A 56,291-nucleotide genomic window follows, 5' to 3' on the forward strand; every position below is an offset into this window, starting at 1 on the left:
CCGGCCTGGGCTTCTCAGAACCGCCGGACTCGATGCCGGGGCGCTGGCCGCCAGGCAATGCAACAGACCCTCATCGCCCCAGATCAGTCGGTCTGGCCCCGCGCTCGCTTGCTGGGCGACGACAAAGTGCATCTGGTCCTGCGTGTCGGTCTGCAGAATGGCTTGCGCCGACCAGGGCAGGTCCACGTCCAGATCGTTGTCGCTGTCCAGCTCGATGCGCGCCGCCAAAGCCACGGCCGAATTCAGCAAACCCTGATCAAAAGCCTGGTCGGCGACATTCAAGGCCTGCTCATAGTTGATCAGCAGGGCCAGCCCCAAGACCAGGCTGAGCGCCAGGGCCAGACCCAGCATCAGGCGCCGCCGAATTGAATCGGGCCAGGCCCGCAGCGAGGCCATCATCATTCCCTCGCCACCAAGCGATAGCCCACACCGCGTACGGTGTCCAGCTGCAGGCCAGCATTCACCAGCTTGCCGCGCAGGCGGGAAATATGGGACTCCAAGGCGTTGGCAGAGACATCGCGGTCCCACTGGCTCAAGCCCTGAGCCAGCTTGCGCTTGGGCACGATCTTGGGGCTGCTGAGGCACAGATCCAGCAGCAACGCCCATTCCTTGGGCGTCAGGGCCAGGGGCTCGGCCCCCAAGCTCGCCACTTGCTGGGCGGTGTCCAAGCTCAGACGGCCCAGCTGGATCAAGGCATGCTGGGCGGCGGCATGGCGGCGGCACAGGGCGCGCAAGCGGGCCAGCAGCTCGGGCAGCACAAAGGGTTTGACCAGATAGTCATCGGCACCGAGGTCCAGGCCACGCACCCGGTCTTGCCAGTCGCTGCGCGCCGTCAGCAAGAGCACGGGCAGGCCGTGACCGCGGGCACGCAATCGGCGCAGAACCTGCAGCCCATCCAGATCGGGCAGGCCCAGATCCAAGATCAAGGCGTCATAGGCCACCGCCTCCAAGGCCGCCAAACCCAGCTCGCCACGCGCGAAAACATCCACCGCATAAGTTTGGGCGGCCAAGGCTTCGCTCAGGCCCGCTTGCAAAGCTTCGTCGTCTTCAATCAAGAGCACACGCATGGGCCATCCTTCTCGATCTTGTTCTCGCTTTCACTCTCAGCTTCAGCTGCAGCTTCAGGCCTGAAGCGAGGCCCTGCCCGGCCCTCAAACACAAGCTAGGGGGGACACAACAGCGGCCAGGCTGCCGACAGCTTTCTGACAGGCACACAAAGCTAGGCTTCCACTCGCCCCCTCTTTTGTGCTGGATTCATCATGCAGAGAAAAGCTTTCGCCCCGCTTGCCGCCGCGCTATCACTCGCCGCTCTGCCCTTGCTGGCGCAGGCCACCGCCACCTACGGCTCCCTGGCCAACTTCGATTCGGTCAATGACACGGGGCATACCGCCCATGGCTTTGAGATCGAGTTGGAGGGGATTCATCGGTCTGAGATCACCGATGTGTTCGGGCTCAACCGCAATTTCGGCACCGCCTCGCCAGGCGATGTCGAGCGCTACGGCCTGCCCACGATCAGCGATCTGCTGGACGCCAACGGCAATGTGATCGGCTCACGCATCACCTACAAGGCCAGCTACAACAACGGCCAGTGGAGCGCGGGCACGGACTCGGGCGTGTTCAACACGCCGGGTGAGAGCTGCTGGGCCTTTGGCAATGTGGGCTATCCCAATGTGCCTTGCGACCACTTCGGCGTCAGCACCGTCGGCCAGGCCACCGCCACCCGGTATAGCTGGTTGGTCGAGTCGGGCACGCCCGGTACCTTGGTCGCGGCCAATGTGGCAATTCCTTCGGTGACCTTCACGCCGCCAGTCGCAGCAGCCCCGGTGGTGGCGGTGATTCAGGCGCAAAGAGTCGACCCGGTGGTGCCGCAAAACAATGCCTTCTGGGTCAAGATCGTTCAAACCACCTTGCCAGAGAACGTGGACCTGAACGATCTGCTGGGCGGCCACCATGCCCATGAGAACCCCGGTGTGGCCGGTCTGGGCGATGTGGGTGAGACCGAGATCGAGTGGCAGGTCTTGCAACCCGGCTTTGTCGACGAGGTCAGCAAGGCGGTGGACCTGAAGGGCAACCCATCCATGGCCGTGCGCTTCGAGTTCTTCAAGTATCTGGGCCGCTTCGACGACGAGGGCCTGGTCGACCCGCTGGCTTCGCAGACCCCGCACGGCAATGTACTCAATGAGTTCGTCGGCAACTATGTGGGCGAGCAGATCGCCGGCTTCAATGCAGTGCAAGCGGTGCCCGAACCAGCCCCCGCCAGCCTTTTGCTGAGCGGCCTGAGCGCCTTGCTCTTGGTCCGGCGGCGCCGCTCGGTCAAGGGTTTGAGCTAGCCCAACAAGCCCTTCCGGCTGCGCTACTAATGGAAACATTGAGCGCATTGCCGCTTTAAAAGCGGGCGCGCACAATCGCCAGCGCTTCGCGCCAAGTCCGTCAACCCTGCTTATTTCAGGAGTCCCGACATGCCGTCCTACACCCTTAATGTCAATGGCAAAGATCATGTGGTGAGCGTCAGCAGCAGTTCCATGCCCCTGCTGTGGGTGCTGCGCGATGTGATCGGACTGACCGGCACCAAATACGGTTGCGGCATCGAAATCTGCGGGGCCTGCACCGTCTGGCTCAATGGCCAGCCCGAGAAATCCTGCGATGTGGATGTGTCTTCGGCCGCAGGCAAGCGCATCACCACCATCGAAGGCCTGTCCGCCGACCGCAGTCACCCGGCGCAAAAGGCTTGGATCCTGCATCAGGTGCCGCAATGCGGCTACTGTCAGTCCGGCATGTTGATGCGGGTGGCCGGGGCCATGGCCGCTGGCCATCACGGCAGCAGCATCGCCAGCGAGGTGAACAACGTCTGTGTGTGCGGTACCTATCCGCGCATCAAGACCGCCGTCAGCGGCCTTTGAGCGATCTGCACAGGAGGCTTGCGCCATGAACACCACCCCGACTTCATCCATCCCCTGCAACGCAGCTGAAGGCCTGGACCGACGCCAGTTCCTCGCCACCAGCAGCGGCCTGACCCTGGGCTTTTTCTTGTCCAGCAAGACGGAGGAGGCGCAGGCGGCCGGCTCCACGCTCTCACGCCCCACGGTGATCAACACCTGGCTGAGCATCAATGTCGACAACAGCATCAACCTCACGGTAGGCGCCTCCGATATGGGTCAGGGCTCGCCCTCGGGCCTGGCTCAGGTGCTGTGCGAAGACCTGATGGTGGACCCCAGCCGCATCACCGTCTTGCAAGGTGCCCCCACCGTGGCCGCACCGGCGCCGATTGGAACGGCCATCAACACGGTGGGCAGCGGGGTGACGCGTGGCAACTTCTGGAAGTTGCGGGACGCCGCGGCCATCGCACGCGAGACCCTGGTGAACGCCGCCATGCTGCGCTTGGGTGACAACAATCGCGATCACTACACGGTGGAGAACGGCCGCATCCGCCACATCAACGGCAAGTCCGTCAGCTATGGCGATGTGGCCAGAGCGGCCTCCCAGCTCAGCCCCCCGGCCAGCGCGCCCCTGGTGCCGGATGCGCAGCTGCGCTACATCGGCAAGACCATCCCGCGAGTCGACATCCCGGCCAAGGTGGACGGCAGCGCCGTCTACGGCCTCGATGTGCGGGTGCCGGGCATGCTTTACGCCGTCATCAAACATTGCCCCAGCTTTGGCGGCACCCTCGCCGCTGTGCCGCCCACGCCCGCAGGCATGACGGCCGTCGTGCCCACCAAGGTCGCAGCCGGCACGGCGCGCGGCAGCGAGCTGGTGGGCGCCATCAATGCCCTGGCCGTTGTCGGCCCCACCACCTGGGACGCTTGGCAAGCCGCCCGCCGCCTCAACCCGCAATGGACCCTGCCCGCCAATGCGGCCTCGCTCAACAGCGCCCAATTCATGAGCGACGCCCAGGCCTTGTTGAGCAGCGCGCCCGCTTACGTGGCGGGCGCGGCCAACCCGCCGGGCACGGCCTACATCGTGGAGCGCAGCACCGCCGATGTCGACTTGGCCCTGAGTAACTCGGCCCAGCAAATCGAGGCCAGCTACAGCCTGCCTTATGTGGCCCATGCCTGCCTGGAAGTGCTCAACTGCACGGTGGACTATGTGGCCGGCCAGCGCTGCGAGGTCTGGGCGCCGACCCAATCCGCCAAGAGCGCGCTGACGGTAGTGATGGCCCTCACCGGCATGGCCGCCAATCAAATCATCTTCCACACCACCTCACTGGGCGGTGGCCTGGGCCGCAAGGCCGAGGTGGACTTCATCAGCCAGGCCGTGCAGGTCGCCATGGCCGTGGGCCGGCCGGTCAAGCTGATGTGGCCGCGCGAGGAAGACTTCACCCGCGACGTCTATCGCCCCATGGCCCTGGTGCGAGTGCGTGCCGGCCTGGATGCCAACAAGGCCATCACCGGCTGGCGCTATCGCAATGTCTCGCCCTCCATCCTCGGTCAGCGCGGAGCGGTCCTGGGCGCCACCGGCGACAGCCAGGGCTCGGAGGGCTCTAACGCCCTGCCCTATAGCTTTGGCGCCAACCTGGTCGAATGGGTCAGCCATACCTCGCCCATCCCGGTGGGTTTCTGGCGCTCGGTGGGCGCTTCCATCAATACCTTTGCGGTCGAGTCCATGATGGACGAGCTGGCCGCCGCCGCCGGCCAAGACCCCTATCAATTCCGCCGCGCTCGCCTCACCAACCCGCGTTGGATCGCCGTGTTGGAAGCGGCGGCCAATGCCGCCAGCTGGGGCAGCCCCGGCCCCGCCGGCACGGCCAAGGGCATCGCCATTGGCACGGCCTTCAACACCATCGTGGCCCAGGTGGTCGAGGTCAGCCAGGGCACGGGTGGCCCCAAGGTGACGCGAGTCTGGGTGGCGGTTGACCCCTATCTGGTCGTCAACCCCGGCTCGGTGGAAGCACAAATCATGGGTGGCGTCGTGCACGCCTTGAACGCCACGCTTTACGGCCGCCAGACCTTTGTGAACGCTGCGGCCCAGGTCAAGAACTTCAACAACAGCCGCATGATCCGCCTGCGCGAGATGCCCACGGTGCAGGTGATTCTGATGCCTCAGCCCACGGCCATGAACCGGGCCAACACCATTGGCGGCATCGGCGAGCTGGGCGTGCCCACCTTCGCGCCGGCCCTGGCCAACGCCTGGTTCAAGCTGACTGGAGCGAGGGTGCGCAGCCTGCCCTTCTTCCCCACGGCCACGATGTCAGATTGAGGCCCCAGGCCAATCGATCTGCACCGCCAAGCCCCCCAGCTCGGCCGAGCGCGAAAGCTGCACCCGCCCGCCATGCGCCGCCACGATGCGGCGCACGATGGACCAGCCCAGGCCACTGCCGGGCTGCTCATGGCCCAGCACGCGGAAAAAACGTTCGCCCAGGCGCTGCAGATCTGACTCGCTCATGCCTGGGCCACTGTCCGCCACGGTGAGCCGCACGCGGTCTGCGGCGCGCTCAAGCCTCAAGCGAATCTGCGCCCCGTTCGGGCTGTAGCGAATCGCGTTGTCCAGCAGATTGCGCAGCAGGGCCGCGAGCAAGCTGGCATTGCCCGCGAGCATGAACAAGCCTGGCGCATCGACCGCCACGGTCTGCCCCTTCTGTACCGCCTGCACGGCCTGCTGAGCCACTTGCTCGCGCAGCAAGGGCGCCAGATCCAAGGCCTGCAAAGGCGGCGCTTCGCCGGACTCCAGCCGCGACAAGGTCAGCAGTTGGTCGACCAGATGGCTGGCACGATCGCAGCCCGCCAAGGTCGCTTGCAGGGCATGCTCGCGCAGGCCAGCCTCGGGCTCGGCCAGGGCCACCTGGGCCTGGGTGCGGATGGCGGCAATGGGCGTGCGCAACTCATGGGCGGCATCGGCGGTAAACCGGCGCTCGGCCGCCATCAGCTCGGCGATGCGCTGGAACAAGCCGTTCAAGGCCGTCAGCATGGGCTGCATCTCGCGCGGCGCTTGGCTCGCGTCGAGTGCATGCAAATCACCCGCCGGGCGCTGGGCCAGCTCCTGCCCCATGCGCCGCATGGGCGCAAAGCCGCGCCTCACCCCCCACCACAAGCCGACTGCCAGCAGCGGCAGGGCCAAGAGCATGGGCCACAAGGTGCTGCGCAAAACGGCCCAGAGAATCGAGTCGCGCGAGGCGATTTGCTCGCCCACCAAGACCTGCACATCGCGCTCCTGGCCGCGCGTAGCGAAGACTCGCCAGCTGAGCCCGTCCAACACCACCGTTTGAAAGCCCTGCTTGCGCGCCTCACGCAAATCCAGCATAGGCGCCACCGGCGCATTGGCCGAGCGCAAGGCCAGCTCGCCCTCGTGAAAGACCTGAAACGCCACCTTGGGCGCGTAGTGATGCAGGCTGGGCGTGTCCAGCTCATGCGCGTCCTCGGCCAGGTCGTGGGACTGCTGCACCACCAGCAAGGCGGCGGCCTGGGCCAGATGGCTGTCCAGCAACTCTGTCAACTCGTGCCGGGCATCAAACCAGGTCAGCAGCGCCGTGCTGAGCCACACCGCCCCCACCAGGGCCAGCACCCAGGCCAAGAGCCGGCCTTGCAAGGAATGGGCATGACGCGACATCAGGGCGCCCGCTGGCGGGTCAGCAGATAACCCACACCTCGCACGGTCTGAATCAGGCCGGCACCCAGCTTCTTGCGCAGATGGTGCACATGCACCTCCACCGCATTGCTGTCCACCTCTGAGCCCCAGCTGTAGAGATGCTGCTCCAGCTGCTCGCGCGACAAGACCCGGTCGGCGTTCAACATCAAGGCATGCAGCAAATCGAACTCGCGTATCGACAGGCTCAGCTCCTGGCCGTTTTGCCTCACGCTGCGGCCGGCGGGGTCCAGCTGCACGTCTTGCACGCTAAGCGTTTCCTGCGGCTGGCCGTGGGCACGGCGCACCAGGGCGCGCAGGCGGGCGGCCAACTCCTGCAGATCGACCGGCTTGATGACGTAGTCGTCCGCCCCGGCGTCCAGGCCGCGCACCCGCTCGGGCAGGGCGTCACGGGCCGTCAGCACCAAGACCGGCAGCGTGAGGCCCGCGCGACGCAAGGCCATCAACACCTCCATGCCGTCCAGCTTGGGCAGGCCCAGGTCCAGCACCAGGGCGGCGTAGTCCTGGGCGCGGGCCTCGCGCTCGGCCGCCAGGCCGTCGCGCACCCAATCGACTTGAAAACCCAGCTGGCGCAGGCCGGCGCGCAGGCCATCGCCCAACAGGGGGTCATCTTCGGCAAGCAGGATTCGCATGGCTGGATTCTGGCTCAGTCATCGTCGTCATGGCTTTGAGTCTGGCTGGCCGTCGGCAACAAGCTGCCTGCCTGCGTCCACTGCCAGCTCCAGAAGCCCAGCACCGCCACCAGAATGAGCGCGGCCACGCTGGCCCAGGCGCTGCGTATGCCTTGCTCGGGCGCGGCGTTCTTGCGGCCGGTGAGCATGGACTTGGGCAGGTTTTCGCGATGCAGGCGGCTGGAGACGATCACGCCCAGCACATGGACGGCGATCACGGCGATCAGGCCGCTTGCCAGCAGCTCATGCGCTTCTTCCAGCCAATCGCCACCCAGCTCGTTGTAGTTGGCCCAGCCACTCAAGACCAAGCCCAAGCCCAGGCCCAGCATCGCGACGATGGCCAGGGCACCGGCCGGGTTGTGGCCCACATGGTGCTCGGGGCTGCCGCTGAGCAAGGAGCGCAGATAGCGCAGCACCGCCTGCGGCCCTTTGACGAAGTTGGCAAAGCGCGCATAGCGGCTACCGATCAAGCCCCAGAGCAGGCGGAACACCAGCAGGCCACCAAAGGTATAGCCCAGGCTGACGTGGACCAGGCGCCAGGTCTCGCTCTCGGCCGTCAGGTAAGCGCCGGCAAAGCTCAAGACCATCAACCAATGCACCAGGCGCTGCGGCAGATCCCAGACCAGACGCGGCGCGAGGGCATTAGCGGGGGATGCGGATGTGGCGTTCATGGAATGTTCCTTGGGATTCGGCTTGGGTATGGCAGGCGGCGCAGTTGGCGGCGCTCTTCACCGCGGGCAGCTTCCAGGTCGCGGCGGAGACCTCCTCGTGCTCGCGCACAAACCAGGCGCTCTGCGTGATGCGGTCTTGCGGCGGCTCCTGGCGAGCGCGCTTGCCACTGCCGGCATTGGCGTTCAGCCAAAGGCTGAGCTCCCTCACGGTGGCCGCGTCCAGCGAGGCATCGCTGCCGTAGTGCTTGCTCAGGTTTTGCATCTGCCGCTGCCAGGAGGCGGCGGGCAGAAACTGCGGTGGGTAGGCCAGATGGCAGGCCGAGCATTCCTGCTTGTACTTGGGCAGCAAGGGCGTGCTGGCCTGCTTGTCGCCGTCGGCCTGGGCCGCGCTGCACAACAAAGCCAGCGCGCTCAGCCAGGCCGCTTGGAGGTGAGTTCTTTTCATTTCCGAATTCCTTCAAGGTTTGAGCGTCATCAACCAGCTCAGCACATCGGCTTTTTCGCCGGGCGTGCATTCGCGGCTCAGCACGTCTTTGCAGTTGCGGCGAAACCATTTCTCGCTCTTGGCCGCATCGACAAAGCGCTGTGGGTTGAAGGCCGGCGCCAGCGGGGCGATGGTCTTGGCCGTGGACGCATGCTTGCCCGCCTGGGTGGGCAGAGCGCCATGGCAGGAGGCGCAGCTCCAGGTCTGGCCATGGTTTTGGGTGAACAGGGCTTGGCCCCGCTGCGGATTGCCGGGCGCACCCGCCTCGGCGGCATAGGCGGCCAGGACTTGGGCGGGGGTTTCTGCCTTGGCCGCCAGCATCGCGCCCATGCACAGGGCGAGTGCCAGGCCCAAGGGCGGAATCTTTTTCTTGCTCATCGCAGGGTCTCCTTGAGTTCCATGCAGACAATGCTGAGCAGCGGGGCTTAGGGCTTTCTTAAAGCGGGTGGCGGCTAGCGCGCCGCCTTGATCCAGATCAGCTGGCCCAAAGCTGAGTCCGGCACAGTCCAGCTTGCTGAACGCCCCTTAGGATGCCGACCAGCAGTCATAAATCCAAGAAGCCTCAAACCATGCACGTTCACCACGCCGCCGAAGATCAAGAAGACAGCAGCATCAGCCCCCAGGAAAAGGTGGCCGCCGCCTCACGCAGCACCTGGGTCAGCGTCATCGTCAATGTGATCTTGACCAGCATCCAGATCGTCGTGGGTGTGATGGCCAAGTCGCAGGCCTTGGTAGCGGACGGGATTCATTCGCTCTCGGATCTGGTGTCTGACTTCGTCGTGCTCTGGGCCAACCATCACAGCCAGAAGGACGCCGACGAAGACCACCCCTATGGCCATCACCGCTTCGAGACGGCGGCCTCGCTGGCCCTGGGCCTCTTGCTCCTGGGGGTGGGGGTGGGCATGTTGTGGAGCGCCGCCGTCAAGCTGCAAAACCCCGAAACCATCGCCACCGTGCACGGCGTGGCTCTGTGGGTAGCCGGCATCGCCCTGGTGGCCAAGGAGACTTTGTTCCGCTATATGTTGGCCGTGGCCAAGCGGGTCAAGTCCAGCATGCTGGTGGCCAATGCCTGGCATGCGCGCTCGGACGCCGCCTCCAGCTTGGTGGTGGGCCTGGGCATCATCGGCAATCTGGCCGGCTACCCCTTGCTGGACCCGATTGCCGCGCTGATCGTCGGGTTCATGGTCAGCAAGATGGGTTGGAGTTTTGGCTGGGATGCCCTGCACGATTTGATGGACCGCGCGGCCGACGATGAGGAAGTGGCGGCGATCCGCCAGACCCTGCTAGAAACCCCGGGCGTGCGTAACGTCCACGATGTGCGCAGCCGCAAGATGGGCGACATGATTGTGGTGGACGCACATCTGGAGGTGGACGCCCAGATCACCGTCGAGGCCGGCCATGAGATCTCGGTGCAAGCACGCCAGCGCGTGCTACAGCGCCACCGCGTACTGGACCTGATGACCCATCTTGACCCTTGGACGCGGCCCGATCTGGATCACGAGATCAAATCGCGCGGCTGATTCTCTGACTCAGCCTGGCTCAGACTGACTCAGTGCGGCCCAAAGGTCCACTCCAGGCGCAGGCCCAGCAAGGTCGTTGCCTCACCCGGACGGCCGCCTGGGCGCCAGATGTGCTGGACCAAGGGCTGCACCGCTAACTCTTGGACGAACAACCAGCGCATGCCTAGCTCCAGCGCGATTTCGCTATCAGCCTGCGCCTGACCCAGGGCTTGCTGGGCATCGCGATAGGCCCGGCCATAGCGTGCCACGGCCAGGCCGGCGGTGAAGGACTCGGGCGCGACCTTGGCCAGGCTGGGGACGTTGGAGAAGGGATGCTCCACCAGCACGCCCAGATCAAAAGCCAGGTCGACCTGGTTCATGCTGCGCTGCGCCAGGCCGGCGCGTGCGAAACCCAGGCTGCGGCTGCCGCCGCCCTCGTGCAGCAGGCCCTGCACCAGGCCGTAGACGCCTTGGTTGCGGCGCAGCTGCTCGTCATTGGGGATGCGTGACTCGGTCGCGCGGCTGTAAGCCCAAGCACCCACGGCCCATTTGCCAGGGCCATTGACCTGCGCCTCGCCCTCGCCTTCACGCGACTGGTAGCCAAACTCCATCACCGCCAAGGCGCCTTCGTCCGAGCTCAGCTTGAAGCTGGTGCGGCCTGGGTGCAGGGGGTCGCCGGGTACGCCGTCCAGGATCACGCCCTGCACATAATGATTCGTACCCACGGCCTGCCGCATGCGCAGGCCCAGACCCAGATTGGGGAAGATGGAGGGGCCGTTGCGCCCGCTTTGCGAAGCCTCGACACCGATGCCAAAGGACGGGTTGATCAGCTGAGCCGAGGCCTCGGTCGCGTAAAAGTCAGAGTTCAGGTCGTAAAGCCCAAACAGCACACGGGTGCCGCTGTCCTTGAAGTCCCGCTCGATCCAGGTGGCGTAGAGCCGGGCCGCGCCTTCGGCCACCTCGATATTGCTGACACCTTGGCTGCTGCCTATGCGCAGATTGGGTCGGCCGCCATGGTTGAACAAGGCCTCGATATGGAAGTTGGTGTCCGACCAGCCCCAGAGCTTGTCCAGATCGGCGTCGGCATGCAGGTTCAGATGGCCGATCCAGGTGTTCTGGCTGGGCTTGCTGACGTGCAAGGCATCGGCCTTGTAGATGCCGCCCCATTGCACGCTGGCTGGCGGGGCGGGCTTGGCCTCCTCCTCCGCGGGGGCGGCCAGCGCGGCGCCGCTCAGCGCCGTGCTCAGCGCCATACTCAGCGTCCAGGTGCAGGCCAAGCGCAAGGGTTTGAAGGCCGCCGAGAAGGTCGCAGGAGCAACACCCGACGGAACTGCGGTGAGGGGCTGTGTCGATGACTTCATGCTGCAATTGTGCCAGCATCCGTGCGATTGGCGAAGACCAAAACTCCGCCTTTCCCCATTCTTTTCCATCGACCACCTACAACATGAACGTGTGAATTGCGCGTTATGGCAGCAGCAGATTGCCCACGCCATAGTTCATCGCATTGAGCAGATCGCCATTGTCCTGGCTCAGCTCCCAGGCAAACACGCCGCCCAAACCCTGCTCCTGCGCGTAGCGACCCTTGGCGATGACGGCGCGAGGGTCCTCATAACCCAGGTAGAGCTTGAGCTTGGGATTGAAAAGGAACCAAGCCTGGGTGACGGGGTCAAGTCTTGCCTGAAAGCCGCGCAGGCCCCGGCCCTGCGGGCCCAGATAGTCACGCGAAATGCTGCGGTAGGCGAGGGAGCCGTCGGCACCGGGGAAGGGCCCCGTCTTAGCCGCACCGGTCTGCGCCTTGTTCACGCCCGCAAAGCCACGGCCGTACATGGCCACGCCGGCCACCATCTTGGCGCGCGGCACACCGGCCCGCTCCAGATTGCGCACCGAGCGCTCCAGGCTGTCGTCGGCCTCCGGCGTCGTGCTGCGCAGGGCCGCATGGTGGCCCACGCCCTCGGACCAGCCGCCGTAGAAGTCGTAGGTCATCATGAAGACATGGTCGAGCACGGGCGCAGCGGCCTTGAAGTCAATACGGTCCACCACCGGGCTGCCGGTGTTAACGGCGATGCTCAGCTGATAGGGGCGGCCGGTCTCGGCCGTCAGCCGGGTCAGGCCTTGGCGCAGCTCTTGCAGCAGCAGGGCGTAATGCTTGCCGTCCTCGACGCTGCCCAGTTGCACGCCATTGGCGGCGCCGTTGTTGCCGGGGTGTTCCCAGTCGATGTCGATGCCATCAAAGCCGGGGTGATCGCGCAGAAACTGCAGGCTGGACGCGACAAATACCTCGCGCTTGAGCGGGTCGCCGGCCATGTGGAAGAAGGGGTCAGAGCCGCCCCAGCCGCCCACCGAGGCCAGCACCTTGACGTGCGGCGCGCGCGCCTTCAGGCGAGTGAAGGCGGCGTCAAAGGTCTTCTCCACCGGGCCGGTCGTCAGCTCAAAGTCTTTTTTGCCGGCGCAACGGGCAGCATCCTGGCTGAGGGCGCCGGGACCACAAGGGCGCAAGAAGGCATAAAGCAGATGGGTGACGCTATCGCCTTGCAGGCGGTCCACCTGGCTCACCGACTCCCACATCGGCGTGTACACCCCCACCACCTTGGCGCTGGCGCGCTCCACCCGCAGGGGCTTGGCGCCGAAGAGCGGATAGTTGGGCGCCGAGGCGGCGGCAGCGGTCTTGGCTGCGGCGTCCGGCGCTGCTTGCGCCGGGCAGGAACAAAGAATCAGGGCCACCACGGCCACGCTGGCCAAACGAAGAAACAGTCCTTGGCTGAAATTCATGCAATCAACTCCCGAGAATGGTCGAGAGCCTAGCATCTCAGCAGGCCAATCAAATACCAATTGGATCAACAAGCGCCCGACCGTGAGGACTGGGCTCAGGGCGCCAGCTCGATTCGGATCTGCAGCTCCCGGCTGGCCCGGCCCTCGGCATCGCGGCTGCTGAGCGTGCCGCGCTCCTGCGCCTCGGCCCGCAGGCCGCTGCGGGCGATCGTCAGCCATTCGCCCAGCGGCAGCGAAACCGTGCTTTGGACTTGGGTGCTTTGGCTGGCTTGGGGGTGGGTGGCAGGGTTGACCGGCACACCGGCGCCCTCGGCCGCCGGCGCGCGCCCTTGCTGCACCTGCAGGCTGACCCGCACGGGCTGGCGCTCGCCCGGCCACTGCGGGGTAACGCTGAACTCCGACAGCATCTCGACCGAGCCGCTGCGCGGGACGGCCAGCACCTTGGCGCCCGCGTCCACTTGTACGCCGTAGTCCACCCACTGCACCGGCACCTGCTCGCTCAAGCGCACCCGCGCCGTGCTGCCATTGAGCACCAGCAGGCGTTGTTGTTGTTGCTGCTGGCTGCTGCTTTCACGCCGCGTGCTCAAGGCCACGCCGCCACGGGGTGAGACCGAGCCTGTCGTGCCCAGCACCACCGCGCCTTCCCGCACGCCGCTCAAGGCGGCATTGCTGAGGCTGCTGTCCACCCAGCGGATTTCCACCCAGAGATTGCGGCGGGGGCCGCCGTCGGCCCAGGCGCTCGCGGCCATGAGCAGGCCCAGCGATAGGCCGGTGAACTTGCGTCGCGTGATTGGCTTCATGATGAGCTCTCCAGCAAACGGGCTCGCAGCAGCGGCCACAGCAGATTGAGCGCCAAGCCGCTGAGCACCAAGGCGGCCGCAATCAACTTCCAGGCCGGCAGGCTTTCACCCAAGGCCCAGGCCGCCGTGCTCATGCCGAAGATGGGCACCAGCAAGGCCATGGGCACGATGGTGGCCGCCGCGTGGCGGGCCAGCAACCAGCCCCAAACGCCGTAGCCAAACAAGGTATTGCCCAGCGCCTGCCACAGCACGGCCGCCCAGGTGACGGCATCGGCCCGCGCCAGGCCCTGGCTCATCAGGGCCGGACCTTCAAACAGCAGGGACAGAATCAGCAGCGGCGGCACCGCGAACACGCTGGTCCAAACCATATAGGCCAGCATATTCACCCGCCCTGCCCGCTTGCCCACCATATTGGCGCAGGCCCAGGAGAAGGCCGCCAGCAGAATCATCAAAAGCCCCAGCGGCGTGGCGCTGCCATCGGTATGGCTGGCGATCACGCCTATGCCCGAGGCGGCCAGGGCCAGCGCCAACCACTGAAAGGGCTGGACGCGCTCCTTGTTCACCCGCATGGACAGCATCAGCGTGAAGAAAACCTGCGTCTGTATCACCAGCGAGGCCAGGCCCGGTGAGATCTGGCTGCGCATGGCCAGGAACAGCAGGCCGAACTGCCCGACGCCGATCAAGAGCCCGTAGGCCGCCAGATTGCGCCAGGGCAGGTCCGGCTTCTTCAGAAAGAAGAGGGCTGGCAGTACCGCAAAGCTGAAGCGCAAGGTGGCAAACAGCAGGGGCGGCAGGGCGTTGAGCCCCAGGCGGATGACGACGAAATTGCTGCCCCAGATGGCCACGACGGCCAAGGCCAGCAGGAAGTGATTGAAGGGCAGGCGGGCAGAGGCGGTATGGGGCATGAAGGCGGTGCTTTCAGCGGGGGTGGCCCATTGTGGGGTCAGCCTAGCCCAGCTTTACCGCCGTGCCGCTGACCGCCACCATCATCATGCCGTTGGCTTCGCCCAGGACCTCGTAGTCGAAGTCGATGCCGATCACGCCGTTGGCCCCCAACTCCTTGGCCGCATCGATCAGCCCTTCCAGCGCCGCATCCCGCGCACCCGACAAGGCCCTCTCATAGCCACCGGCGCGGCCGCCGACCACATCGCGGACGGAGGAGAACATGTCGCGGAAGATGTTGGCGCCGATGATGGCTTCGCCGTTCACCACGCCCAGGTATTGGCCGATGGCGATATCAGGCGGCGTGGTGGTGGCCAGGAAGAAGCCGTCGGTGCTTTTTGAAAACCAACCCATGGAGATCTCCTCGGTGAAAGTGATGTGGGGGGATTCTCAGCGATGTGACTGGGGCTTGAATACCGTTCGCTCTTTCCGCCGAAACGACGCTGACTGCGTCAACCCTATTGCCCCTTCGCAAAGGCCCAGCCGGGAGTTCGCCCCGGCGGGCGACCTTCTTTCTTGGGCGCCCAAGAAAGAAGGCAAAGAAACCGCCCCGAATGCCTGGCCCCTTCGGGGTTCGCTGTGGTGCTCGAATTCGCCGGCCCGCGCCGAACTCACTTCGCTACGCTCCGTTCAGACATGCGGCGCGAGCTAGATCTTGAAGGCGCTGCGCGCCGCCCGTCAAATTCTGTGCTCCTCGCCCAGGCAACACGGGGAATGCGAACCCCACTCGGCTCGCTGCGCGTCGCCTCGATGACGGAGCAGCTAACGCTGCATGCGCTCGGCGCATGCAGCCCCTCAAGCCGATGCGCAGCGAGGCGTGACGGTATTCAAACCCCGTTGAGACTGGGTGAGGAGCGCAAGCTTGCTTGGGCGTCGCGAAGCGACTTCAAGGACTGACTTCGCGCCCCTTGTTTGAACGGAGCGTAGCGCAGTGAGTTGGGCGCGGCCTAGCAAACCTGAGCACCGCAACGGACCCCGAAGGGGCCAGGCGTCGGGTCGCCTTTTTTGCCTACTTTTTTGGCGACGCAAAAAAGTAGGTCGCCCGCCGGGGCGAACTCCCGGCTGGGCCGTTGAACAAGAACAAGGGTTGACGGCGCTACGTGCCGCATAGGCTGGGCAGCCATCACAGTTGAGAATCGCCACCGGACCAAGCCACACCACATGGGAGTTAGGACGGGCTAGGGTCAGGTCTTGCCTATAGATTTGACACCTGGCCCCGAACTGCTATTGCTGCAGTTCCTTTTTTGCGACAGCCTCAGCTACAGGCAACAAGCCAATCCAAAACCCGTGCAGGCCGTTTTGTGACCATTGCGCTCCAGGAAACTTGGTCTTTAGGTACGAATGACGGACGTATACGATTTGATTGGCCATCGTTTCGACTTGCACTTCAGAAGACAGATCGAAGCACCAGGACTTGATGGCGTAGATCAAATGCTTGCCGGGCGGCACGTCAACAAAAGAATAGCCACCAAACGGCAATTTCATTGCTTCGAGGTCATCAACTTTTTGAGTAGGGCATGAAAGACGCCCAGGTGATCCAGCGGGCCAATAGATGACGATCCGACTCTTCCCTTCGGGAGGTCTGCCAGGAAGCTGACTCGATCCAGTCGTCGCGCAAGCAGAAACCAGGAGCGCTGCAATCAAAATGAACGTCTTCATCATTGGCGAATGGTCTATTGATGCCTAATGAGCCTGGGAATTAACCAGATTTCGCGGAGTATGCAGAGTAATTTGAGGGCGGTTTGAGCATGTGCGCAGCCGCGAGTTGACTACGTGGCAATGGCTCGCTTGCCTGACGGCGTGATTGCCAGCACGAGTGCAGGGTCCTGCTGTCCGTAAGTATTCCGGCCCTTCTTCATTGGCGGTATGGCCAGCTTGATATATCCCAGTTTCGCGAGTTGCTCGGCGCCATTGAACTCCTCCGCAGCCAAAATTCTGATCGGAAGCTTCGTGGCGGCAAACTTGCGAAGCAGTTCTATGGTTGTCATAGGGCTTTCCAGATTGATCGATATCGAAGTGGCGATCGTAGTCGACTGGCCAAGTGACGAGTGAGGACACGTCTAGTCGCGTTATCGATAGGGTGAACCAGTGCAAGCGGCGCACGAAAAATTGGCTCTTGCGGCGCCCAACTTTGATCTCGGAAATTCGCTACTGACTATTGCTCGCCCATTGCGCAGCTGCCCCTCACCCCCTCAAATGCTCCAACGGCACCCCACCCCCCGCTTTAACTTCCCCCAAGGAAAAACTCGTATGCACATCCTTGACGTTAGGCAAATTGAGCAAGGTATCGATGGAAAACCGCGAGAACGCGTCCAAATCTGTCGCCATCACCTGCAGCTCAAAAGTCCCCGCGCCTGAGATGTAGTGGCAGCTGATGACCTCAGGCTGCTGGCGCAAAGCGTCTTCCAGCGCCTTGGTGGTAGCCCCGTTGTTGCGGTCGGCGTCCACCCGCACAAAGGCCAGGACGCCCAGGCCGACTTTGCGGCGGTCGATCTCGGCGCGGTAGCCGGTGATGAAGCCCTGCTCCTCCAGCCACTTGACCCGCCGCCAGGTGGGCGCGGCAGAAAGGCCGATGCGGGCGGCCAGTTCGGCATTGGACAGGCGAGCATCGCGCTGCAACTCCACCAAGATGGCAATGTCGTAGCGGTCCAGCGCGCCGCCGGGCGGCTTGGCTGCGGGAGCAGAAGCGGAAACTGAACCGGACGCGGACGCAGATTCGGCCGGCTTGCCCGGAGCGCCATCCTCAGGGCATGGGGTTTTCACTGAATTTTGATTCTCTGAAATGCTTCTCATACTTCAGGCCTTTGTTTAGCAAGATTATTGCTCAAAGGCGTAGCCTTGAGCCTGAATTCGCAAGCACCAAACGCGGGCCTTTTCATACACTCCCGTACCCGGTAAAAAGCCGGAAACCTGCCCCTCGCCTGCGCCACAAGCACCCCGACGAGCGGCCGACAGCCAAGCCCTCACACCCCCTGGAGTCCAGCCCCGATGAACGCCCCTTTGCCCGATCACATCCTGCGCGCGCTAGAAACAGTCACGCTGGACGATAAATACGCGCTGGACAACGGCCGAGCCTTCATGAGCGGGGTGCAAGCCCTGGTGCGCCTGCCCATGTTGCAGCGCACCCGTGACGCCATCGACGGCCTGAACACCGCCGGTTTTGTGTCGGGCTACCGCGGCTCGCCGCTGGGTGGCTATGACCAGGCTTTGCAGGCAGCCAAAAAGCATCTGGCCAAGCAGAACATCGTGTTCCAGCCCGGCGTTAACGAAGAGCTGGGCGCCACGGCCGTGTGGGGCACGCAGCAGCTGGACCTCTTCCCCGAGAAGAAGAAGTTCGACGGCGTGTTTGGCATCTGGTACGGCAAGGGCCCGGGCGTGGACCGCTGCATCGACGTGTTCAAGCACGCCAATATGGCCGGCACGGCCAAGCATGGCGGCGTGATCGCCGTGGCGGGTGACGACCACATCGCCAAAAGCTCCACCGCCGCGCACCAGAGCGACCACGTGTTCAAGGCGGCCGGCTTCCCGGTCTTCTTCCCCACCAGCGTGCAAGACATTCTGGACATGGGCTTGCATGCCTTTGCCATGAGCCGCTTCTCCGGCCTGTGGTCGGGCTTGAAGACGATTCAGGAAATCGTTGAAAGCTCCGCCTCGGTGAGCGTGGACCCGGACCGGGTCAAGATCATCCTGCCCGAGGACTTCCCCATGCCCCAGGGCGGCCTGCACATCCGCTGGCCCGACGCGCCGCTGGAGCAAGAAGCCCGCATGATGGACCACAAGTGGTACGCCGCTCTGGCCTACGTGCGTGCCAACAAGCTGAACTACAACGTCATCGAGACCAAGCAGGACAGGCTGGGCATCATCGCCAGCGGCAAGGCCTATAACGACACCCGCCAGGCCTTGCACGACCTGGGTCTGGATGACGACACCTGCCGCCGCCTGGGTATCCGCCTGCACAAGGTCAATGTGGTGTGGCCGCTGGAGGCCACCATCACCCGCGACTTCGCCGACGGACTGAAAGAAATCCTGGTCGTGGAAGAAAAGCGCCAGGTCATCGAATACCAGATCAAGGAACAGCTCTACAACTGGCGCCCCGATGTGCGCCCGCATGTGCTGGGCAAGTTTGACGACGACGAAGGCAGCGACGGCCTGGGCGGCGAATGGGGCCTGCCCAACCCCAGCAAGAACTGGTTGCTGCGCCCGCAGGCAGATCTGACGCCGGCCATCATTGCCCGCGCCATCGCCAAGCGCCTGAAGAAGCTGGGCGTGGACGCCGATGTGCAGGCCCGCCTGGACGCCCGCGTCGCCATCATCGAGGGCAAGGAGAACGCCCTCAAGCTGGAAGAGAAAACCGCCGGCGGCGCCGACCGCACGCCCTGGTTCTGCTCGGGCTGCCCGCACAACACCTCGACCCGCGTGCCCGAGGGCTCGCGCGCCGTGGCCGGCATCGGCTGCCATTACATGGTCAGCTGGATGCCCGGCCGCAACACCGCCACCTTCACACAAATGGGGGGCGAGGGCGTGCCATGGGTGGGCCAGTCGGCCTTCAGCCATGACAAGCACATCTTCGCCAATCTGGGCGATGGCACTTACTTCCACAGCGGCCTGCTGGCGATCCGCCAGAGCATCGCGGCCGGCGTCAACATCACCTACAAGGTGCTGTACAACGACGCCGTCGCCATGACCGGCGGCCAACAGGTGGGCGAGCGCGCCGAAGGCCACACGGTGCTGCAGATCATGCAGAGCCTGAGCTCCGAAGGCGTGAGCAAGCTGGTCATCGTCACCGACGAGCCCGAGAAATACAACGGCGTGTCCCTGCTCTCCGGCGTGACCGTGCACCACCGCGACGAGCTGGACGCCATCCAGCGCGAATTCCGCGAGATCCCCGGCACCAGCGCCATCATTTACGACCAGACCTGCGCGACCGAGAAGCGCCGCCGCCGCAAGCGGGGCAAGCTGGTGGACCCGGCCAAGCGCGTGGTCATCAACGAGCTGGTCTGCGAAGGCTGCGGCGACTGCAGCATCCAGTCCAACTGCCTGTCCATCGAGCCGGTGGACACCGACTTTGGCCGCAAGCGCCAGATCAACCAGAACACCTGCAACAAGGACTTCTCCTGCGTCAAGGGCTTCTGCCCCAGCTTCGTCACCGTCGAAGGTGGCGCCCTGCACAAGCCCAAGAAGGACAAAAAGCTCAGCCCCTTTGACAGCGCCACATTGGGCGCCCTGCCCCTGCCCGCCGTGCCCAATGCCGACCGCGCCTGGGGCATCGTCGTGGCCGGCGTGGGCGGCACCGGTGTCATCACCATCGGCCAGCTGCTGGGCATGGCCGCGCATCTGGAAGGCAAGGGCGTGATCACCCAGGACGCGGCCGGTCTGGCGCAAAAGGGTGGCAGCACCTGGAGCCATATCCAGATCGCTAACCGCGCCGAAGACATCCACTGCACCAAGGTCGGCACGGCCGAGGCCAAGCTGGTGATTGCCTGCGACTCCATCGTCGCCGCCAACAAGGCCACGCTGGCCGTGATGCGCGAGGGCCATACCTATGTGGCCCTGAACACCCATGGCTCGCCCACCGCCAGCCTGGTGAACGATGCCAACTGGAGCTTCCCCGGCGCCGCCTGCGAGAGCGCCGTGCAAGCCGCCGTGGGCGCCAGCCATCTGGGCATGTTTGATGCCGAGGAAGTGGCCGTCAAGCTGGTCGGCGACTCGCTCTACACCAACCCCCTGATGTTGGGCTATGCCTGGCAGCAAGGCCGCATCCCCTTGAGCTACGCGGCCTTGATGCGTGCCATCGAGCTGAACAATGTGCAGATCGAGAACAACAAGATCGCCTTTGAATGGGGCCGCCGCTGCGCCCATGATCTGGCCGCCGTGCAGGCTTTGTTCGTGGCCAGCCAGGTGATCAATATCGTCAAACGCCCTGGCATCGAGGAGCTGGTCGCCAAGCGGGTGGACTTCCTCAGCGGCTACCAGAACGCCGCCTATGCCGCCAGCTACAAGGCCTTGGTCGACAAGGTGCAGGCCGCCGAGAAGGCCTTGGGTGGAACCCAACTGAGCGAGGCCGTGGCCCGTTATCTGTTCAAGGTCATGGCCTACAAGGACGAGTACGAGGTCGCCCGCCTGCACACCGACAAGAGCTTTACCGACAAGGTGGCCGCCCAGTTCGAAGGCGACTTCAAGCTGGTCCACCATCTGGCCCCGCCGCTGCTGGCCAAGAAGAATGCTGAAGGGCATCTGGTCAAGCAGCAAATGGGCGCCTGGATTCGCCCGGCCTTTGGTCTGCTGGCCAAGCTCAAGGGGCTGCGCGGCACGGCGCTGGACGTCTTCGGCCACACCGAGGAGCGCAAGCAGGAGCGCGCCTTGATCGTCGATTACCGCGCCGCCATCGAAGCCATCCTGGCCAAGGGCCTGACGGCCGAGCGCCTGCCCCTGGCCCTGCAGATCGCCCGTATCCCCGAGGAGATTCGCGGTTATGGCCATGTGAAAGAGCGCCACCTCAAGGCCGCCCGCGCCAAGTGGGAAGGGCTGACGGCGCAGTGGAAGCAGATCGCTTGATCGCGCACTGAGCAGGGGCACTCCCCGCCCCTTCCTACCTACCAAGCCGCCGCCTGGAAACAGCCGGCGGCTTTCTTTCGTTTCGCGAACAGCCTTGCCCTCAGAATGGCGTCACTCTGAACTCAAGCCCTTTGCAAAGATGATGGTTCTGGAAACCGAACGCCTGACGCTACGCCAGATGAGCGAGGCCGACGCGGCCTTCATGCTGGGGCTCTTGAACGAGCCGAGCTGGCTGCAAAACATTGGCGACCGCGGTGTGAGGACGCTGGCCCAAGCCCGGGACTACATCCGGCAAGGGCCGATGGCGATGCTGGAGGGGCGGGGCTTTAGTTTCTACATCGTGGCGCTGAAAGGCCCGGGGCAAACACCTATCGGCATGTGCGGCCTGACCCAGCGCGAGTTTCTGGCCGATGTGGACCTGGGCTACGCCTTGCTGCCGCAGTACTGCGGCCAGGGCTACGCCTTTGAGGCAGCGGCGGCCACGCTGGTCTATGCCAAAGACGTTCTGAAACTGCCCCGCGTGATCGCCATCACACGGCCGGAGAATCAGGTCTCGCAAGGCCTGCTGCGCAAGCTGGGCTTGCAGTGGGAGTGCCGCCGGCCCCATCCGGACGGAAACAGGGAGCTTGATGTTTTCGCGCTGCCCTGCTGAAAGTCCGCTCAAATCATTTGCGAATAATTCGCATTCGCATAAACTCTGCTTTTTACAAACAATCAGGCAGGGTTTGCGATGGGGATCAAGCGTCGGGAAATATTGTTCGCTCTGGGCGGAAGCGCGCTGTTGAGCGCCTGCGGCGGTAGTGAGGTCTCAGACCCGCAGCCCGTCAATGCCTTCACGCTGGAGAATTTGGTCAGCGACAGCGCCTCGGCCAGCGCCTTCAAGCCCTCGGTCAAGGGCGTGCTGAAGCAAGACGAGTTCTTCAATGCCTGGGGCATCGCGATCCGCCCGGCCGGGGCCGGTGGGCATTTCTGGGTGGGCGCGGGCGCCTATTCCTACCAGTTCCTGGGCGATGTGCGCAGCAGCGGCGACGCCAAGCTCAAGCCGCTTTCGCAAGACCAGCTCAAGCTGGTCCGAGTGCCCGGCACCGGCGTGCCCGAGGGTGGAGGCTCGCCCACCGACCTGAGCCAGTTCGAGGGCTACACCACCGGCGTGGTCTTCAATGGCGCGCCGCTGGATTCCGATCTGTTCCGCATCAAAGGCCAGACCGTGAGCCGGGGTGGCCAAAGCTTGACGCTGGAAGGCTCGGCGCGCTTTCTCTTCGCCAGCGATTCCGGGGTAATTTCCGGCTGGACGGAGCGGCAGGCGGGCAGCGGCGCCATCGTGCGCGAAGACGGCCCCGCCGTGACCATGATCGACGGCCGCGACCAGGGCAAGCAGTACTTCGGCCTGGCCCTGCGCAGCGGCACGTGGGACGAACTCTGGGCGGCCGACTTCGGCGCAGACCCACAAATCCGCGCCTGGAATGCCCAGTGGCAAAGCATCGATCTGATCGCCCGCAAGGCCTTCCTCAACCCCTTTATCGGCACCAAGCCACGCGCCACGCCGGGCGACTATGTGCCCTTCAATATCCAAGTGCTGAACTGGCAGGGCAAGGACCATGTGTTTGTGGCCTATGCCAAGTCCCAGCCCGACCCTTTGCAGCCCGGCGCCTTTCTGGCGGGTGAAGAAGACGCCATTGCCAAGGCCCAAGAAGGCGACAAGCCGGATCGCGGCCGCGTCGCCATCTTTGACCTGCAAGGCAAGCTGGTCAAAACCTTGCAAGACGATGGGCGCCTGAACGCGCCCTGGGGCTTAGCGATTGCACCGGCCGGTTTTGGCCCCTTTGCCGGTCATTTGCTGGTCGGCAATTTCGGCGGCAAGGGTCGCATCAATGTTTACGACCTGAGCAAAGACCGCTGGGTGGATTGGCTGCGCGACGCCGCCGGCCAAGCCGTGCAGATTGAAGGTTTGTGGGGCCTGCAATTCGGCAACGGCGCCAGCCTGGGCGATGCCACGGCGCTCTATGTCGCAGCCGGCCCAGCGGATGAGACGCAGGGCCTGTTCGGTGTGCTGCGCCCGCACAAATCAAGCTAAAGCCGGGCTGGAACGCCAAAAGCTTTGGGAAGCTGCGGCATTTGGGGCGAGGCGGGGAAGTGCGGATAGGGATGAGATGCAGGGCACAGTTTGAAGCCTAGTGGCCTGTAACCTTGAAATGGGAGTGGAAAGGCTTGCGAGATGGCGGCGTGGCAAGGCGCAAAGCACAGCGATGCCCAGCGGCATCGGGAGCATTTGCAACGCAGCCAGGCGGCTCATATCGCGAGCAAGGACGTTTCCGATTTCAGCGTTCCCGGCCACTCGTCCCCTGCCTCGCTGCAGGCCGCCCGAGACCGTGCGATCCCGGACCGCCCCGCTACACAGCCAGAAACTTGCGCAGCCTCGCCAGCACCTCGCCCTCACGCTCCCGATGCGGCACATGCTGGCAGCCCTCGATGATCTGCACCTGGGTCTTGCCGCCCGACCATTGCTGCAGCAGCTCGGGGTGGCGGGTGGAGCCGAATTCATCCTCGCTGCCATGCAGGGCCAGATGCGGGCAGGGCAAGGCCTGCATGGCTTCAAGCAGCGTCCAGTCGGCGAAACCGGGCGAAAGCCAGGTCTCGGTCCAGGCATCCAGCACCCAGCGGGCCTTGCCATCCGCGTGGTAGCGCCCCAGGCGCTCCAACTGCGCGGGATCGGCAAAACCGGCCTTGGCCTCCAGCACACCGGCCCGGGTGCGCTCCTCCACAAAGGCCTGGGCAGATTCGGTGATCAGGCCCAGACAATGCACAGGCTGATGCTTGGCGCAGAAAGCCGCCATGCCACCGCCCACGCTATGACCGAAGGCGATGAAGCGGTCCAGGCCTAAGGCGGCCTTGATGAGGGGGAAGCTGTGCAGGGCCTCGTCTTCGACAAAGTGCTTGGGCAGGGGCAGTGCCTTCAGAGGCTCAGGTCTTGCGTCCGAGCGCCCAAAACCCAGGCGGTCATAGGCCAGCACCGGCCGGCCCGTGGCGCGAGCCAGGGCTGCGGGAAAGTCGCGCCACAGCGCCACGCAGCCCAGGGAGTCGTGGAAGAGCACGAGAGGCACATGGGCCGCCAGCGTGGGCTGGCAGGCTGCGGGCCACCAGATCTGGGCGAAGAGGCGGCCAGCGGGGCTGCTGACCCAGTGGGTCTCGCTGACGAGACGGGGCGGCTGTGGGTGCGATTCCGACATGGGCGAGGACAAGAAATCGTGGCGAGTACAAGTTCGCCACGATAGCAAGTGCCGCCCGCACCGACTGTCGCCGCCGTTTTAGCGCGGCAGATGGAAGGCGTTGCTGCGCAGCGGTGAGCGCTTCAGCTCCAACGGCACGCCGCCCTCGGCCGAGCGCTTGACGCTATCTGATCCTCCAGCCCAGCCTCGGTAGCCAGACTTGCAATCGAGCAAGAAAGGTATTGATCAGCAAGCCCGCCAGAATCAAACCCATGCCCGCCGCTTGGGCCACCGAGATGCCCACGCCAAAGATGAGCCAGGCGAACAGCAGGGCAAAGAGAGGGACCAGCAAGGCCACCGGCGCAACTTCAGCCGCGCTGTAGCGGGCCATGAGCGAGTTCCACACCCAATAGCCAAAAAGCGTCGTTGGGTAGACCTGAAACGCCAGGGAGGCCCAGGCAAGCCGGTCGCCCAATTGCTCGGGCAAGGCGGTGAATGCGCCACTGCCTGCGGTGGCGAAAGCCAAAGCGAAAAGGGGCAGGGGCGCGAATAGGCAAGACCATGACAAAAATCCCAGGACCTCGGCGGGCTTGACGGCAGCACGCTTGACGATCAAGTTAGCGACGCTCAAGCTGCCAGCGGCCCCCAGTATCAAGACAACGCCCACCGTAGAGCTAGCCCCGCTGCTGGCAAAGATCACCTGCAGAAAACCAAGCAGCGCGACGCATGCGCCGATTTTTTGCGCTCGCAACCAAACCTCGCTAAGCCAAAGCACGCCCAGCAGCGGTGTGATGAAGGCGCTGGACTGCAACAACCAAGCAGCCAAGCCCGGCGCCAAGCCAGCGTGCAAGCTCAAGCTCACCAAGCCCCAGGTACCGACACCAAATGTCAGGCCGTACAGGACGAGCCAGCGCCAGGCAATCTGAGGTCGAGGCAAAAACAAGACCAAAGGCAGCGCGGTCAGGGCAAAGCGCAAGCCAGCAAGCACCAACGGGTCTACGCGCGCAACGCCGAGTTTGATGAAGGAAAAGTTAAGCCCCCATAGCGCAGCTACAGCAATTGCAAGGCCAAGGTCTCGGGTCTTCATAAGTGCGGCTTTCGTCGATGAGATGTGACGGATTCTTATTCCCGCTGAAAACAAGCAAAAGCGTTCGTTCTTAATATTTAATGTGACGAAATCGCACAGTAAATTACCTGCCCAACTCAGCGTTTCACCCGCCGCAACCGCCATGTCAAAAAAGAGCTTGCCCTCCTTGGCCTCGCTTCAGTCCTTTGAGGCGGCAGCCCGCTTGAACAGCTTCACAAAGGCTGCGGCCGAACGGCATCTCACCCATAGTGCTGTCAGCCGCCAAATCCAAGCGCTGGAACATTGGTGCGCCGAGTCCTTGTTTGAGAGAAATGGCCCCAAAGTCCTGTTGTCAGAGGCAGGGCTGCGCTTGCGACAGCGCCTGAACGATCCCCTGCAGGCCCTGCACCTTGCGCTCAATTTGGAGCTCATGCCTGCCGAACAGCAAAAGCTCAAGGTCTTGCTGCTGTCCTCCGTCGCCTGCACTTGGTTGATGCCGCGCCTACCCGCCTTTGCACTCGCTATGCCGCACATCACCCTTTCCCTTGAGACAGCTTATGAGGTGGTGAGCTTGCCGCCGCTGCAGGCGATGGTGGCAATTCGCTTCGGCCACTTTGCACGAGCAGGCCTGCGCTGCCAGCGCCTTTGGTTTGACCATATGGTGGCGGTAGCCGCGCCCTCATGGGTCGAACAACACGGTCTCGACGCGGACCATTGGCCCACCACCCAGATGTTGCAGCACAGCTACGAGCCTTGGCCACAGCGCCTGCCCACGCAAGGCGAGGCGAACACGAGCAGGAAGCTGGCGGCTGCCGAAGGCTTTGAGTTCAATGACGCCTTGCTGCTGGTCCAGGCTGCCCTGCTGGGTTGTGGCGTCGCCTGGGTCAGGTCCTCACTGGTGCAAGACTGGGTGACCCGAGGTCAGTTGCAAGTGTTGGCTCAAAGCGAGCAGGTATCGGACAAAGCCGCGTGGCTGGTGTGCCGCGAAGACACCGCCGACCTGCCGGCCGTGCGCGACTTTTTCAGATGGGTCATGACGCAAGCCGCAACAAACGACCAGCCCGAGTGATCGCTCAGCGCGGCAAATGAAACGCATTGCTGCGCAGCGGCGAGCGCTTCAGCTCCAGCGGTACGCCACCTTCGCCCGAGCGCTTGACGCTGAAGCCCTTGGCCAGCTGGGGTGGGCAGCTGCCGCTGATGCGGTGCTGCAGGGCCGCCGCCAGCATGGCTTCTTGCGGGGTGCCCAGGGCATTGGCGAGGTCGTCGGCCACCACGCAGCCGGGCACGCCGGTGGCGCCGCTGCCGGCGGGCACAAAACCGTCGGCATAGTCACCAAAGCCCTTGTTGTTCACGCCACCAAACTCGATGGGGAAGTAGGACATGCCGCAGTTGTCCTTGGCGGTGAAGCCATAGGGCTTGCCGCAGGTCTTGCCGCCGATCAGGATCACCTGCACATCGATGCCGCGCAGGCCGTTGATGAAGGCCTCGCTGGCCGAGCAGGTGCCGCTTTGCGCCAGCACATAGACGCGCTTCAGCCCCAGGCTGGGCAGGGGCTGCTCCTGCGTGCATTTGCTATTGGCGTCGAGGATGCAGGAGGTGTTGAAGAAGGGGTAGGAGAAGTTGTCGTTCTGGCGGCGGCTGTTGTAGCGGCTGGTCTCGAAGATTTTGTTCGCGGTCTGGTTGGGGCCCGCCACCATATAGGCCAGCTCGCTGGCCATGAAGAGCAGGCCGCCGCCGTTGTAGCGCAGGTCCAGCACCAGATCGGACACGCCGGCCCGCTGGAAGCTGTTGATGGCCGCGATCAGCTGGGCCTCGCCCTTGGCGATATGGTCGTTGAAGACCATGTATCCGACCTGCTTGCCATCCATGCCGGTCAAAACTTGCGTTAGCGGCACGGGGATTTTCTCCACCTCGGCACTGAGCAGGCTGGTGTTGATGGATTGGCCCAGGCCGTTGGCATCGCCCCGGCTGAAGGCGAACACATAACTCTTGCCCACGGCGTCGGGGCTGAGGGCATCGTTCAGGGCCACCAAGCCGGCACTGTCATTGGTGTCGGCCGAGACGCCGTTCACCGTCAGCAAAGTGTCACCGCGCATCAGGCCGGCGCGTGAGGCCGGGCTGTTGGCGGCCACCGAGGCGATGCGGATCTGACGCGGCGGCGTGCGTGAGCCCATGGTCCACTCGATGCCGAAGCCGGCATCGACGCCGGCCTTGGTCTCCTGATCCCATTTGGCCGTGGGGATGGTGAAGCTGAAGCGGTCACGCTGGGCGCCGCTGGCCGTGCGCGCGGGGGTCAGCAAGGCGTCGAAATAAGCTTCCAGCGAGGCTTGCACATTGGCGGTATTGCTATAGCTGGCGGCAGTCGCATCGACCTGGGGCACCTCGTCGCGCCAGAGATAGGCTTCGTCGAAATAGCTGCGCATCCACTGCTTCTCAACACTCAGGCTGCCCACGCGGCTGGCTTGCGGCGCCAGGCTGTTTTCGGGCGCGCATTGTTGTGCGTAATTGCTGCTGGGCTGCAGGCCGAGTGGCGGCTGCGGGCTGGGGGCCGGGCTGGGCGAGGGCGAAGGGGCGGGCTCGGGGCCGAACTTGGGGCTTCCGGCCTCACCGCCACCGCCGCCGCAGGCCACCAACAAAAGGCTAGCACTCAGGGCGGCAATCACCGCCGAGGGCCTAGGGCAAACTGATTTCATCCATTCCTCCAAACGCGGGCGATCTTGGGGCGCCTCGCAAACAACTCAATTTCTAAAACGAATGGCCCGCAGCCAAATGGGGCCTGTAAATGGGGCCTGTTTGTACACCCTCGCCAAGGCCTGTCCGGCCCATTGCGGCGGTAAATATCGCCAGCCGTCGATCAATCGCCCGCCAGTTTTTGCTTGGCATAGGCCGCACCGGGCCCATTGGGCAAGAGGGCGAGATAGGTGCTGTAGGCCTTTTTCGCGCCCTCGGCGTCGCCGCTCTTGGCGCGCGCGTCGCCCAGGTTCAGATAGGCGATGGCGCGCGAGCGGTCCATCTGGATGGCGTTCTCAAACCAGCGGGCCGCCTCCTTGAACTTGTCTTGCTTGTAGAAGACAAAGCCCAGATTGTTGGCGGCCAGGGCGAAGTCGGGGCGCAGCTTCAAAGCCTCGGTGAACTCGCGCTCGGCCTCGGCGTAACGTTTTTCCTTGAAGTGCTGCAGGCCGCGGTCGTTGGCACGCTGGGCCAGCTGGCGCATGGAGCTGGGCATGGCGGCGGGCGTGACGAGCTTTTGATCCTGGCCCTGCAAGTCCTTCAAGACCACGGTGGTGCTGGCGGGCAGCTGGGCCGGTTTGTCCGCGCTGCCTGCCGCCGCGAGCGGCGCTGCGGCCACCGCGTCGAGCTTGCCGTTCAGGGCGATCGCATCGCTGGGCAGCTGCGAGGTCTGGGCGCTGATGAACTCGTCGTTGGGCGGCAGCTCGAACACAAAGTCCCCACCCTCGGAGCCCGGCAGGCTACCAAAGGCCGGCGTCTGCTGCGACACCGCCGAGACGGCCGGGCCCACGTAGGCGGCCAGCTCGGTGGCGGTGATGAGCCCGTCGCCATTCAGATCGGCCTTGCCGGCCAGGCCTTGCAACAGCGTCCAGGTGAAGACGGAATGGCCGTTCGGCCCGCCATCGGCCACCATCTGATCGGCGCCGCCCGCGGTCAACATCTGGCGGCCAATGCGGCGGGCGTTGTCGCGCAGGAAATTGGCCGAGCCGCCGCCGCGCGTCAGGCCCAGGCCGCTGTAGCAGGCGTCCATGATGAAGAGCGCATGCTTGGCCGTCAGGCTCTCGGCGATGTTCTGCAGCTCGGTCATGGGAATCGCGTCGGTGGCAATTTTGCTGGGGTCGGAGTCCACCGGGATGATGTAGCCCAGGCTGCGGCCCGAGCTGAGTTGCAGGGTCGCGCCATGGCCGGCGAAGAAGACCAGCAGGCGGTCGTTCTTCTTCATGCCGCTATGCGCCAGCTTGTCGTGGAAGGCGCCCAGAATGCCCATGCGGGTGGCGTCGGCGTTGTCCAGGCTGATGACGCGCTCGGGCGCGAAGCCAAACTTCTGGATCAGGTTTTCGCGTATGGCCTGGGCGTCGCGCACGGCGTACTGCAGCTTGGGCCATTTGGCGTAGTCGTTGATGCCGATGACGATGGCCCAGGAATCGGCATAACCCGGCGTTGCCACGGCAGCTGCAGGCGGTGCCTCGCGCTTGACGCTCTTGAACTTGGCGCCGTCCCAGCCGGCGAATTGATAGCCCTGGGCGCTGAGCTTTTCCAGGATCAGGGGCAAGGCCTTGACGGTGCGCTCGTGGATGTCATGGAAGAGGATGATGCCGCGGCCTTCTTTCTCCACCGTCTTGAGCACGCGCTCGGCGATGGAGCTGGGCACCGGGTCGGCCCAGTCCATGGAGTCGATATTCCACATCACCGAGCGCAGCTTGGCCTGGCCCAGGATCTCCATGCCTTCCGCATTGCGGGCACCGTAGGGGAAGCGGAAGATGGGCGAGCGGCGCTTGTCCACCGCCTGCAAAAGGCTGTCGGTGCCGAGGATCTCCTGCTTGAGCGCATCGCCCGTGCGCTTGGACAGCTGGGCATGGGTCAGGCTGTGGTTGCCGATGGCGTGGCCCTCGTCCAGCAAGCCCTGGCTGATCTTGGCCATGCCGCCCAGCTGGGGCTTGCCCTGAGCATCAAGCTTGCCCAGATTGCTGCCCACCTGGAAGAACACGGCCGGCGCGCCGTACTGCTTGAGGATGGCGGTGATCTCCTCGGTATAGCTGCGGTGCGGGCCGTCGTCGAAGGTCAGCACGATGGTCTTGGGCGGCAGCTCCTTGCCAAAGACCTCGGCGCTATCGCCTTCATCTGGGGCGCTGGCCTTGGCCGTGGGTGGCAAGGGGTAAGGCGTGACGACGCCGTAGTCCTTCAGGATCTGCTCGCGGCTCAGGCTCTTCTTTAGCTGGGCCACATAGTCATCCCATTTCTCGCGCTTGAGTTGGATGGCGCGGCTGCCCTCGAAGCGGCCGAAGATCTGCTGGATCTCTTTGTCGTAATTGCGCTCGATCTCGGCCAGGGCGTCCAGGTCCTCGCTGATGCGCTTGTGCAGCTTGATGGCGGGCAGGGTGGAGTCCTGGGCGATATCGGTCTTCAGGCTGCGCAGCACTTCCACAAAGGCCAGGCGGTCGGCATCGAAGAGCTGGGCATCGCTCTCCATATAGTCCAGCAGGCCGGCAATCACGGCCAGGCGCTGGGCCTCGCCACTCTGGATCAAGCCGCGCAAGCGCTCTTCCAGCGCCAGCACCCGGGCCTGGTTCTCGTGGAACAAGGCCTGGCCCACCGGCTTGGCGCGCTCGGCCGCATCGCCGCCTGCCTTGGCCTCGTCGGCAAAGAGCACGATGATTTTTCGCTGCGCCAACACCAGGGCTTTGGCCTGCTCCAGCAGGGGAGTCAAGACCTGACCCTCGGCGCCCGAGGCGCTGGCGGCGACTGGCTCGGTGGCCTGAGCGAGGCTCGCCTTGGGCTTCAGGAACAAATGCCAGGCACCCGCCCCCAGGCTGAGTGTGGCCACGGTGGCCAAGGCGGCAATCAGAGTCTTTTTCTTGGCGAGCATGCGAGCGCTAGGTTCATTCAAACCCCGCCATCATCGCCGCAAGTACGTTCTAAATTTTGGTGCCGATCAAGAACTTGCCGGTGACTTGCGCGCCGCCGCCAGAGCTTCACCCATGCTCTTGAACATGGCCTCCTGCAGGGCCAGCTTTTTGCGGCCTTCGGAGCGCTTCTTGGAGGCCATGGCCTCGATGTCGATATAAGGTGCGGCCAGGCTGTCCAGCTGGTAATTGCCGTCGGGGCGTGCCTGCGCTTCCATCTCCGTCCACATCTGGTCGTAGTTGGAGGTGATGTGCCAGCGCCGCCAGAGGTTGATGCTGATGCGATTCACATTGCTCACCAGCAGCAAGTGCGGGCAGCCCAGCAGATAGGCAAAGTGCCGCGCCGCCAACACCAGCAAGCCGGCCGGGCGGGTGCTGAAGAGATCGCGCGTGGCCTCGCGCACCGCCTCGCGGGCGGCCTCGGTGGCCTTGCCTTGCAGGCGGCCCAGCATCAGGCAGGGCTCGCCGTCTTGGCGGAAGAAGACCAGGGACGCGGCAAAGATGTACTCGCCCTTGTAGACCAGGCGCAGGCACAGCTCGCCCTCGCGATGCCCTTCGTGAATGGCGCTCAGCTCCAAGAGCATGGGCGCGCCGGACTTGCACTCCAGCTGGGCCAGCAAGACCGGCTCTTGCGAGGCCTGGCGCACCCAGTCGGCCAGGCCGAATTCGCTCAGGAAACGGTAGTGGTCGATCAACACATCGACCCGCTTGGCGCAGCTCAGGCGGGTGGAGAGGTAGGGCCGGTAGATCTTGCTGTGGGCAAAGGGGAACTGGCCCAGCTTGTCGTGCAGGATTTCGTTCTGGCTGATGAACTGAGTCCAGCGCTGCGTCTGCTTGGGGTGCAGCAGGCTGCCGATCAGGATCTTGGCGCGGTCCTTGGGTTTCATGGCGACCCGTTCAGGTTTGGATTTCATGGGCAGAGGGTGTCGCGAGCGGAAAACTTGGAATCCAAGTGAATTGGGCGATAGGCAGCATGGCGGTGGGTGCCGGATTGTCCCCGAGTTTTCGGGCAGGCGGCGGCAGCCTCAGCGGTTGGGGCCGAGCCTGAGCCTGGCGCTCTCGTGCGCCCAGCGCCCGTCGGTCAATTCTCTTAATGCGAATAATTCGCAACAAGCGCATACTGCGGCCTCGTTTTCGCACGGCGCAAGCCTCCCAAGGTTCAGCGCCCTGCCCGGCTCTGCGCCCTCGCCCCGCCCAGCCGCCTGTTTCAGCCAGCCAACGCCAGCCCCGGCCCACCGCCTCCCGCCCTGCCGCTTTTTAGCGGCCCGCGCCCTGTCGTCATCTGTTGAAGCTCGCTCGCCCATGATTCCCCTTTCCCTCGATTCAACTCGCCCTCCAATCGGCCTCGCCGCCCTGCTCTTGCTCGCCCCGGCCCTGGCCTGCGCTCACGAAGCCGCCCCCGCCCAGCAAGCCCTGCCGCGGGTTGAGATCGAAGGAAATAGCAGCGGTGGCGGCGGCAACGCCCGCATCAAAACCCTCAGCGCCACCGGCATGGCCTTGAGCCTGCTGGAAACACCGCAGTCCCTCAGCCTGCTGCCGCGCGAACGGCTGGAGGACTTCCGCCTGGTCAGCGTCAGCGAGGCCCTGGCCCAAGCGCCCGGCGTGCTGGTCAACAAATTCGAGACCGACCGGGTCAGCTACGCCGCCCGTGGCTTTGATCTGATCCACTTCCAGCTCGATGGCCTGGGCCTGCCGCTCAGCAATGGCGACACGGTCGAGGGTGATCTGGACACGGCGCTGTACGAGCGCATCGAGGTCTTGCGCGGCGCCGGCGGCCTGCTGACGGGCACGGGCAACCCCTCGGCCACGCTGAACTTTGTGCGCAAGCGCCCGCTGGCCGAGACGCAGACCGAACTGAGCCTGAGCCTGGGCTCCTGGCAAGACCGCCGCCTGGTGGCCGATGTGTCCAGCCCGCTCAACCCAAGCGGCAGCTTGCGTGGCCGTTTCGTCGCTGCGGCGCAAGACAAGCACAGCTATCTGGACCGCTACCAGCTCAGCCGCCGCTTGGGCTATGGCGTGCTCGAAGCCAAACTGAGCCCCAGCACCCTGCTCAACCTCGGCTTTAGCGAGCAGCGCCACCAGCCCAAGGCGCCGCTCTGGGGCTCGCTGCCGCTCAAGTACAGCGACGGCACGCCCACCCACTACCCGGTCTCGGCCAGCACGGCGACGGACTGGAGCTTCTGGAACACCCGCAATCGCAACGGCTTTGCCGAACTCACACAGGACCTGAGCGCGCTGCTGGGCCAGGGCTGGAACGCCCGCGCCGCCTACACCCAGACCCGCATCCAGGGCCGCAGCAAGCTCTTCTACGTCTACGGCGAGCCCGACCCCGTCACCGAGCTGGGCCTGCATGCCTACCCCTCCAACTACAGCAGCGACAAGCAGCAAGAAAGCTTGGATCTGCGCCTGAGCGGCCCCTGGACCTGGTTGGGCCGCCAACATGAGTTGGTGCTGGGCGCCAATGCAGGACGCGCCAGCACCCGCGATCTGTCCATGCACGGCAACAATGTGGGCGCAGCCCTGCCGCCTTTCGATCAGTGGCATGGCCAGTTCCCCGAGCCCCCCTTCACCGAGCTTGGCGGCGGCAGCGATCTGAAAGAGGACAGCCAAAGCCTCTACCTGGGCGCGCGCCTCAAGCCCCTGGATTCACTCAGCCTGATCCTGGGCGCCAACTACGCCCGCCAGCAGGTGCAGGGCAGCAGCTACGGCGAAAAGCAGGACCGCCAGGCCGGCAAGACCAGCCCCTACCTGGGCGCCGTGCTGGCACTCTCGCCCCAGCTCTCGGCCTATGCCAGCCACGCCCAAGTGTTCAAGCCGCAAAGCCAGCTCAATGCCCAGCTGCAGCGCCTGGCGCCGGTGCAGGGCAGCAATAGCGAGCTGGGCCTGAAGAGCGAGTTGCTGAACCAGCGCCTGCTCGCCAGCCTGGCCCTGTTCCGCGCCACCCAGGCCAATCTGGCCACGCCGGATGGCCGCAACGAAGAACTCGGCATCGATCTCTTCCGCGGTGAAGACACCCGCTCGCAAGGCCTGGAGCTGGAGCTGGACGGCCGCCTCGCCACCGGCTGGCAGATCCAGGCCGGCTACACCCAGCTGGCCTTGAAGAACGCGCAAGGTCAGGCACAGCGCCTGTACATGCCGCGCCGCCTCTTGCGCCTGGGCAGCACGCTGCAGCCCAGCTGGCTGCCCGGGCTCAAGCTGGGCGCTCAGGTGGCCTGGCAGTCCGAGACCCGCAATGAGAGCGGCTATGTTCAACAGGCCTATGGCCTGCTGGACCTGATGGCGGCCTATCAGCTCAGCGAGCGCTGGCGCCTGGCGGTCAATCTGAATAACGCGACAGATCAGCGTCATATCGCCAGCCTGCAGTTCGGCCAGGGCTATTACGCCGCGCCACGCAATGCCAGCCTGACACTCAGCTGGAGCCTTTGAGCATATGCGCGGCGTCTGGCTTGTTCTGCACCGTTGGCTGGGCCTGGGCACGGCCCTGTTCCTGTTCGTCGCCGGGCTCACCGGCGCGCTGATCTCCTGGGACCACGAGCTGGATGAATGGCTTAACCCGCATTTGTTCGAGGCCCCGAACAGCGGCCCGCCCCTGCCCGCGCTGAGCCTGGTGGAGCGCTTCGAGGCCACGCACCCCGAGGCGCGCGTGCGCTACTTCCCGCTGCGCCACGAGCCGGGCCATAGCTTTCAAATCATGGTGGAGCCCCGGCCCAACCCGGCCACCGGCCAGCTCTACCCGCTGAGCTACAACCAGGTGGCGCTGGCCCCCGCCAACGGCGCGGTGCTGGGCCAGCGCATGTGGGGCGAGATCTCGCTCTCGCGCGAGAACATCCTGCCCTTTCTCTACAAGCTGCACTACTCCCTGCACCTGCCCGAGGGCGGCGGCGTCGAGTGGGGCATTTGGTTGATGGGTGTTGTCGCCATTCTTTGGACGCTGGACAGCCTGATCGCCCTCTACCTCGCCTTTCCCAACTGGCGGCAATGGAGGCGCTCCTTTGCCCTGCGCTGGTCGGCCGGCGGCCACAAGCTGGTGTTTGATCTGCATCGCTCCGGCGGCGTCTGGCTGTTTGCCTTGCTGCTGATGCTGGCCATCACCTCGGTGGCCATGAATCTCAACAGCCAGCTGATGCGGCCGCTGGTGGGCTGGTTCTCGCCCTTGAGCGCCTCACCCTTCGACACGCGCAGCCCGGCGCCCGAGCAGCAGCCCATCGAGCCCTTGATCGGCCCGGCCCATGTGCTGGCGCGCGCCGCGCCCGAGGCCAAACGCCTGGGCTTGCAGGACCCGGCCGGCGCGGTGTTTTTGTCCAGCACTTACGGCATCTGGGGCGTGGGCTTTTTTGCGGGCGAGAACACCCATGGCGACGGCGGCCTGGGCAACCCCTGGCTTTATTACGACTCTCGCAGCGGCGCTGCCCTGGGTCAGACCCTGCCGGGCCAGGGCTCGGCGGGCGATATCTTTTTGCAAGCCATGTTCCCCCTGCACTCGGGCCGCATCCTGGGCCTGCCGGGTCGGGTGTTGATCTCGTCCCTGGGCCTGGCGGTGGCGGGCTTCAGCCTGACGGGTTTTCTGATCTGGCTGCGCAAGCGCCGGGCCAGGCTGGCGGCGCGCGCTGCTACCCTTGCGCGCCTGCACCCACAAGAATGCCCGGAAGCCAAGACCCATGCACCTGATCCCCGCGCTGCGCCTCACGCTCACCCTGAGCTTGCTCGCCCCCGCCCTTAGTCTTCACGCCCAGGCCAAGCCCGCAAGCCATGCCGGCTTGGCCGCCTTGCACAGCGTCGAAGGCATCAGCGAGTACCGCCTGCCCAATGGCCTGCAAGTGCTGCTGGCGCCGGACCCCTCCAAGCCCAGCACCACGGTCAATATGACGTACCGGGTGGGCTCCAAGCATGAGAACTATGGCGAGACGGGCATGGCCCATCTGCTGGAGCATCTGATCTTCAAGGGCTCGCCCCGCCACCCCAATCCCTGGGCCGAGTTCAGCCGCCGCGGCCTCAATGCCAATGGCACGACGGACCTGGACCGCACCAATTACTTCGCCAGCTTTGCGGCCGAGCCCGAGAACCTGCGCTGGTACCTGGCCTGGCAGGCCGACGCCATGGTCAACAGCTTGATCGCACGGCGCGACCTCGACACCGAGATGACGGTGGTGCGCAATGAGATGGAGATCGGCGAGAACAAGCCCGACAACATCTTGTTCGAGCGCACCCTGGCCGCCATGTACCAGTGGCATCACTACGGCAAGAGCGTGATCGGGGCCCGCGTCGATGTGGAGAACGTGGACATCCCGCGCCTGCAAGCCTTCTACCGCCGCTACTACCAGCCGGACAACGCCACCCTCATCATCAGCGGCCGCTTCGAGCCCCGCCAGACCCTGGCCTGGGTGCAGCAGAGCTTTGGCGCCATCCCCGCGCCCAAGCGCCAGCTCCCCAAGTTCTACACCGTGGACCCGGCCCAGGATGGCGAGCGCGCCGTGACCGTGCGGCGCAGCGGCGGCGTGGCCAGCCTCAATGTGGGCTATCACGTGCCGGCCGGGCCGGCGCCCGACTATGCGGCGATTGAGCTGCTCAAGGGCGTGCTGAGCACGCCGCCCGCCGGCCGCCTGCACCAACGCCTGGTGGCCGAGAAAAAACTGGCCGGCAATGTCAGCGCCTTCAGCATGCCCCTGGCCGAGCCCGGCTTTCTGCTGCTGGGGGCCGAGTTGCAGGCCGGCGCATCGGCCAGCGATTTGCAGGACGAAACCCTGCGCGTGCTGGAGCAGGAGCTGAGCAGCCAGCCCATCAGCACGGCCGAGCTGGAGCGCGCCCGCACCCGCTGGCTCAATCACTGGGAGCAGCAATTCGCCGATGCCGAGCAGGTCGGTCTGGCCCTGTCGGAAAGCGTGGCCCAGGGCGATTGGCGCCTGTTCTTCCAGCTGCGTGATCGCGTCAAAAACCTCGGCCTGGCCGATCTGCAGCGCGTGGCCGAGAGCTATCTGCGCCCGGCCAATCGCACCCTGGCCCGCTACATCCCCACGGAGCAGGCGCAACGCGCACCCGCGCCGGCCCTGGTCCAGGCGAGCCAGCAATTGCAGGACTTCAAGCCCGGCCCGGCCGCCCCCATGGTGCCGCCCTTTGAGGCCACGCCGGCCGAGATCCATAGGCTGAGCCAAACGGATCGCCTGCCTGGCGGACTGCGCCTAACCCTCTTGCCCAAGCCCACCCGCGGCGGCGCGCTGCAAAACATGCTGAGCCTGCAGATGGGCGATGCACAAAGCCTGCAAGGCCAGGCGGCCGTGGCCGAGCTGGCGGCGGCCCTGCTGGACAAGGGCACACAGACCTTGGACCGCCAAGCCCTGCGCGACCGCATGGACGCGCTGAAGATAGAGCTGCAGATCAGCGCCAGCGCCGAGCGCCTGAACCTGGCCTGGAGCACCCGCCGCCCCCATGCCGAGGCGGCCCTGGCATTGATTGCCCAGATGCTGCGCCAGCCCCGCTTCAGCGCCGACAGCCTGGAGGAGGTGCGCGCCCAGGCTCTGGGCCAGCTGCAAGCCCAGCGCGACGACCCCGAAGCCCTGGCCGGCAATGCCTTGAACCTCGTCTTCGATGGCGGCGCCGCCTGGCCGCGCGGGGACGCGCGCCATGCCCGCAGCTTTGCCGAGATGGAGGCCGATCTGCGCGCCGTCACCCTGGCTCAGGTGCAGGACTTCCAGCGCCGCTTCTACGGCGCCGCCCAAGCCCAGTTCGCCGCCGTGGGCGACTTTGACGCCCCCTCCCTGCGCCAGGCCGCGGCCCAGGCGCTGGGGGATTGGCAAGCCGCCCAGCCCTATGCCCCGCTGTCCCAGCCCCTGCGCCCCTTGGCCGGTGCCGAAAGCCAGCTGCTGACGCCCGACAAGCAAAACGCCGTCTTCAACGCCCGCCTGGCCCTGCCCGTCAACGAAGCGCATGCGGACTATGTGGCCTTGAGCCTGGTCAACCAGATCTTGGGCGGCAGCAGCGACTCGCGGCTGTGGAAGCGGGTGCGCGAGCGCGAGGGCCTGTCCTACAGCGTCTGGTCCTATCTGAGCTGGAGCGAGCAAGACCTCAACAGCAGCTGGCATCTGGGCGCCCTGTTCGCCCCGCAAAACAAGGCCAAGGTCGAGCAGGCCTTCAAGCAGGAGCTGGAGCTGGCCCTGAGCCAGGGCTTCAGCGCCCGCGAACTGCGCGAGGCCCAGCAAGCCATGCTCAGCGAGCGCCGCTTGGCCCGCGCCCAGGACCCGCTGCTGGCGGCCACACTGGCCCACAACCTCTTCATGGGCCGCGATGCCCTGCGCTCAAAGGCAGTGGACGAGGCCATCGCCAAGCTGAGCCTTGAGCAACTCAACAGCGCCCTGCGCCGCTACCTCAAGCCGGACGACTTTCAGCGGGTGTGGGTGGGGGACTTCAAATAGGCTGATCCCAGTACGGCCATTCCAGATCGAAACGTTGGGCCAGAAAGTCCACAAAAGTCCGCAGCAGCAAGGGCTGGTGACGGCGACTGGTATAGACGGCGTGCAGGCCCAGGCGCTCGGGCTCGTAGTCCGGGAACAGTCGAACCAGCTCGCCGCGCGCCAGAGCCGGGCCGACCAGATAGGTGGGCAGGAGCGCAATGCCGGCGCCGGCCAGTACGGCTTGCTGGAGCAGCGTGGTCTCGTTGGCGCGCAAGCGCACCTCGGGCAGGGGGATAAGTAACTCATCCTCCTCGCCACGCTTCAGCCGCCACTCGTCGCGGCTGAAGCGGGCATGGCCCAAGCAGGCGTGCTGGGCCAGCTCGGCCGGTGCCCCGGGGCGGCCATGGCGGGCCAGATAGCTGGGCGCCGCGCACACCACCGAGCGGCACCAGCTCAGGCGCCGGGCGATCAGCTGCGGGTCCAGCTGATTGCTGATGCGCAAGGCCAGGTCGATGCGCTCCTCCACCAAATTGACCGCGTGCTCCAGCGCCATCACCTCGATCTGCGTCAGCGGATGCAGCTGCAAAAACGCCGCCACCGCCTGGGCCAGATGGATTTGCGCGAATGACGAACTGGCGGTGATGCGCAACCGCCCCTGCACGCTGCGCACATGCTCACCGGCGGCCTGGCGGGTCTCCTCGGCCAGCTCCACCATCTGGCGGCAGCTGCCCAAGGCCTGCAGGCCCGCATCGGTGAGGCTCAGGCGCCGGGTGCTGCGCTGCAAGAGGCGGGCGCCCAGCCATTGCTCCAGCGCCTCCAGATGGCGGGAGGTCATGGCACGCGACATCTCCAGCGCCTCGGCCGCCGCCGTCAGGCTGCCCCGGTCCACCACCTCCACAAAGACTTGCATGGCTCGCAGCCTGTCCATGGCGCGGGCTCCTCTCGAATGATTTGATTCGCTCAGTTTATGCAACAAACCATCTTCTCAATCGCTGTTTATCAAATGAACAGGCGCAAATAAAGTTCATCCCATCGCAACACACACCGGATGAACACCATGTCCTCACGCCCTCAATTCCCCCGTTTCTCGAATGTTTTCAAGGCCTTGAGCCTGAGCGTGCTGGCCGCCACCAGCCTGATGGCCCTGCCAACTTCGGCCGCTGCCGCTGAAGCCGCCGCCCCCCTGGCCCTGACCGTCATCAACCACGGCCCCAATAGCTTCCACGTCAACTCGGTGCTGGTCAGCGGCGCCAAGGAAGCCGTGCTGCTGGACAGCGGCTTCACCCGCGCCGACGCCCTGCGCGTGGCCGCCGCCGTGCTGGACAGCGGCAAAAAGCTGAGCACCATCTACGTTTCCGCCGCCGACCCCGACTACTACTTCGGCCTGGAAGTGCTGCACGCCGAATTCCCCGAGGCCAAGATCGTGGCCACGGCCCAGACCCTGAAGAAGATCCAGGCCTCGGTCGCCGGCAAGGTCCAGTTCTGGGGCCCCAAGCTGGGCGGCAACGCGCCTCGCAACCCCGTGCTGCCCGAGCTGATGGCCGGCAACAAATTGCAGCTGGAAGGCCAGACCCTGGAAGTGCGCGGCCTGGATGACGGCCTGGCCCACCGCAGCTATGTGTGGATCCCCTCCATCAAGGCGGTGGTCGGTGGCGTCAATATCTTCGGCGGCCTGCATGCCTGGACGGCTGACACCCAAACCGCCGCCGAGCGCGCCGCTTGGGTCGCCAAGATCGATGCCATCAGCGCGCTCAAGCCCCAGACCGTGGTGCCCGGCCATATGCTGCCCGGCACGGCGCAAGACGCCTCCAGCCTGGCCTACACCCGCGAGTACCTGGTCCGCTTCGAGAACGAGCTGCCCAAGGCCAAAGACGCCGCCAGCCTGATCGAGACCATGAAAAAGGCCTACCCGCAAGCCGGCCTGGGCATCGCGCTGGACATCGGCGCCAAGGTGAACAAGGGCGAAATGAAGTGGTGAGTTAGGAGTCTGTCGGACTTGGAATCCGCCGGCGGAAAATCGGCCGCAGCGGTCCATTTCTCACCGGCTTTTTGCCCCATAGCCAAGCTATGGGGCTGCAAATCCGGCAAGAACTGGCCTCGCTGGGGCCGATTTCCGCTTTCGGCGGCCCAAGTCCGACAGACTCCTAGTTCGCAGCCAACAAGGCAGACTTGATGGCCGCCACCAGCTGAGCCTCCAGCACCGGCTTGTGCAGGACCTGCAAGCCGGCCGCGCTGGCTTCTTGCAGGCGCTCAGGCGCGGTGTCGCCGGTGATCAAAATGGCGGGCAGGCCCGGCAGCGCGCCGCGCAAGGAGCGCACCGCCGACATACCTTCGTCACCGCCCTGCAAGCGCAGATCGGTCAGCACGATATCGGGCCGGCGCTGCAAGCTCTTCACCACCGCCTCGCGGGCGCTGCGCGCCAGGGTCACATCACAGCCATGGCTGTTCAGCAAGGCCTGCATGGCGATGCGCACCGGCTCCTCGTTGTCCAGCACCAGCACATGCAGATGCGGTAACTGCGGGCCGGCACCGTCGCTCTGCGAGGCGGCGTGCAGGATGGGGTCGCAGACGGCGGCGATGCTCAGGCTGAAGCAGGTGCCCTCGCCCGGCACCGAGGCCAGGCTGAGATGCAGATCCAGCAAGTCCACCAAACGGCTGACGATGGACAAGCCCAGACCCAGGCCCTTGGCCCGGTCGCGCTCGCCGCCGATTTGGTAGAACTCCTCGAAGATATGGGCTTGCTCGGGCGCCGCAATGCCGGGGCCCGTGTCTTGCACATCGAGACGCCACAAGCCCTCGGTCTCGGCGCCGGCCCGCTGCACGCGGATGTCGATGCGGCCGTGGCTGGTGTACTTGATGGCGTTGTCGACCAGATTGCGCAACACACGCTCCAGCAGCAAGGGGTCGGACTCCACAAACACATCGGCCGGGCAGTCCAGACCCAGGTTCAGGCCCTTGCTTTGCGCGGCGGCCTGGAACTCCTGGCACAAGCGCGTCAACCAGACGCTGAGCGAGAACACCTGGTTCTCCACCTTCACCACCTGAGCGTCCAGTTTGGAGATGTCCAGCAAGGCATCCATCTGCGAGGTCAGCGACTGCAGGGCCTGGTTCATCTGGCCCACGATGGCGGCCGAGCCGGGGTCCAGCGGCCGCCGCACCAGGGCCGAGCCGAACAGGGACAGGGTGTGCATGGGCTGGCGCAAATCGTGACTGGCCGAGGCCAGAAAACGGGTGCGCGAGCGCATCGCGCTCTCGGCCTGCTGCAGGGCCAGGCGCAGCTGCTGATTGCTCTTGATCTGGCTGTGCCTGATCGCCACCGAGTCCACAAAGACGCTGTAGGCGTCGCGCGCCAGAAAGGCCAGCACCCAGGCAAATCCAAGAATCAAGAAGCCCAGCGCCCAGTCCAGCCAGCGCGCCTCATACATGCCCGAGTGCCCCAGCCAGGCCACGCAATTGGCCAGCGAGACGGGCACCAGAAACATCAGCAAGACCGGCAGATAACCGGCCGTCGAGGCCACCGCACCGGCACACAGACCCAGCAGGATGATGGTCTGCACCATGCGCTCGAAGTCGCTCATCCAGGGCACAAACACCAGGGACAGGCTGAACAGCAGGCCGCTCAGCGCACTCAGCCACATGGCCCATTGCAGGCGGCGTGCCACCGGCACATGTTGCAGATGCGGCAAGCGGCCCAGCACATACCAGCGCAGGGCCAGCGAGGCAAAGACCAAGCCCACCCACAGCGCGCTGAAGAGCTGGACCAAGCCGGTATTGCCCTTGCCGACAATGACCCCAATCATCAAGGCGCTCAAACCCACCGGCAGCGGCATGCGTTTGCCTTGCCGGGCCAGCAGGCTCAGCAACTCTTCTTCGATGGGAACGTTGTCCAGTGCGGGCTTGGCGCTCATGCACGCCTCGCCAATGCCGCCTTCAGCGGCCAGCCACTCGCCATGCACGCCGCCGGATGGGCACTCGCGCCACGATTCATTTTGGGTCCACCCTCTGTTCTTTCAGGGTGGAAGCATACTGCCCCGGCGCAGCAGCGATTTCGTGCTCGGTGACCCCGAGCCGTGCAATCTGCCAGGCCTTGTTTTCCAAAACGACGGGCTTCTTTTTCAAAGCGCCGGGAGGGGCTTGCCGGAAGGCCGATGAGGGCTTGAGATAACTCACTATTCAAGCGCACAAAAAACTAAGCCGACAATCGCCGCCCTTGCGAGCTTTGATTGTCGGCATAGCACTCCTCCCCTCGATCAACACGCCGAGGTCCAGGCGGCGCATCAATCTGGAACGCAGTATTGCCGCCCTCTGCAAGCCTCGCTATCCCCCTCAAGAGGGATGCCTAAAGACATGGGCCCCGAATCCGGGTAATAGGAACATTTGGACCTGGTTTTGCCCCGAAAAAAAGCCTCAGGCCAACATCACACGAGCGGGTTGGCGGCGCTCGCGCAGCACGTCATCCAAGAGGTCCAGGTAATAGGCCAATGGTGGTGTGCGCTTGCCCGGATGCTTGGCCAAATCATCCCAGCGACGCAGCTGCAAGGCCTGGGCCGCGAAGGGTCGCGCCAGAAAGCGCAGGCGCTGCTCGGCATTCATCGGGCCGCCCTGCAATTGCAGCGAATAGCGAGAGGCCTCGGACAAGCCCTCGCGATAGCTCTCGTCGGTCGCAACCAGATAACGCTTGGCTTGTACGTGCAGGGAAATCGGCTCCAGCACCTCGGGCCCAAAGCCGCCCGAACGCAGCAGATGCAAGGCGCGCAGCTCATGCCGGTCGTCACGCAACTCGTCGTTGGCCGCGCCATCGATCAGCTGACCCAGATCATGCAACAGGGCCGCGGCCACCAAGGCGTTGTCGGCATAGGCCCACTCGGCCAGCTGCGCACATTGCAAGGCATGCTCCAGGGCACTGACGCTCTCGCGCAGCTCCAGGCGTTCGCCGGTATAGAGACTCGCGCCGCGACGTTCAAACAGGGCTTCAATCTTGCAAACTACGTCCATGCCACACCTCAGCTTCGATCAGAGAAGTCATCTTCCCCCGCTGACCATGACCCTGGCGTGACAAGCCGAAAAACCTGGTTTCAAAATGAATGTGCTGAACTGTTCAAAATCGGTGAACTTTGGCGTCAAGCGGGCTGAACCCGCCAAGCCGGTCTCGGGTTCACACTTCGTTCACGCTTGAAACGCGCCGAGCCCATAGCAAACACCTCCCCCATGCCTATGCAAAGCCAACAAATCATCCCGACCAGCAGCCGCTACAGCGGCGTGGCCATCGCCTTCCACTGGCTGCTGGCCGTCGCCATCGTGGGCGCCTTCGGCATGGGCCTGTACATGGCCGACTTGCCCTTCTCGCCCACACGGCTGAAGCTGTACAACTGGCATAAATGGGCCGGTGTCACCATCCTGACTTTGTCGGCCCTGCGCCTGCTGTGGCGCCTGACGCACCGCCCGCCGGTCGATCTGCACATGCCGCGTTGGCAAGCCTTGGCCGCCCATCTGACCCACGGCCTGCTCTACGCCATGTTCTTCGCCGTGCCCCTGGTGGGCTGGGCCTACAGCTCGGCGGCCGGCTTCCCCATCGTCTGGTTCGGCGTCCTGCCCCTGCCCGACTTCGTGCCTGTGGACAAAGCCCTGGCCGAGATCCTCAAGGACGCTCACGAAATGCTCGCCTGGGTGATGGCCCTGCTGGTCCTTGCCCATCTGGGCGCCGCGCTCAAACACCATTTCATCGACCGTGACGGCCTGCTGCAACGCATGCTGCCGCGTCGCCGCTAAGCGGCTGAAGCTGCAGCGGCCTCCTCGCCCCGCCAACAAGAAAGCACCTATGACCCTGATTTCCCTCACCCGCCGCGCCAGCTTGAGCGCCCTGATCCTGTTGGCCGGCGCCCCCGGCCTGAGCCTGGCCCAGGCCAAACCGGCCGCCAAGGCCGCGCCTGCCGCGGTCGCCGCCGCGCCTCAGCTGCTGCCCGCCCAGAGCGAACTGACTTTCGCGGCCAAGCAGATGGGCGTGCCGGTGGAAGGCCGCTTCAAGCGCTTTGAGGCCAAGCTGGCCTTCGACCCCAAGAAGCCCGAGGCCGGCAGCGTGGCCTTCAGCATCGATCTGGGCAGCGCCACCCTGGGCGCGGCGGAGTTCGACGCCGAGCTGGCCAAGCCGGCCTGGTTCGACAGCAAGAAGCTGCCCCAGGCCACGTTCCAGAGCACGGCCATCAAGGCCCTGGGTGGCGGCAAGTTCAAGATCGCCGGCAAGCTGAGCATCAAGGGCCAAACGCGTGATCTCAACGTGCCCATCAGCCTGAACCAGGCGGCTGGCACGACGACCGCCACCGGCACCTTCGTGCTCAAGCGCCTGGAGTTCAAGATTGGTGAAGGCGATTGGGCCGACACCTCCATGGTCGCCAACGAGGTGCAGGTCAAGTTCAAGCTGGCCTTCAGCGGCCTGGCCCCGCTCTGATCACGACACCGCAGCTTTCCCTCCCTTGCCCTTTCTTACACCCGCCGTCCTTTTCATCCATCCACCCAAGAAAGTTATGCCCATGAAGAAATTCATCGCCCTCGCCGCTCTGGCCGCTGCCAGCCTGGCCCAAGCCCAAACCGCGACCGGCGGCGCCACCTACGCCATCGATCCCACCCACACTTTTGTGACTTACGAGATCACCCACTTCGGCACCTCGACCAACCGCGGCCGTTTCGACAAGAAGGAAGGCAGCGTCAAGTTCGACAAGGCCGCCAAGACCGGCCGCGTGGAAGTGAGTTTTGATCTGGCCTCGGTCAACACCGGCGTGGCCGCAATGAACACCCATTTGCTGAGCGACGACCTGTTCTCCGCCGCCAAATTCCCCACCGCCAAGTTCGTGGGCGACAAATTCGTCTTCAACGGCGACAAGGTGGTGGAAGTGGTGGGCGAGCTGACCCTCAAGGGCAAGACCGCACCGGTCACCCTGAAGGCCACGCATTTCAACTGTTATGACAACCCCATGCTCAAGCGCGAAGTCTGCGGCGGCGACTTTGAAGCCGTCATCGACCGCACCCAGTGGGGCGTTGACTACGGCCTGGCTTACGGCTTCCCCAAGAACGTCAAGCTGGTCATCCAGGTCGAAGCCGTCAAGCAATAAGACGCGCTCCCTTCAAGTCAGCGCTTGCTGACTTGAATATTTGAACCAGGCCCGCCCGCTGCTCGCAGCCGGCGGGCCTTGTTTTGTGCGCCTGGCGCTGCGGACTATCGGCTGTTGTTGCAATTCACCCCGGCGATGCGACGGCGCATCGCTTGGGGCAAGACCCGGCCCCAGCAGCTTGCGTACAGTCCAGTCCATTGCAAACAGGTCCATTCGATGAACGCAGCATCAACAAACAACAAGGCAACAGGCCTTTACGAACGCTGGCAGGTCTTCTCGACCGCCGTCGTTCAAGGTTTCCATGTCTATGCCAATTGGCTGGTGGGCATCAGCTGGCGTCGCTTTGTCATGTTGTCCATCGCCCTGATCATCGCGGCCAATATCTTGGAGGACCTCCCCCCCTTCACCTGGCGCATCAACGAGCAGGTCTTGTTCGACGAGCCTGTCAGCCCGCCTGAACAGCCGGCCTCACCCGCGCCCAAGTCGCAAAAGCAAAACGGCAAGCCCATCCATTACGAGATCAGCATCGACGAGAAAGGCGTGCGCATCATGCCGCGCAAGCCCAGTAGTGCAAGTCAGGCGGGCAGCGCCGCTTCGGCAGCGGCCAGTGCGGCCAGCGCCACGGGTGAAACGGAAGTCGACCCCGACCTGCCCTCCATCGTCGTCGGACTACCCAAGGACGCCGACACCGACAAGATCCGCGCGGCCATCGAGGAGGCCAAGCAGTCGATCGAAGAATCGATCAAGAACGCCCAGGAGGCCGACGAGCAAGCCGCCAAAGAGGCCATTAGCGAGGCCACCCGCAGCACCCACAAACGCACGCGAGTGATCAGCTTGGGCGACTTCCTGCCCAATCTGGCGGTCTTGCTGGTGCTGGCCTCGGCCATCATCAAGATCACCTACAAGGGTCGCATTCAGGCCGAGGTCAAGGCCGCTCAGGCCACCGAGACGGCCGAGGCCGAGTCGCTCAAGCGCCAGGTGGTGGAGGCCCGCATGGCCGCCATGCAGGCCCAGGTGGAGCCGCACTTTTTGTTCAACACCCTGGCCTCCATCGACCACCTGATCGAGACCGACCCGCCGCGCGCCTCGCAGATGCAAAAGAACTTGATCGCCCTGCTGCGCGCCTCCATGCCCACCATGCGCGAGGCCAATGCCAGCGGTGTGCGCGATCTGGGCCGCGAGCTGGCCGTCATCAAGCCATATCTCGAAATCCTCAAGGTACGGATGGAAGAGCGCTTGCTGACCGAGATCGATGTGCCCGAGGGCCTGCATTCGGCCGAGTTCCCGCCCATGATGATCCAAAGCCTGGTGGAAAACGCCATCAAGCACGGCCTGGAGCCCAAGGCCGAGGGCGGCACGCTCAAGGTCAAGGCCGAGATCCTGCACGGCAAGCTGGCCGTCAGCGTGGCCGACACCGGCCTGGGCTTTGGCCGCGCCGCCACCAGCGGCACCGGCGTGGGCCTGGCCAATATCCGCGAGCGTCTGAGCCTGCTCTACGGCGCCAAGGCCTCGGTGACGGTGGCCGAGAACATTCCCTCGGGCTGTGTGGTGACCATCACCGTGCCCTATCGCAGCCGCGTCCATGAAGGAGCACAAGCATGAGACTGTTTTTTCGACGTTTGATCTTGTTGGGCCTGGTGATGCTGGCCCTCACGGTGATGGCCGGCGGCAGCCTCTGGCATCACTTCGGGGACTTTGCCGCCGACCCCGGCTTCACGCTCAGCATCAATGGCGAGGACGTGGACCTGGGTGAGTTGCAGAACCTGGAAGGGCATGGCGTCGGCGCCACGCTGTTGGGTTGCTTGATCGCCGGCATCGTCTTGTGCGTGCTCCTGCCCCTGATCTTGCTGTTCAGCATCGGCCTGCCCTTGTTGATCCTGCTGCTGGTCTTTGGTGGCCTGGCTCTGGGCGCCGTCGGTGTGGGCGCGGTGGTGTTCTCGCCCATCTGGCTGATCGTGCTGGTGCTGTGGCTGCTCTTGCGCTCGCCACGGCCACCCCGTGAGCCGCGTGCGAGCAGAAGATAAACCCAGTAGAACTACCCGCTCCCTCGGAGGCCAAGGCCATGCAGAACGAACCTACACTGCCGCCTGTCGAAACCAGTCTGCACACCATGAGCGCGTCTTCGTCTGCTAGCACCAAACCCGTACGGGCCATCTTGGCCGATGACGAGCGCCTGATGCGCGAGCAGCTGCGCAGCCGCTTGATGGAGGTCTGGCCCGAGCTGGAGATCGTGGCCGAGGCCAAGAACGGCATCGAAGCGGTGGAGCTGGTGCGCCAGCACCGACCCGACCTGGTGTTTCTGGACATCCGCATGCCCGGCCTGACCGGTGTGGAGGCGGCCAGCCAGATCGCCCAGCTGCCCGAGGATGACGACTGGCTGGTGCCCGAGATCGTCTTCATCACCGCCTACGACCAGTACGCTGTTGAGGCCTTCGAGCAGGGCGTGGCCGACTATGTGCTCAAGCCCGCCGAACGGGAGCGCCTGCTGGTGACTGTGGGCCGCATCAAGAAACGCCTGGCGCTCAAGCAGGGCGAGGAGGTCGAGCATGGCGGCGCCACGACCCCGCTGCAGCAGCTGCTGCACAAACTCTCGGCCCAGCTCAACCCCGGCGGCGCGCCCAGCTATCTGCAGTGGATTCAGGCCACCGTGGGCAGCGTGCTGCAGATGATCCCGGTGGAAGACGTGCTGTTTTTCATCAGCGACGAAAAATACACCCGGGTGCAGACGGCCCGCGTCGAGGCCTTGATCCGCAAGCCCATCAAGGAGCTGGTGGACGAGTTGGACCCGGCCCTGTTCTGGCAGATCCACCGCTCCACCCTGGTCAATGCCCGTGCCATCGACGGCATCACCCGGGACGAACGCGGCCGCCAGCTGGTGGGCGTGAAGGGTTTGAGCGAAAAGCTCGAAGTGAGCCGCAGCTACACCCACCTTTTCAAGGGCATGTAGTTCAGCCCAAAGAACATATGGCAGCTGTTTGCGTGAAAAAAAGCACGAACCAGCGACCACTCCCCCCACGCCTCGGCGATTGCGCCGAATAAATCATTTGCATCAAATACATCCATCGAATCGATAAAACTGATTCGACCGCAAATGATTTTTCGACAGCAAATGAGGAGTACCCCATGTTCAAGCAACTTAGCGCAGCCGCCGTTCTTTCTGTGAGCGCCTTGGCCGCCCATGCAGACACCGGTTCGGTGACCTTCTGGAACCCTGGAAGCTATAGCTTCAACAGCGCCAGCGACTGGAATCAATGGAAGTATGTGTCCGACGGCCTGGGCGGCACCATCGGTGTCAAATACGGCGTCAGCGCAGGGTTTGGCACCTGGGACTGGGCCAGCGGCGGTGGCGTCGCCCCTCATGGCTCCACGGCCGACAGCATCGGCAGCGCATCCTTCGGTCAAGGTGAGCAGGCCGGCCTGACGAGCAGCAGCGTCAATGCCATCCGGCAACAGTTGAACAATCTGTTCACGGCCAGCCGCAACAACTTCACCATCGATCTGGACTTCTCCAACTACAAGGGCTCGGCGGTCGGCGGCCAGGACGGTGTGGCCGGCAAGAACACCTTGATCGGCATCAGCGACATCTACGCCGGCAACACCTACGGCAAAACGGTGGTGACCTTCAGCAGCACCCTGGCCAATGGCCAAGCAGGCAGCTCGGCGGCCTGGAGTCTGCTGAATGGCGGCAGCGCCCCCAGCTCGGCAGGCGGCAACTACCCCGGCGCCCTGATGAGTTTCAGTGGTGGCGTCTTGCAAGGCACCAGCAACTTGGCGCCGAACGCCAGCGGCAGTTTGGACACCGTCCTGGGCCTGCTCAAACTCGATGCGGCCGGTTACAAAACGGTCCATCTGAACTACGACATCTATCCTGTCGGCGGCAACACCTCGCCCCGCGTGGACAACTCCGGGCTCTATGTCGGCTCGTTCACCGCAGCCGTCCCCGAACCCGAAACCTATGCACTGATGCTGGCCGGCCTGGGCGCCATCGGTTTCGTCGCCCGCCGCCGCGCGAAAGCGCAGGCCTAAGCAGCCATCAATCGCCCGGCATCCTCCGGGCATTCGAGCACGACAAGGGCGGATTGCTTCCGCCCTTTTTCATTGCGCCAAGTCAGACGACCGCGCCTCGGCCGGTCTGCTTGGGGCTCAGCCAAGCAGCGATACAAACCTGGGCCGTCCAGTACAGGGTCAGCACCCACAAGCTGGCCAGGGGCAGCGGCCCAGCAAATTTGTTGATGGCCAAGCAGGTGTCAGACAGCACGAACAAGAAGCCGCCCAGCGCCAGCAGCGCCCCGCGCCCGGCCTCGTGCGTGCCGCGCGCGCGCCAGCCCAGCACCGCCGCCTGCGCACCCATGGCCGTCAAGCACAAGACGTAGACGATCACCGGGCCCCGCAACTCGGCCGGCACACCAGGCCAGAGCTGGCTCAGCACCGCCGCCGCAAACAGGGTGTAGACGCCAAAAGGCCAGAGCCAATCACCCAGGCGCCGCAGCCGCGTGAAAGCCCAGAGGTAGCAGAGGTGGGCGCACAGAAAAGACAGCAGGCCGAAGATAAAGCCCTGCTCGGGCCACAGCAAGGCCACATCGCCGCCGAGTGAGAACCACAGTCCGCGCAAGACCCAGGGACGGGTCTTTTCCTCCACAGGCAAGACCTGACCCCGTGGCATCGCAAAGTAGATGATCAGCAGGGTGCTCAGCGGCTTGAACACAAACAGCAAGGCCGTCTGCCCCCACAAAGCCCCGGCGATGGCCGCAGCGGCGGCGGGGATCAGCAAGAGAAGCAGCAGGGGCAGTCGCAAGATCGGCATGGCAGGGCAGGGTCCAGAGGTGGCGGGCTACTCTACAAAAGAGCGCCCCAAAAGAGCGCACCATTGTGACCAGACTGTGCACGCACGCCCGCCTTTGGAGCGCCCACTCTAAAAACGCGCAAAACGTCGCAGAGCAGCGACGCGGCTCGGTTCATACCCGCAGAGACTTTTCGACTTGGGCTCTCAGAATGGGCCGCGACGCAACTCTCCCTGCCCCAGAGAGAGCTTGCAGACCACGAATGAGAGCGATCACAGGAGACTCCCCATGCCCCATCCCAGTCATCCGCGCCCCCTGCCCCGGCGCCCTGCCTTCCCCCTGCTCTTGCTGTGTGCCAGCCTGAGCCTGGCGGCCGCCAGCGCCCAAGCCTCGGGCTACCGCTTCGGCACCCAAAGCGCCGCCGCCGAAGGCACGGCCAATGCCAATGGTGCCGAAGGCGCCGACGCCAGCACCTTGTTTGCCAACCCGGCCGCCATCACCCGCCTGAAGGGCTTGCAGGTCTCCGGCGTGCTGGACTATGTGAACCCCACGGTGCGCTTCACCGATGCCGGCTCGGTCATCAGCCTGCCGGGCTCGGGCTTCCAGCCCCGCCCCATCTCGGTGGCCGGCGATCAGCAAACCCCCACCAAGGCCACCCTGGTGCCGCATGCCTACCTGAGCTACCAGGCCTCGGACACCCTGGCCTACGGCCTGGGCCTGTTTGTGCCCTCCGGCGCCAAGCTGGACTACGCCAATGGCTGGGGCGGCCGCTACAACCTCAACACGGTGGAGCTGAAGGCTTTTGCCCTCAACCCCAATATCGCTTGGAAGCCCAGCCGCCAGGTCTCGCTGGCCTTTGGCCTGACGGCCGAGTACATGCAGGGCGATCTGGCTCGCGCCGTGCCCTATGGCTCGGTCTATGCGGCCGGCCTGCTTGCCGCCGCCCAACAGGCAGCCGCTGGCGGCGCGCCGGGTCTGGCCCAGCAGCTGCAGCTGCAGGCCTCGCAAGTCTTTGGCAACGCGGCCTTTGACGGCAATGTGGCCATTCACGGCAAGGACTGGGCGCTGGGCGCCAATCTGGCCCTGCTGTGGGAAGTGGACGAAGCCACTCGCCTGGGCCTGACCTGGCGCTCGGGCATCTCGCACAAGCTCAAGGGCACAGCGGACTGGACCCAGCCCAGCAATCTACCGGCCAACGTGCTGGCCGTCATCACCGGCGCGCCGTATGACGAGCATGGCAATCGCGATCACAACGACTCCGGCGCCAGCGTCTCGGTGAAGACGCCGGACTCGGTCTCGCTGCAAGCCTTCCATCAGTTCAATGCCCGCTTCGCTCTGATGGCCGACGCCACCTGGACCCGTCAATCCACCCTGCAGCAGCTGCGCATCGAGTTCGACAACACCACTGCCCCCTCCATCACGCCCGAGCATTGGCGCGATGTCTGGCGCCTCTCCTTGGGTGCCAGCTGGCGTGCCACGCCCGAGCTGCTGCTACGTGCCGGCCTCTCGCACGACAAATCGCCCGTCTCGGCCCAGTGGCGCAGCCCGGCCCTGCCCGACTCCGACCGCACCTGGTACGCCCTGGGAGCCAACTACCAGCTAACGGCCAACACCAGCGTGGACCTGGCCCTGGGCTATGTGAAGCTGCGCGACGCCCCCATGCAGGCGACGGATGACGCCGAAGGCATCACCCCCTGCAACTGCTCCTACGCCACCGTGCGCGGCAACTACAGCAGCTCGGCCACCAGCGTGGGCCTGCAGCTGAATCACAAATTCTGAGTCCCTCGCGACTCCAGCCAACCGGATTTCACCCATCATGGATAGACGTCAATTCCTGCGCCATTCGGTGCTGCAGGCCGGTGCCCTGATCACCGCCTCTTCGGTTCTCACCGGCCTCAGCGGCTGCGGCGGCGGTGGTGCCGACGGCGAGACCATCCTGCCCCTGCCCGACACCTTCCCCGGCAGCAGCACGCCCCTGCCCGACACCCCGGCCGCCACGGGCGCCTTCAAGTTCCCGCAAAGCATCGCCTCGGGCGACCCCAAGCCCGATGGCGCCCTGCTGTGGGCCCGCATCGTGCCGGCCGCGGCCGACGATATTGCCACCAGCGCCACGGCCGCTAACTTCAAGGTCAAGCTGCGCATCACGAGCGCCGACAACAGCGCCTCGCTGGGTGGCAACACCGCCATGAGCGGCACGCTGGATGCCGAGGTCGACGTGCCGGTCTACGCCTTCTACGACAACACCCTGCGCCACCGCATCAGCGGCCTCAAGCCCGCCACGGTCTATTACTACCAATTCACCGCGGGTGACAGCCGCTCCAAGCTGGGCCGCTTCAAAACCGCCCCGGCGGCAGACGCCGATATCGACACGCTCAAGTTCGCCTACATGACCTGCCAGGACTGGAGCGTCAACCACTGGGCCGGCATGACGGCGCTGGCGCAGGAGAACCTGGACTTCATCGTCCACCTGGGCGACTACATCTACGAGGCCGTGGGCGCCAGCTACCAGGCCGGTGGCGTTGAGGCGGCACATACGGCGCTGACCCTGCCCGACGGCGGCGCCTTGGACGGTGGCGGCAAGTTCGCCAACACCCTCAACGATTACCGCTACCTCTACAAACGCTACCGCAGCGACCCGCGCCTGCAAGCCCTGCACGAGCGCTTTGCCTTTGTGGCCATCTGGGACGACCACGAGTTCTCCGACGACTGCTGGCAAGACCGCGAGACCTACGACAACGGCACCTACAACGCGACCACCGGCGGAGACAACACCGCCCAACCGAACCGCCGCCGTGGCGCCAGCCAGGCTTGGTTCGAGTTCATGCCGGCCGATGTCTCCTTCACCCTGGACCCCGGCCTGGGCATCAGCAATATCCGCATCTACCGCGACCTCAAGTTCGGCCGCCTGATGCATCTGGTGATGACCGACGAGCGCCTCTACCGTGCCGACCACCTGATCCCCGAGGCCGCACCCAGCCCCCTGACCGGCCAGCCCCTTGGCTCCATCGGCGCGCGCTATATGGTGCCCGAGAGCAGCCTGGCCGATGTGGAGGCGCAAAAGATCGCCGGCGCCACCGCCAAGGGCTTGCCCGACCCCTACACCCTGGTCAGCGTGCTGGGCACCAGCCAACGCCAGTGGTGGATGGACACGATGAAAGGCTCCACCGCCCTGTGGAAGATCTGGGGCAATGAGACCTCGCTCTTGAAGATGAGCGTGGATGGCGCCAAGCTGCCCACCGCTCCGGCCGCCTTCAAAACCCGCTTCATCCTGAACGCCGACCAATGGGACGGTTATGACGCCGAGCGCAAGCTGCTGATGAAGCATCTGGCCAGCAACAAGATCAGCAATGTGGTGGCGGTGACGGGCGACATCCACGCCTTCTTCGCCGGTGTGGTGATGGACGACTACAAGGCCGCCACGCCCACGCCGGTGATGGTGGACCTGGTGACGGCCGGCATCTCCAGCAATTCCTTCTACAGCTACTTCCAGGGTGCCGCCAGCCAGCCTGCGTTTGCCCCGGTGCAGCCCCTGGTACAGACCAGCGAAGCCGGCGCGGAAGGCATTGCCATCCAGATGCTGTCGGCCGCCATCGCCCTGGGCGCGGGCGTCACCGACCTCAGCAATACCGCCGCCGTGCAGGCCGCGGTGGCTGGGGCGATTGGCGCGGGCATCATCCCTGCCGCCGCAGTGCAGGCCACGGCGGGCCTGAGCACGGCAGCCATCAACACCTTTGACGAAACCCTGGCCGGCAATATGGGCGGCGTGATCGCGGGCACCATCGCCGCCTTGGCCGGTGCATCCAAATCAGTGGCGGCCATGACCTTGTTCGGCCTGATCCGCCAGAAGCTGGCCACGGCGCTGGGCATCCCCGCCAACTTCGTGCCGACCAGCGAGGTCGTCAAACGCCTCAACCCCTTCGCCAATAGCACGACCGGTGTGCCGCCTGCGGTCAACAACCCCTGGCTGCGCGTTGCCGACTCCGACGCCCAAGGCTTCGCGGTGGTCAGCCTGAGCAAGACCGAGCTGCTGTGCGAGTTCCGCAAGGTCGCCAAGCTCAGCGGCGGCGTGGCCCCCACCACGCCGGTGGCCTCCGTCACCCAGCTGCGGGTGCCGGTGGGCAAGGTGGAGGTGAATATCGCTTAGAACTTGTCCGTGAATAGCGGGGTTGAGGATGGCGAGGCGATTTGGATGCAGAGCAAGGCTGAGTCCGGACTCAAGATGCCCTGAGGGCATCTTGATGCCTGACGAAGGACAGACCCTCTGGGTCTGGCGCAAATCCTCGCGATACCCAAAGGTATCGCGAGGATTTGCAACGCAGCCCTGCGTTCAAAGCGTCCGCCAGCCGACCCCAGCTATTTGCGGATAAGTTCTCAATGAACCGAAGCCTGGGGCGGGGCGTCAAGCCTCGTCCCAGGCTTGCTTGACAGTCATAAATCCCATGTTAAAGTGATATCACCTTTAACGGAGGATGACATGACAAATCAAGAACAAAACCTGCGCGTCGAGAAGGCCGCTCACACCCACAACGGCTATCTCGCCATCGTCCTCAGCCTGGCCACTTTTGCCGTGGGTGCCACCTTGGTCACCACCGGTCGCGCCATCGGGCCCTTGGCCCCCTTTATTGGCGTCGTCTTGCTTCTACTGGGCTTTCTCGCCCTGGCCGGCCTCTATATGCAGCAGCCCAATGAGGCGCGCATCCTGACCCTGTTTGGCCGCTACTGCGGCACCGACCGCAGCGAAGGCCTGCGCTGGGCCAACCCCTTGACGATCAAGCGCAAGATCTCGCTGCGTTCGCGCAACCTGAACGCGCCCACTCTGAAGGTCAATGACAAGCGCGGCAACCCGGTGGAAATCAGCGCAGCGGTCGTCTGGCGCGTGCAAGACACGGCTCGCGCCGTCTTCGAGGTGGATGACTACGAAGCCTATGTGCGCATCCAGGCCGAGGCCGCCATCCGCCACCTGGCCGCGCAGTTTGCCTACGACGAAGGCGATGAAGTCCTCGGCAACGAGATCACCCTGCGCGCCGGCCAAGATGAGGTGGCCGCCGCTTTGATCACGCAGTTGCAAGAGCGCCTGGGTGATGCGGGCGTGCAGGTGCAAGACGCCAAGATCACGCATCTGGCCTATGCCCCTGAGATCGCCCAGGTGATGCTGCGGCGCCAGCAGGCCGAGGCCATCATCAGCGCGCGTAAGAAGATCGTGATGGGCGCGGTGAGCATGGTGGAAGAAGCCCTCAAAGGCCTGAGCGAGCGATCCATCGTCGAGCTGGACGACGAACGCAAGGCCGCCATGGTTTCCAATCTGCTGGTGGTGCTGTGCTCAGACAAAGAGACGCAGCCCATCGTCAACACCGGCACGCTGTACAACTGAGCCAGCGCCACCACCGCTCATCTGACCCATGGCCAGCCCCGACAAGAAAAGCTTCGCCCTGCGCCTGGACCCGGCGCTGTGGGCCGAGATCGAGCGCATGGCCGCGCAAGAGCTGCGTTCGGCCAATGCTCAGATCGAGTACCTGCTACGCGACGCCCTGGCCCGGCGCGGCATCAAACCGGCGGTGAACCGCAGCCCGCGTGGCAGGCCGCCGAAGCAGGCCGAGGACGCCGATGAGTTGTAGGGCGGGTTAGCGCAGCGTAACCCGCCATGCCACCGCCGCCAGCTAAGACTCCGGGTCGAACATGAACTCCCGCAACTCCTGCGCGCACTGACAGGCCGCCGCGATCTTTGCCGCCCAGTGTTCGGCCTCAGTTCGAGTCGCGACCTTGAGCACGCAAAAGCCGCCATTCAAGCGACTCGTCTCGGCATAGGTTCCTGGCGCCGCCTTCCCCTCTCCGCTCACCAAAACCGGTGCGACGGCCTCGTCAACACCACCGCCGAACACATACACCCCTGCCGCCTTGGCCTCGCGAATCACGGCGCGGGCGGCATCGCCGACCGAGGGCAGGTCCGCGGCGGCGATGTGACTCATGGCCGAACTGGGGAAGGAGATGAGGTAGTGGTTCATGGGCGAACTCTTGCAACTGATTGGCTTCAGTCTAGTCACCGCGGCGAACGTACTTCGCGGCGTACTTGCCGCTGTCACAGTAAATGAGCATCTGCCCACCGCTCTCAAGGTCCAACAGTACGGCATCGCTGTGCACTGGGACGCG

49 protein-coding genes and 2 pseudogenes (2 of these 51 only partly in view) are annotated in these 56,291 nt (G+C 64.8%); 24 read left to right on the forward strand and 27 right to left on the reverse strand.

Going from position 1 to position 56,291, the window contains the following annotated elements:
- Both DBR47_RS16670 and DBR47_RS16675 read right to left on the reverse strand, forming a co-directional pair.
- On the reverse strand, window positions 1–396 hold the 5' portion of the coding sequence (locus DBR47_RS16670) for a sensor histidine kinase (protein WP_197047115.1). It extends 1,056 nt beyond the left edge of the window; 396 of the gene's 1,452 nt are visible here — the first part of the coding sequence; its start codon is at window positions 394–396; the stop codon falls past the left edge of the window.
- Window positions 397–398: 2 nt separating this feature from the next.
- Window positions 399–1,067 carry a response regulator gene (locus tag DBR47_RS16675; protein ID WP_124452096.1) on the reverse strand — a complete coding sequence of 223 codons (669 nt, stop codon included), beginning with the start codon at window positions 1,065–1,067 and terminating at the stop codon, window positions 399–401.
- Between the two features lie 192 nt (window positions 1,068–1,259).
- Here DBR47_RS16675 and DBR47_RS16680 point away from each other — a divergent pair, with 192 nt between their 5' ends.
- The 3 genes from DBR47_RS16680 to DBR47_RS16690 all read left to right on the forward strand — a co-directional run bounded on the left by DBR47_RS16680 (window position 1,260) and on the right by DBR47_RS16690 (window position 5,193).
- The gene (locus DBR47_RS16680; protein ID WP_124452098.1) at window positions 1,260–2,330 is read left to right on the forward strand and encodes a PEP-CTERM sorting domain-containing protein; all 1,071 of its coding nucleotides are present in this window, start codon (window positions 1,260–1,262) and stop codon (window positions 2,328–2,330) included.
- 129 nt (window positions 2,331–2,459) lie between these two features.
- Window positions 2,460–2,900, forward strand: coding sequence for a (2Fe-2S)-binding protein (locus DBR47_RS16685; protein ID WP_124452100.1), 441 nt, complete (start codon window positions 2,460–2,462; stop codon window positions 2,898–2,900).
- A gap of 25 nt (window positions 2,901–2,925) precedes the next feature.
- Window positions 2,926–5,193 carry a molybdopterin cofactor-binding domain-containing protein gene (locus DBR47_RS16690; RefSeq protein WP_124452102.1) on the forward strand — a complete coding sequence of 756 codons (2,268 nt, stop codon included), beginning with the start codon at window positions 2,926–2,928 and terminating at the stop codon, window positions 5,191–5,193.
- On the opposite strand, the gene DBR47_RS16695 is transcribed toward DBR47_RS16690, so the two are convergent.
- The 5 genes from DBR47_RS16695 to DBR47_RS16715 are packed head-to-tail and all read right to left on the reverse strand — an operon-like array spanning window position 5,185 to window position 8,780.
- The gene (locus tag DBR47_RS16695; protein WP_124452105.1) at window positions 5,185–6,540 is read right to left on the reverse strand and encodes an ATP-binding protein; all 1,356 of its coding nucleotides are present in this window, start codon (window positions 6,538–6,540) and stop codon (window positions 5,185–5,187) included. The genes DBR47_RS16690 and DBR47_RS16695 overlap by 9 nt on opposite strands.
- Window positions 6,540–7,208 (reverse strand): response regulator transcription factor, encoded by a 669-nt coding sequence (locus tag DBR47_RS16700; protein WP_124452107.1) that lies wholly within the window; start codon window positions 7,206–7,208, stop codon window positions 6,540–6,542. The genes DBR47_RS16695 and DBR47_RS16700 overlap by 1 nt, the downstream gene beginning before the upstream one ends.
- A 14-nt stretch (window positions 7,209–7,222) precedes the next feature.
- Window positions 7,223–7,918 (reverse strand): cytochrome b/b6 domain-containing protein, encoded by a 696-nt coding sequence (locus DBR47_RS16705; RefSeq protein ID WP_124452109.1) that lies wholly within the window; start codon window positions 7,916–7,918, stop codon window positions 7,223–7,225.
- A complete protein-coding gene (locus DBR47_RS16710; protein ID WP_124452111.1) occupies window positions 7,890–8,363 on the reverse strand; it encodes a diheme cytochrome c in 474 nt (157 codons plus the stop codon). The genes DBR47_RS16705 and DBR47_RS16710 overlap by 29 nt, the downstream gene beginning before the upstream one ends.
- Window positions 8,364–8,375: 12 nt before the next feature.
- Complete coding sequence (locus DBR47_RS16715; RefSeq protein WP_231512349.1) at window positions 8,376–8,780, reverse strand: DUF1924 domain-containing protein; 405 nt, start codon at window positions 8,778–8,780, stop codon at window positions 8,376–8,378.
- 191 nt (window positions 8,781–8,971) lie between these two features.
- On the opposite strand from DBR47_RS16715, the gene DBR47_RS16720 reads away from it, so the two are divergent.
- Entirely contained in the window at window positions 8,972–9,922 is a 951-nt protein-coding gene (locus DBR47_RS16720) for a cation diffusion facilitator family transporter (RefSeq protein WP_124452113.1), read from the forward strand.
- 29 nt (window positions 9,923–9,951) lie between these two features.
- Here the strand turns inward: DBR47_RS16720 and DBR47_RS16725 are convergent, their stop codons facing one another.
- From DBR47_RS16725 to DBR47_RS16755, 8 genes are all read right to left on the reverse strand, one after another.
- The gene (locus DBR47_RS16725) at window positions 9,952–11,262 is read right to left on the reverse strand and encodes a carbohydrate porin (protein ID WP_197047116.1); all 1,311 of its coding nucleotides are present in this window, start codon (window positions 11,260–11,262) and stop codon (window positions 9,952–9,954) included.
- A gap of 103 nt (window positions 11,263–11,365) precedes the next feature.
- A complete protein-coding gene (locus DBR47_RS16730; protein WP_197047117.1) occupies window positions 11,366–12,670 on the reverse strand; it encodes a glycoside hydrolase family 18 protein in 1,305 nt (434 codons plus the stop codon).
- 95 nt (window positions 12,671–12,765) lie between these two features.
- Window positions 12,766–13,470, reverse strand: a complete 705-nt coding sequence (locus tag DBR47_RS24735) for a hypothetical protein (RefSeq protein WP_197047118.1) — start codon at window positions 13,468–13,470, stop codon at window positions 12,766–12,768.
- Window positions 13,467–14,351 carry an EamA family transporter gene (locus DBR47_RS16735; RefSeq protein ID WP_197047120.1) on the reverse strand — a complete coding sequence of 295 codons (885 nt, stop codon included), beginning with the start codon at window positions 14,349–14,351 and terminating at the stop codon, window positions 13,467–13,469. Before DBR47_RS16735 ends, DBR47_RS24735 begins: the two co-directional genes overlap by 4 nt.
- Before the next feature lie 67 nt (window positions 14,352–14,418).
- Entirely contained in the window at window positions 14,419–14,730 is a 312-nt protein-coding gene (locus tag DBR47_RS16740; RefSeq protein ID WP_370454931.1) for a heavy metal-binding domain-containing protein, read from the reverse strand.
- A 906-nt stretch (window positions 14,731–15,636) separates the two neighbouring features.
- On the reverse strand, window positions 15,637–16,071 hold the full coding sequence (locus tag DBR47_RS16745) for a hypothetical protein (RefSeq protein ID WP_124452123.1): 435 nt from the start codon (window positions 16,069–16,071) through the stop codon (window positions 15,637–15,639).
- Between the two features lie 110 nt (window positions 16,072–16,181).
- Window positions 16,182–16,400 carry a hypothetical protein gene (locus DBR47_RS16750; protein ID WP_124452125.1) on the reverse strand — a complete coding sequence of 73 codons (219 nt, stop codon included), beginning with the start codon at window positions 16,398–16,400 and terminating at the stop codon, window positions 16,182–16,184.
- A 196-nt stretch (window positions 16,401–16,596) separates the two neighbouring features.
- Window positions 16,597–17,064, reverse strand: a complete 468-nt coding sequence (locus tag DBR47_RS16755; protein WP_231512357.1) for an Lrp/AsnC family transcriptional regulator — start codon at window positions 17,062–17,064, stop codon at window positions 16,597–16,599.
- 336 nt (window positions 17,065–17,400) lie between these two features.
- On the opposite strand from DBR47_RS16755, the gene DBR47_RS16760 reads away from it, so the two are divergent.
- The 3 genes from DBR47_RS16760 to DBR47_RS16770 all read left to right on the forward strand — a co-directional run bounded on the left by DBR47_RS16760 (window position 17,401) and on the right by DBR47_RS16770 (window position 23,041).
- Window positions 17,401–20,967 (forward strand): indolepyruvate ferredoxin oxidoreductase family protein, encoded by a 3,567-nt coding sequence (locus DBR47_RS16760; RefSeq protein ID WP_124452129.1) that lies wholly within the window; start codon window positions 17,401–17,403, stop codon window positions 20,965–20,967.
- A gap of 142 nt (window positions 20,968–21,109) precedes the next feature.
- Window positions 21,110–21,619 (forward strand): GNAT family N-acetyltransferase, encoded by a 510-nt coding sequence (locus DBR47_RS16765; RefSeq protein ID WP_231512350.1) that lies wholly within the window; start codon window positions 21,110–21,112, stop codon window positions 21,617–21,619.
- Window positions 21,620–21,748: 129 nt separating this feature from the next.
- Window positions 21,749–23,041: a TIGR03118 family protein gene (locus DBR47_RS16770; protein WP_231512351.1), complete on the forward strand. Its 1,293-nt coding sequence runs from the start codon at window positions 21,749–21,751 to the stop codon at window positions 23,039–23,041.
- 316 nt (window positions 23,042–23,357) lie between these two features.
- Here DBR47_RS16770 and DBR47_RS16775 read toward each other — a convergent pair whose 3' ends face one another.
- Complete coding sequence (locus DBR47_RS16775; protein WP_124452136.1) at window positions 23,358–24,194, reverse strand: alpha/beta fold hydrolase; 837 nt, start codon at window positions 24,192–24,194, stop codon at window positions 23,358–23,360.
- Window positions 24,195–24,357: 163 nt separating this feature from the next.
- Window positions 24,358–25,404: an EamA family transporter gene (locus DBR47_RS16780; protein WP_124452138.1), complete on the reverse strand. Its 1,047-nt coding sequence runs from the start codon at window positions 25,402–25,404 to the stop codon at window positions 24,358–24,360.
- Here DBR47_RS16780 and DBR47_RS25505 point away from each other — a divergent pair.
- A pseudogene (locus tag DBR47_RS25505) lies at window positions 25,403–25,591 on the forward strand (LysR family transcriptional regulator); the annotation flags it as partial. The gene DBR47_RS16780 and the pseudogene DBR47_RS25505 sit on opposite strands and share 2 nt — an antisense overlap.
- A gap of 78 nt (window positions 25,592–25,669) precedes the next feature.
- Window positions 25,670–26,308 carry a LysR substrate-binding domain-containing protein gene (locus tag DBR47_RS16785; protein WP_231512352.1) on the forward strand — a complete coding sequence of 213 codons (639 nt, stop codon included), beginning with the start codon at window positions 25,670–25,672 and terminating at the stop codon, window positions 26,306–26,308.
- 4 nt (window positions 26,309–26,312) lie between these two features.
- On the opposite strand, the gene DBR47_RS16790 is transcribed toward DBR47_RS16785, so the two are convergent.
- The 3 genes from DBR47_RS16790 to DBR47_RS16800 form a co-directional block, all read right to left on the reverse strand.
- Window positions 26,313–27,932 (reverse strand): S41 family peptidase, encoded by a 1,620-nt coding sequence (locus DBR47_RS16790; protein WP_124452142.1) that lies wholly within the window; start codon window positions 27,930–27,932, stop codon window positions 26,313–26,315.
- Between the two features lie 161 nt (window positions 27,933–28,093).
- Entirely contained in the window at window positions 28,094–30,835 is a 2,742-nt protein-coding gene (locus tag DBR47_RS16795) for a polysaccharide deacetylase family protein (RefSeq protein WP_124452144.1), read from the reverse strand.
- Between the two features lie 66 nt (window positions 30,836–30,901).
- Window positions 30,902–31,786 carry a DUF535 family protein gene (locus DBR47_RS16800; protein WP_124452146.1) on the reverse strand — a complete coding sequence of 295 codons (885 nt, stop codon included), beginning with the start codon at window positions 31,784–31,786 and terminating at the stop codon, window positions 30,902–30,904.
- Window positions 31,787–32,174: 388 nt separating this feature from the next.
- Here DBR47_RS16800 and DBR47_RS16805 point away from each other — a divergent pair, with 388 nt between their 5' ends.
- From DBR47_RS16805 to DBR47_RS16815, 3 genes are read left to right on the forward strand one after another with little or no spacing between them, the layout of a single operon-like run.
- On the forward strand, window positions 32,175–34,298 hold the full coding sequence (locus tag DBR47_RS16805; protein ID WP_197047119.1) for a TonB-dependent siderophore receptor: 2,124 nt from the start codon (window positions 32,175–32,177) through the stop codon (window positions 34,296–34,298).
- A gap of 4 nt (window positions 34,299–34,302) precedes the next feature.
- The gene (locus DBR47_RS16810) at window positions 34,303–35,592 is read left to right on the forward strand and encodes a PepSY domain-containing protein (RefSeq protein WP_124452150.1); all 1,290 of its coding nucleotides are present in this window, start codon (window positions 34,303–34,305) and stop codon (window positions 35,590–35,592) included.
- Window positions 35,531–38,278 carry a pitrilysin family protein gene (locus DBR47_RS16815; RefSeq protein WP_231512353.1) on the forward strand — a complete coding sequence of 916 codons (2,748 nt, stop codon included), beginning with the start codon at window positions 35,531–35,533 and terminating at the stop codon, window positions 38,276–38,278. Before DBR47_RS16810 ends, DBR47_RS16815 begins: the two co-directional genes overlap by 62 nt.
- Here DBR47_RS16815 and DBR47_RS16820 read toward each other — a convergent pair.
- Entirely contained in the window at window positions 38,271–39,185 is a 915-nt protein-coding gene (locus DBR47_RS16820) for a LysR family transcriptional regulator (protein ID WP_124452152.1), read from the reverse strand. The two genes, DBR47_RS16815 and DBR47_RS16820, sit on opposite strands and share 8 nt — an antisense overlap.
- Before the next feature lie 129 nt (window positions 39,186–39,314).
- Here DBR47_RS16820 and DBR47_RS16825 point away from each other — a divergent pair, with 129 nt between their 5' ends.
- Window positions 39,315–40,235, forward strand: a complete 921-nt coding sequence (locus DBR47_RS16825) for an MBL fold metallo-hydrolase (RefSeq protein WP_124452154.1) — start codon at window positions 39,315–39,317, stop codon at window positions 40,233–40,235.
- A 166-nt stretch (window positions 40,236–40,401) separates the two neighbouring features.
- On the opposite strand, the gene DBR47_RS16830 is transcribed toward DBR47_RS16825, so the two are convergent.
- The 3 genes from DBR47_RS16830 to DBR47_RS16835 all read right to left on the reverse strand — a co-directional run bounded on the left by DBR47_RS16830 (window position 40,402) and on the right by DBR47_RS16835 (window position 43,252).
- Window positions 40,402–42,165 carry a hybrid sensor histidine kinase/response regulator gene (locus tag DBR47_RS16830; protein ID WP_124452156.1) on the reverse strand — a complete coding sequence of 588 codons (1,764 nt, stop codon included), beginning with the start codon at window positions 42,163–42,165 and terminating at the stop codon, window positions 40,402–40,404.
- A 76-nt stretch (window positions 42,166–42,241) separates the two neighbouring features.
- Window positions 42,242–42,376, reverse strand: coding sequence for a hypothetical protein (locus DBR47_RS25275; protein ID WP_255420788.1), 135 nt, complete (start codon window positions 42,374–42,376; stop codon window positions 42,242–42,244).
- Between the two features lie 288 nt (window positions 42,377–42,664).
- The gene (locus DBR47_RS16835; protein ID WP_124452158.1) at window positions 42,665–43,252 is read right to left on the reverse strand and encodes an HD domain-containing protein; all 588 of its coding nucleotides are present in this window, start codon (window positions 43,250–43,252) and stop codon (window positions 42,665–42,667) included.
- A 213-nt stretch (window positions 43,253–43,465) separates the two neighbouring features.
- On the opposite strand from DBR47_RS16835, the gene DBR47_RS16840 reads away from it, so the two are divergent.
- The 7 genes and pseudogenes from DBR47_RS16840 to DBR47_RS25525 form a co-directional block, all read left to right on the forward strand.
- Entirely contained in the window at window positions 43,466–44,026 is a 561-nt protein-coding gene (locus DBR47_RS16840) for a cytochrome b (protein WP_231512354.1), read from the forward strand.
- A gap of 49 nt (window positions 44,027–44,075) precedes the next feature.
- On the forward strand, window positions 44,076–44,702 hold the full coding sequence (locus DBR47_RS16845; RefSeq protein WP_124452161.1) for a YceI family protein: 627 nt from the start codon (window positions 44,076–44,078) through the stop codon (window positions 44,700–44,702).
- A 76-nt stretch (window positions 44,703–44,778) separates the two neighbouring features.
- Window positions 44,779–45,363, forward strand: coding sequence for a YceI family protein (locus DBR47_RS16850; RefSeq protein ID WP_370454930.1), 585 nt, complete (start codon window positions 44,779–44,781; stop codon window positions 45,361–45,363).
- 216 nt (window positions 45,364–45,579) lie between these two features.
- Window positions 45,580–46,965: a sensor histidine kinase gene (locus tag DBR47_RS16855; RefSeq protein ID WP_124452165.1), complete on the forward strand. Its 1,386-nt coding sequence runs from the start codon at window positions 45,580–45,582 to the stop codon at window positions 46,963–46,965.
- The gene (locus tag DBR47_RS16860; RefSeq protein ID WP_124452167.1) at window positions 46,962–47,387 is read left to right on the forward strand and encodes a hypothetical protein; all 426 of its coding nucleotides are present in this window, start codon (window positions 46,962–46,964) and stop codon (window positions 47,385–47,387) included. The genes DBR47_RS16855 and DBR47_RS16860 overlap by 4 nt, the downstream gene beginning before the upstream one ends.
- Window positions 47,388–47,473: 86 nt before the next feature.
- Window positions 47,474–48,310 carry a LytTR family DNA-binding domain-containing protein gene (locus DBR47_RS16865; protein WP_124452199.1) on the forward strand — a complete coding sequence of 279 codons (837 nt, stop codon included), beginning with the start codon at window positions 47,474–47,476 and terminating at the stop codon, window positions 48,308–48,310.
- A gap of 983 nt (window positions 48,311–49,293) precedes the next feature.
- A pseudogene (locus tag DBR47_RS25525) lies at window positions 49,294–49,389 on the forward strand (PEP-CTERM sorting domain-containing protein); the annotation flags it as partial.
- An 82-nt stretch (window positions 49,390–49,471) separates the two neighbouring features.
- Here DBR47_RS25525 and DBR47_RS16875 read toward each other — a convergent pair.
- Window positions 49,472–50,167 (reverse strand): lysoplasmalogenase, encoded by a 696-nt coding sequence (locus tag DBR47_RS16875; protein ID WP_124452169.1) that lies wholly within the window; start codon window positions 50,165–50,167, stop codon window positions 49,472–49,474.
- A 265-nt stretch (window positions 50,168–50,432) separates the two neighbouring features.
- Between DBR47_RS16875 and DBR47_RS16880 the strand changes: the two genes are divergently transcribed.
- From DBR47_RS16880 to DBR47_RS16895, 4 genes are all read left to right on the forward strand, one after another.
- A complete protein-coding gene (locus DBR47_RS16880; RefSeq protein ID WP_124452171.1) occupies window positions 50,433–51,923 on the forward strand; it encodes an OmpP1/FadL family transporter in 1,491 nt (496 codons plus the stop codon).
- 37 nt (window positions 51,924–51,960) lie between these two features.
- Window positions 51,961–54,288 carry an alkaline phosphatase gene (locus tag DBR47_RS16885; RefSeq protein WP_124452173.1) on the forward strand — a complete coding sequence of 776 codons (2,328 nt, stop codon included), beginning with the start codon at window positions 51,961–51,963 and terminating at the stop codon, window positions 54,286–54,288.
- Between the two features lie 330 nt (window positions 54,289–54,618).
- A complete protein-coding gene (locus tag DBR47_RS16890) occupies window positions 54,619–55,515 on the forward strand; it encodes an SPFH domain-containing protein (RefSeq protein WP_124452175.1) in 897 nt (298 codons plus the stop codon).
- Between the two features lie 28 nt (window positions 55,516–55,543).
- Window positions 55,544–55,759, forward strand: coding sequence for a toxin-antitoxin system HicB family antitoxin (locus DBR47_RS16895; protein ID WP_124452176.1), 216 nt, complete (start codon window positions 55,544–55,546; stop codon window positions 55,757–55,759).
- 42 nt (window positions 55,760–55,801) lie between these two features.
- On the opposite strand, the gene DBR47_RS16900 is transcribed toward DBR47_RS16895, so the two are convergent.
- Together DBR47_RS16900 and DBR47_RS16905 are read right to left on the reverse strand one after the other, a co-directional pair.
- Window positions 55,802–56,146, reverse strand: a complete 345-nt coding sequence (locus tag DBR47_RS16900) for a YciI family protein (RefSeq protein ID WP_124452178.1) — start codon at window positions 56,144–56,146, stop codon at window positions 55,802–55,804.
- Between the two features lie 31 nt (window positions 56,147–56,177).
- Window positions 56,178–56,291: the final stretch of a hypothetical protein gene (locus tag DBR47_RS16905; protein WP_124452180.1), read on the reverse strand. Its footprint extends 438 nt past the window's final position; 114 of the gene's 552 nt are visible here — the last part of the coding sequence; the start codon falls outside the window, past its right edge; the stop codon is at window positions 56,178–56,180.

The sequence above is a fragment of the Paucibacter sp. KBW04 genome, from assembly GCF_003852425.1.
Taxonomy (GTDB): domain Bacteria; phylum Pseudomonadota; class Gammaproteobacteria; order Burkholderiales; family Burkholderiaceae_C; genus Paucibacter_A.

Coding starts and splice junctions, on each gene's coding strand:
- DBR47_RS16825 (WP_124452154.1), top strand. CDS start 39,315: ATGTCCTCACGCCCTCAATTCCCCCGTTTCTCGAATGTTTTCAAGGCC.
- DBR47_RS16790 (WP_124452142.1), bottom strand. CDS start 27,932: ATGAAATCAGTTTGCCCTAGGCCCTCGGCGGTGATTGCCGCCCTGAGT.
- DBR47_RS16690 (WP_124452102.1), top strand. CDS start 2,926: ATGAACACCACCCCGACTTCATCCATCCCCTGCAACGCAGCTGAAGGC.
- DBR47_RS16800 (WP_124452146.1), bottom strand. CDS start 31,786: ATGAAATCCAAACCTGAACGGGTCGCCATGAAACCCAAGGACCGCGCC.
- DBR47_RS16725 (WP_197047116.1), bottom strand. CDS start 11,262: ATGAAGTCATCGACACAGCCCCTCACCGCAGTTCCGTCGGGTGTTGCT.
- DBR47_RS16860 (WP_124452167.1), top strand. CDS start 46,962: ATGAGACTGTTTTTTCGACGTTTGATCTTGTTGGGCCTGGTGATGCTG.
- DBR47_RS16685 (WP_124452100.1), top strand. CDS start 2,460: ATGCCGTCCTACACCCTTAATGTCAATGGCAAAGATCATGTGGTGAGC.
- DBR47_RS16745 (WP_124452123.1), bottom strand. CDS start 16,071: ATGAAGACGTTCATTTTGATTGCAGCGCTCCTGGTTTCTGCTTGCGCG.
- DBR47_RS16815 (WP_231512353.1), top strand. CDS start 35,531: ATGCACCTGATCCCCGCGCTGCGCCTCACGCTCACCCTGAGCTTGCTC.
- DBR47_RS16680 (WP_124452098.1), top strand. CDS start 1,260: ATGCAGAGAAAAGCTTTCGCCCCGCTTGCCGCCGCGCTATCACTCGCC.
- DBR47_RS16855 (WP_124452165.1), top strand. CDS start 45,580: ATGAACGCAGCATCAACAAACAACAAGGCAACAGGCCTTTACGAACGC.
- DBR47_RS24735 (WP_197047118.1), bottom strand. CDS start 13,470: ATGAAGCCAATCACGCGACGCAAGTTCACCGGCCTATCGCTGGGCCTG.
- DBR47_RS16775 (WP_124452136.1), bottom strand. CDS start 24,194: ATGTCGGAATCGCACCCACAGCCGCCCCGTCTCGTCAGCGAGACCCAC.
- DBR47_RS16865 (WP_124452199.1), top strand. CDS start 47,474: ATGAGCGCGTCTTCGTCTGCTAGCACCAAACCCGTACGGGCCATCTTG.
- DBR47_RS16785 (WP_231512352.1), top strand. CDS start 25,670: ATGCCTGCCGAACAGCAAAAGCTCAAGGTCTTGCTGCTGTCCTCCGTC.
- DBR47_RS16715 (WP_231512349.1), bottom strand. CDS start 8,780: ATGAGCAAGAAAAAGATTCCGCCCTTGGGCCTGGCACTCGCCCTGTGC.
- DBR47_RS16720 (WP_124452113.1), top strand. CDS start 8,972: ATGCACGTTCACCACGCCGCCGAAGATCAAGAAGACAGCAGCATCAGC.
- DBR47_RS16700 (WP_124452107.1), bottom strand. CDS start 7,208: ATGCGAATCCTGCTTGCCGAAGATGACCCCCTGTTGGGCGATGGCCTG.
- DBR47_RS16880 (WP_124452171.1), top strand. CDS start 50,433: ATGCCCCATCCCAGTCATCCGCGCCCCCTGCCCCGGCGCCCTGCCTTC.
- DBR47_RS16845 (WP_124452161.1), top strand. CDS start 44,076: ATGACCCTGATTTCCCTCACCCGCCGCGCCAGCTTGAGCGCCCTGATC.
- DBR47_RS16695 (WP_124452105.1), bottom strand. CDS start 6,540: ATGTCGCGTCATGCCCATTCCTTGCAAGGCCGGCTCTTGGCCTGGGTG.
- DBR47_RS16805 (WP_197047119.1), top strand. CDS start 32,175: ATGATTCCCCTTTCCCTCGATTCAACTCGCCCTCCAATCGGCCTCGCC.
- DBR47_RS16890 (WP_124452175.1), top strand. CDS start 54,619: ATGACAAATCAAGAACAAAACCTGCGCGTCGAGAAGGCCGCTCACACC.
- DBR47_RS16730 (WP_197047117.1), bottom strand. CDS start 12,670: ATGAATTTCAGCCAAGGACTGTTTCTTCGTTTGGCCAGCGTGGCCGTG.
- DBR47_RS16810 (WP_124452150.1), top strand. CDS start 34,303: ATGCGCGGCGTCTGGCTTGTTCTGCACCGTTGGCTGGGCCTGGGCACG.
- DBR47_RS16780 (WP_124452138.1), bottom strand. CDS start 25,404: ATGGCGGTTGCGGCGGGTGAAACGCTGAGTTGGGCAGGTAATTTACTG.
- DBR47_RS16820 (WP_124452152.1), bottom strand. CDS start 39,185: ATGGACAGGCTGCGAGCCATGCAAGTCTTTGTGGAGGTGGTGGACCGG.
- DBR47_RS16840 (WP_231512354.1), top strand. CDS start 43,466: ATGCCTATGCAAAGCCAACAAATCATCCCGACCAGCAGCCGCTACAGC.
- DBR47_RS16900 (WP_124452178.1), bottom strand. CDS start 56,146: ATGAACCACTACCTCATCTCCTTCCCCAGTTCGGCCATGAGTCACATC.
- DBR47_RS16795 (WP_124452144.1), bottom strand. CDS start 30,835: ATGCTCGCCAAGAAAAAGACTCTGATTGCCGCCTTGGCCACCGTGGCC.
- DBR47_RS16750 (WP_124452125.1), bottom strand. CDS start 16,400: ATGACAACCATAGAACTGCTTCGCAAGTTTGCCGCCACGAAGCTTCCG.
- DBR47_RS16835 (WP_124452158.1), bottom strand. CDS start 43,252: ATGGACGTAGTTTGCAAGATTGAAGCCCTGTTTGAACGTCGCGGCGCG.
- DBR47_RS16765 (WP_231512350.1), top strand. CDS start 21,110: ATGGTTCTGGAAACCGAACGCCTGACGCTACGCCAGATGAGCGAGGCC.
- DBR47_RS16705 (WP_124452109.1), bottom strand. CDS start 7,918: ATGAACGCCACATCCGCATCCCCCGCTAATGCCCTCGCGCCGCGTCTG.
- DBR47_RS16875 (WP_124452169.1), bottom strand. CDS start 50,167: ATGCCGATCTTGCGACTGCCCCTGCTGCTTCTCTTGCTGATCCCCGCC.
- DBR47_RS16850 (WP_370454930.1), top strand. CDS start 44,779: ATGCCCATGAAGAAATTCATCGCCCTCGCCGCTCTGGCCGCTGCCAGC.
- DBR47_RS16895 (WP_124452176.1), top strand. CDS start 55,544: ATGGCCAGCCCCGACAAGAAAAGCTTCGCCCTGCGCCTGGACCCGGCG.
- DBR47_RS16830 (WP_124452156.1), bottom strand. CDS start 42,165: ATGAGCGCCAAGCCCGCACTGGACAACGTTCCCATCGAAGAAGAGTTG.
- DBR47_RS16760 (WP_124452129.1), top strand. CDS start 17,401: ATGAACGCCCCTTTGCCCGATCACATCCTGCGCGCGCTAGAAACAGTC.
- DBR47_RS16710 (WP_124452111.1), bottom strand. CDS start 8,363: ATGAAAAGAACTCACCTCCAAGCGGCCTGGCTGAGCGCGCTGGCTTTG.
- DBR47_RS16675 (WP_124452096.1), bottom strand. CDS start 1,067: ATGCGTGTGCTCTTGATTGAAGACGACGAAGCTTTGCAAGCGGGCCTG.
- DBR47_RS16885 (WP_124452173.1), top strand. CDS start 51,961: ATGGATAGACGTCAATTCCTGCGCCATTCGGTGCTGCAGGCCGGTGCC.